At 39.9% G+C, this 57,671-nt stretch carries 52 protein-coding genes, 1 tRNA gene and 1 pseudogene (1 of these 54 only partly in view); 33 read left to right on the forward strand and 21 right to left on the reverse strand.

Features of this window, described 5'->3' with window-relative positions; all coding sequences use genetic code 11:
• The 8 genes from polA to EHQ64_RS05510 all read left to right on the forward strand — a co-directional run.
• Window positions 1–395 carry the final stretch of a DNA polymerase I gene (gene polA / locus EHQ64_RS05475; RefSeq protein WP_135648491.1) on the forward strand. It extends 2,365 nt beyond the left edge of the window, so 395 of the gene's 2,760 nt are visible here — the last part of the coding sequence; its start codon lies beyond the left edge, outside the window; its stop codon occupies window positions 393–395.
• A gap of 163 nt (window positions 396–558) precedes the next feature.
• On the forward strand, window positions 559–1,566 hold the full coding sequence (locus EHQ64_RS05480; protein WP_167882362.1) for a Fic family protein: 1,008 nt from the start codon (window positions 559–561) through the stop codon (window positions 1,564–1,566).
• Between the two features lie 85 nt (window positions 1,567–1,651).
• Window positions 1,652–2,611, forward strand: a complete 960-nt coding sequence (locus EHQ64_RS05485; protein ID WP_135648493.1) for an aldo/keto reductase — start codon at window positions 1,652–1,654, stop codon at window positions 2,609–2,611.
• A 75-nt stretch (window positions 2,612–2,686) separates the two neighbouring features.
• Window positions 2,687–3,583 carry an alpha/beta fold hydrolase gene (locus EHQ64_RS05490; RefSeq protein ID WP_135648494.1) on the forward strand — a complete coding sequence of 299 codons (897 nt, stop codon included), beginning with the start codon at window positions 2,687–2,689 and terminating at the stop codon, window positions 3,581–3,583.
• Window positions 3,584–3,702: 119 nt separating this feature from the next.
• Window positions 3,703–4,524 carry a histone deacetylase gene (locus EHQ64_RS05495; protein WP_135648495.1) on the forward strand — a complete coding sequence of 274 codons (822 nt, stop codon included), beginning with the start codon at window positions 3,703–3,705 and terminating at the stop codon, window positions 4,522–4,524.
• A 117-nt stretch (window positions 4,525–4,641) separates the two neighbouring features.
• A complete protein-coding gene (locus tag EHQ64_RS05500; protein ID WP_135648496.1) occupies window positions 4,642–4,998 on the forward strand; it encodes a PilZ domain-containing protein in 357 nt (118 codons plus the stop codon).
• A 99-nt stretch (window positions 4,999–5,097) separates the two neighbouring features.
• Entirely contained in the window at window positions 5,098–5,880 is a 783-nt protein-coding gene (locus EHQ64_RS05505) for a GNAT family N-acetyltransferase (RefSeq protein ID WP_135648497.1), read from the forward strand.
• A gap of 157 nt (window positions 5,881–6,037) precedes the next feature.
• Window positions 6,038–7,132: a hypothetical protein gene (locus EHQ64_RS05510; protein ID WP_135648498.1), complete on the forward strand. Its 1,095-nt coding sequence runs from the start codon at window positions 6,038–6,040 to the stop codon at window positions 7,130–7,132.
• Between the two features lie 40 nt (window positions 7,133–7,172).
• Here EHQ64_RS05510 and EHQ64_RS05515 read toward each other — a convergent pair whose 3' ends face one another.
• Together EHQ64_RS05515 and EHQ64_RS05520 are read right to left on the reverse strand one after the other, a co-directional pair.
• On the reverse strand, window positions 7,173–8,915 hold the full coding sequence (locus EHQ64_RS05515; protein ID WP_135648499.1) for an acyl-CoA dehydrogenase family protein: 1,743 nt from the start codon (window positions 8,913–8,915) through the stop codon (window positions 7,173–7,175).
• Window positions 8,916–8,924: 9 nt separating this feature from the next.
• On the reverse strand, window positions 8,925–10,949 hold the full coding sequence (locus EHQ64_RS05520; RefSeq protein WP_135648500.1) for an oxidoreductase: 2,025 nt from the start codon (window positions 10,947–10,949) through the stop codon (window positions 8,925–8,927).
• A gap of 136 nt (window positions 10,950–11,085) precedes the next feature.
• Here EHQ64_RS05520 and EHQ64_RS05525 point away from each other — a divergent pair, with 136 nt between their 5' ends.
• Both EHQ64_RS05525 and EHQ64_RS05530 read left to right on the forward strand, forming a co-directional pair.
• Window positions 11,086–11,742, forward strand: a complete 657-nt coding sequence (locus EHQ64_RS05525; protein ID WP_135648501.1) for a TetR/AcrR family transcriptional regulator — start codon at window positions 11,086–11,088, stop codon at window positions 11,740–11,742.
• Between the two features lie 117 nt (window positions 11,743–11,859).
• Window positions 11,860–12,897 (forward strand): DsbA family protein, encoded by a 1,038-nt coding sequence (locus EHQ64_RS05530; RefSeq protein ID WP_135648502.1) that lies wholly within the window; start codon window positions 11,860–11,862, stop codon window positions 12,895–12,897.
• Here the strand turns inward: EHQ64_RS05530 and EHQ64_RS05535 are convergent.
• Window positions 12,894–14,369 carry a flavin-containing monooxygenase gene (locus tag EHQ64_RS05535; protein WP_135648503.1) on the reverse strand — a complete coding sequence of 492 codons (1,476 nt, stop codon included), beginning with the start codon at window positions 14,367–14,369 and terminating at the stop codon, window positions 12,894–12,896. The two genes, EHQ64_RS05530 and EHQ64_RS05535, sit on opposite strands and share 4 nt — an antisense overlap.
• 182 nt (window positions 14,370–14,551) lie before the next feature.
• Between EHQ64_RS05535 and EHQ64_RS05540 the strand changes: the two genes are divergently transcribed.
• Window positions 14,552–15,550, forward strand: coding sequence for a hypothetical protein (locus tag EHQ64_RS05540; RefSeq protein ID WP_135648504.1), 999 nt, complete (start codon window positions 14,552–14,554; stop codon window positions 15,548–15,550).
• Here the strand turns inward: EHQ64_RS05540 and EHQ64_RS05545 are convergent.
• Together EHQ64_RS05545 and EHQ64_RS05550 are read right to left on the reverse strand one after the other, a co-directional pair.
• Window positions 15,547–17,493, reverse strand: a complete 1,947-nt coding sequence (locus tag EHQ64_RS05545; RefSeq protein ID WP_246048600.1) for a sensor histidine kinase — start codon at window positions 17,491–17,493, stop codon at window positions 15,547–15,549. The genes EHQ64_RS05540 and EHQ64_RS05545 overlap by 4 nt on opposite strands.
• A gap of 49 nt (window positions 17,494–17,542) precedes the next feature.
• Window positions 17,543–18,310 carry a response regulator transcription factor gene (locus EHQ64_RS05550; RefSeq protein WP_135648505.1) on the reverse strand — a complete coding sequence of 256 codons (768 nt, stop codon included), beginning with the start codon at window positions 18,308–18,310 and terminating at the stop codon, window positions 17,543–17,545.
• Between the two features lie 114 nt (window positions 18,311–18,424).
• Between EHQ64_RS05550 and EHQ64_RS05555 the strand changes: the two genes are divergently transcribed.
• A complete protein-coding gene (locus EHQ64_RS05555) occupies window positions 18,425–19,684 on the forward strand; it encodes a sugar transferase (RefSeq protein ID WP_135648506.1) in 1,260 nt (419 codons plus the stop codon).
• Window positions 19,685–19,698: 14 nt separating this feature from the next.
• Entirely contained in the window at window positions 19,699–20,112 is a 414-nt protein-coding gene (locus EHQ64_RS05560) for a hypothetical protein (RefSeq protein WP_135648507.1), read from the forward strand.
• A gap of 133 nt (window positions 20,113–20,245) precedes the next feature.
• On the opposite strand, the gene EHQ64_RS05565 is transcribed toward EHQ64_RS05560, so the two are convergent.
• Complete coding sequence (locus EHQ64_RS05565; RefSeq protein ID WP_135648508.1) at window positions 20,246–21,268, reverse strand: LEA type 2 family protein; 1,023 nt, start codon at window positions 21,266–21,268, stop codon at window positions 20,246–20,248.
• Between the two features lie 83 nt (window positions 21,269–21,351).
• Between EHQ64_RS05565 and EHQ64_RS05570 the strand changes: the two genes are divergently transcribed.
• Window positions 21,352–21,816 (forward strand): hypothetical protein, encoded by a 465-nt coding sequence (locus EHQ64_RS05570; protein WP_135648509.1) that lies wholly within the window; start codon window positions 21,352–21,354, stop codon window positions 21,814–21,816.
• Between the two features lie 2 nt (window positions 21,817–21,818).
• A complete protein-coding gene (locus EHQ64_RS05575; RefSeq protein ID WP_135648510.1) occupies window positions 21,819–22,493 on the forward strand; it encodes a hypothetical protein in 675 nt (224 codons plus the stop codon).
• A gap of 48 nt (window positions 22,494–22,541) precedes the next feature.
• Here the strand turns inward: EHQ64_RS05575 and EHQ64_RS05580 are convergent, their stop codons facing one another.
• The 3 genes from EHQ64_RS05580 to EHQ64_RS05590 all read right to left on the reverse strand — a co-directional run bounded on the left by EHQ64_RS05580 (window position 22,542) and on the right by EHQ64_RS05590 (window position 27,869).
• Entirely contained in the window at window positions 22,542–25,877 is a 3,336-nt protein-coding gene (locus tag EHQ64_RS05580; RefSeq protein ID WP_135648511.1) for an efflux RND transporter permease subunit, read from the reverse strand.
• A 505-nt stretch (window positions 25,878–26,382) separates the two neighbouring features.
• Entirely contained in the window at window positions 26,383–27,477 is a 1,095-nt protein-coding gene (locus EHQ64_RS05585) for a DegT/DnrJ/EryC1/StrS family aminotransferase (RefSeq protein ID WP_135648512.1), read from the reverse strand.
• Window positions 27,478–27,653: 176 nt separating this feature from the next.
• Window positions 27,654–27,869, reverse strand: coding sequence for a hypothetical protein (locus EHQ64_RS05590; protein ID WP_135648513.1), 216 nt, complete (start codon window positions 27,867–27,869; stop codon window positions 27,654–27,656).
• Window positions 27,870–28,070: 201 nt separating this feature from the next.
• On the opposite strand from EHQ64_RS05590, the gene EHQ64_RS05595 reads away from it, so the two are divergent.
• The 4 genes from EHQ64_RS05595 (at window position 28,071) to EHQ64_RS05610 (ending at window position 32,315) form a co-directional block, all read left to right on the forward strand.
• Complete coding sequence (locus tag EHQ64_RS05595) at window positions 28,071–29,093, forward strand: helix-turn-helix transcriptional regulator (protein WP_135648514.1); 1,023 nt, start codon at window positions 28,071–28,073, stop codon at window positions 29,091–29,093.
• Between the two features lie 181 nt (window positions 29,094–29,274).
• A complete protein-coding gene (locus EHQ64_RS05600; RefSeq protein WP_135648515.1) occupies window positions 29,275–30,522 on the forward strand; it encodes a M48 family metallopeptidase in 1,248 nt (415 codons plus the stop codon).
• 15 nt (window positions 30,523–30,537) lie between these two features.
• On the forward strand, window positions 30,538–31,296 hold the full coding sequence (locus EHQ64_RS05605; RefSeq protein WP_135648516.1) for an alpha/beta hydrolase family protein: 759 nt from the start codon (window positions 30,538–30,540) through the stop codon (window positions 31,294–31,296).
• 80 nt (window positions 31,297–31,376) lie between these two features.
• The gene (locus EHQ64_RS05610; RefSeq protein ID WP_167882363.1) at window positions 31,377–32,315 is read left to right on the forward strand and encodes a tetratricopeptide repeat protein; all 939 of its coding nucleotides are present in this window, start codon (window positions 31,377–31,379) and stop codon (window positions 32,313–32,315) included.
• A gap of 97 nt (window positions 32,316–32,412) precedes the next feature.
• Here the strand turns inward: EHQ64_RS05610 and EHQ64_RS05615 are convergent, their stop codons facing one another.
• Window positions 32,413–33,555, reverse strand: a complete 1,143-nt coding sequence (locus tag EHQ64_RS05615; RefSeq protein WP_135648518.1) for a DJ-1/PfpI family protein — start codon at window positions 33,553–33,555, stop codon at window positions 32,413–32,415.
• A 116-nt stretch (window positions 33,556–33,671) separates the two neighbouring features.
• Between EHQ64_RS05615 and EHQ64_RS05620 the strand changes: the two genes are divergently transcribed.
• Window positions 33,672–34,781 (forward strand): AraC family transcriptional regulator, encoded by a 1,110-nt coding sequence (locus EHQ64_RS05620; protein ID WP_135648519.1) that lies wholly within the window; start codon window positions 33,672–33,674, stop codon window positions 34,779–34,781.
• 8 nt (window positions 34,782–34,789) lie between these two features.
• Here the strand turns inward: EHQ64_RS05620 and EHQ64_RS05625 are convergent, their stop codons facing one another.
• Window positions 34,790–35,212, reverse strand: coding sequence for a VOC family protein (locus EHQ64_RS05625; protein WP_135648520.1), 423 nt, complete (start codon window positions 35,210–35,212; stop codon window positions 34,790–34,792).
• A gap of 604 nt (window positions 35,213–35,816) precedes the next feature.
• Here EHQ64_RS05625 and EHQ64_RS05630 point away from each other — a divergent pair.
• On the forward strand, window positions 35,817–36,152 hold the full coding sequence (locus tag EHQ64_RS05630) for an LIC10421/LIC12816 family protein (RefSeq protein WP_135648521.1): 336 nt from the start codon (window positions 35,817–35,819) through the stop codon (window positions 36,150–36,152).
• A 197-nt stretch (window positions 36,153–36,349) separates the two neighbouring features.
• On the opposite strand, the gene EHQ64_RS05635 is transcribed toward EHQ64_RS05630, so the two are convergent.
• On the reverse strand, window positions 36,350–36,589 hold the full coding sequence (locus tag EHQ64_RS05635) for a hypothetical protein (protein ID WP_135648522.1): 240 nt from the start codon (window positions 36,587–36,589) through the stop codon (window positions 36,350–36,352).
• A gap of 129 nt (window positions 36,590–36,718) precedes the next feature.
• Between EHQ64_RS05635 and EHQ64_RS05640 the strand changes: the two genes are divergently transcribed.
• Window positions 36,719–38,284 (forward strand): LA_3751/LA_3752 family putative glycosyltransferase, encoded by a 1,566-nt coding sequence (locus tag EHQ64_RS05640; RefSeq protein WP_135648523.1) that lies wholly within the window; start codon window positions 36,719–36,721, stop codon window positions 38,282–38,284.
• Window positions 38,285–38,422: 138 nt separating this feature from the next.
• Here the strand turns inward: EHQ64_RS05640 and EHQ64_RS05645 are convergent, their stop codons facing one another.
• Window positions 38,423–38,830, reverse strand: coding sequence for a 5-fold beta-flower protein (locus tag EHQ64_RS05645; RefSeq protein WP_135648524.1), 408 nt, complete (start codon window positions 38,828–38,830; stop codon window positions 38,423–38,425).
• A gap of 228 nt (window positions 38,831–39,058) precedes the next feature.
• Complete coding sequence (locus tag EHQ64_RS05650) at window positions 39,059–39,409, reverse strand: hypothetical protein (RefSeq protein WP_246048601.1); 351 nt, start codon at window positions 39,407–39,409, stop codon at window positions 39,059–39,061.
• 117 nt (window positions 39,410–39,526) lie between these two features.
• Here EHQ64_RS05650 and EHQ64_RS05655 point away from each other — a divergent pair, with 117 nt between their 5' ends.
• From EHQ64_RS05655 to EHQ64_RS05700, 10 genes are all read left to right on the forward strand, one after another.
• Entirely contained in the window at window positions 39,527–40,471 is a 945-nt protein-coding gene (locus EHQ64_RS05655; RefSeq protein WP_135648812.1) for a helix-turn-helix transcriptional regulator, read from the forward strand.
• Window positions 40,472–40,520: 49 nt separating this feature from the next.
• The gene (locus EHQ64_RS05660) at window positions 40,521–41,414 is read left to right on the forward strand and encodes a 4-(cytidine 5'-diphospho)-2-C-methyl-D-erythritol kinase (protein ID WP_135648525.1); all 894 of its coding nucleotides are present in this window, start codon (window positions 40,521–40,523) and stop codon (window positions 41,412–41,414) included.
• 10 nt (window positions 41,415–41,424) lie between these two features.
• Window positions 41,425–41,500: transfer RNA gene (locus EHQ64_RS05665), tRNA-Gln, on the forward strand.
• A 23-nt stretch (window positions 41,501–41,523) separates the two neighbouring features.
• The gene (locus EHQ64_RS05670) at window positions 41,524–42,282 is read left to right on the forward strand and encodes a sugar phosphate nucleotidyltransferase (RefSeq protein WP_135648526.1); all 759 of its coding nucleotides are present in this window, start codon (window positions 41,524–41,526) and stop codon (window positions 42,280–42,282) included.
• The gene (locus EHQ64_RS05675) at window positions 42,279–43,220 is read left to right on the forward strand and encodes a ribose-phosphate diphosphokinase (protein WP_135648527.1); all 942 of its coding nucleotides are present in this window, start codon (window positions 42,279–42,281) and stop codon (window positions 43,218–43,220) included. The genes EHQ64_RS05670 and EHQ64_RS05675 overlap by 4 nt, the downstream gene beginning before the upstream one ends.
• 19 nt (window positions 43,221–43,239) lie before the next feature.
• A complete protein-coding gene (locus EHQ64_RS05680) occupies window positions 43,240–43,863 on the forward strand; it encodes a 50S ribosomal protein L25/general stress protein Ctc (protein ID WP_135648528.1) in 624 nt (207 codons plus the stop codon).
• Window positions 43,864–43,904: 41 nt separating this feature from the next.
• On the forward strand, window positions 43,905–44,468 hold the full coding sequence (pth, locus tag EHQ64_RS05685) for an aminoacyl-tRNA hydrolase (RefSeq protein ID WP_008595885.1): 564 nt from the start codon (window positions 43,905–43,907) through the stop codon (window positions 44,466–44,468).
• Between the two features lie 259 nt (window positions 44,469–44,727).
• Window positions 44,728–46,704: an ATP-dependent zinc metalloprotease FtsH gene (ftsH, locus tag EHQ64_RS05690; RefSeq protein WP_135648529.1), complete on the forward strand. Its 1,977-nt coding sequence runs from the start codon at window positions 44,728–44,730 to the stop codon at window positions 46,702–46,704.
• Window positions 46,701–47,180 carry an EVE domain-containing protein gene (locus tag EHQ64_RS05695; protein ID WP_135648530.1) on the forward strand — a complete coding sequence of 160 codons (480 nt, stop codon included), beginning with the start codon at window positions 46,701–46,703 and terminating at the stop codon, window positions 47,178–47,180. Before ftsH ends, EHQ64_RS05695 begins: the two co-directional genes overlap by 4 nt.
• A gap of 12 nt (window positions 47,181–47,192) precedes the next feature.
• The gene (locus tag EHQ64_RS05700) at window positions 47,193–49,214 is read left to right on the forward strand and encodes a SpoIIE family protein phosphatase (RefSeq protein ID WP_135648531.1); all 2,022 of its coding nucleotides are present in this window, start codon (window positions 47,193–47,195) and stop codon (window positions 49,212–49,214) included.
• Here the strand turns inward: EHQ64_RS05700 and EHQ64_RS05705 are convergent.
• The 7 genes from EHQ64_RS05705 to EHQ64_RS05735 form a co-directional block, all read right to left on the reverse strand.
• A complete protein-coding gene (locus EHQ64_RS05705) occupies window positions 49,189–49,566 on the reverse strand; it encodes a hypothetical protein (protein WP_135648532.1) in 378 nt (125 codons plus the stop codon). The genes EHQ64_RS05700 and EHQ64_RS05705 overlap by 26 nt on opposite strands.
• 145 nt (window positions 49,567–49,711) lie before the next feature.
• Entirely contained in the window at window positions 49,712–51,211 is a 1,500-nt protein-coding gene (locus EHQ64_RS05710) for a polyamine aminopropyltransferase (protein WP_135648533.1), read from the reverse strand.
• A 1-nt stretch (window position 51,212) separates the two neighbouring features.
• Complete coding sequence (locus EHQ64_RS05715; RefSeq protein ID WP_135648534.1) at window positions 51,213–51,413, reverse strand: hypothetical protein; 201 nt, start codon at window positions 51,411–51,413, stop codon at window positions 51,213–51,215.
• Between the two features lie 9 nt (window positions 51,414–51,422).
• Window positions 51,423–53,384 carry a DUF4178 domain-containing protein gene (locus EHQ64_RS05720; RefSeq protein WP_135648535.1) on the reverse strand — a complete coding sequence of 654 codons (1,962 nt, stop codon included), beginning with the start codon at window positions 53,382–53,384 and terminating at the stop codon, window positions 51,423–51,425.
• Between the two features lie 75 nt (window positions 53,385–53,459).
• Complete coding sequence (locus EHQ64_RS05725) at window positions 53,460–54,299, reverse strand: adhesin OmpL37 family surface protein (RefSeq protein WP_135648536.1); 840 nt, start codon at window positions 54,297–54,299, stop codon at window positions 53,460–53,462.
• 76 nt (window positions 54,300–54,375) lie between these two features.
• The gene (locus tag EHQ64_RS05730; RefSeq protein WP_135648537.1) at window positions 54,376–56,649 is read right to left on the reverse strand and encodes a heavy metal translocating P-type ATPase; all 2,274 of its coding nucleotides are present in this window, start codon (window positions 56,647–56,649) and stop codon (window positions 54,376–54,378) included.
• Window positions 56,650–56,653: 4 nt separating this feature from the next.
• Window positions 56,654–56,860 carry a heavy-metal-associated domain-containing protein gene (locus tag EHQ64_RS05735; protein WP_135648538.1) on the reverse strand — a complete coding sequence of 69 codons (207 nt, stop codon included), beginning with the start codon at window positions 56,858–56,860 and terminating at the stop codon, window positions 56,654–56,656.
• Window positions 56,861–57,003: 143 nt separating this feature from the next.
• Here EHQ64_RS05735 and cueR point away from each other — a divergent pair.
• Window positions 57,004–57,394 (forward strand): annotated as a pseudogene (gene cueR, locus EHQ64_RS05740) (Cu(I)-responsive transcriptional regulator).
• Window positions 57,395–57,671: the final 277 nt, after the last annotated feature.

The raw sequence follows: 57,671 nt of genomic DNA on the forward strand, positions 1-57,671 counted from the left end.
TTCAGAAATATATGGATGATACGATTGCTTTCTGCGAGGAGAAAGGATACGTAGAAACCTTAAAGGGAAGAAGAAGACCTGTTCCGGATATCAATTCTACGCATCGCCAGGCGAAAGAAGGAGCTAAGAGAGTAGCGATCAATACTCCGATCCAAGGAACTTGTGCGGATATGATTAAGATCGCGATGATCCAGATCCAGGAACAGATCGAGAAGAAAAAATGGAAATCCAAACTTCTTCTGCAAGTTCATGACGAATTAGTATTCGAGGTTCATAAATCCGAGAAGGATGAGTTCCTAAAAACTTGTAAGAAGTTGATGGAGAACGCATTACCTCTGGATATTCCGATCAAGGTAGAAGGGAAATTTGGGCAGAACTGGGATGAGGCGCATTAAAATACTTAACAAAAATATAGTTTTTTATATCAGATTTTGCACATAAGACTTGTCATATATCATATATTCTGAGAAAATCTGATATATGATTCCCTTTGACCCGGAAATTCCCTATGATTTGCCGGACCTACCGCTTTCAATAGATTTGGAAATCCCAAGTCTATTGAAATTAATCGCGAAGGCTCGGACCGAGCTTGGAGAGCTAAAGGGCTTTGCGACTGCCTTGCCTAATCCAATGCTTCTGCTTTCACCTGCGATCATCAAAGAGTCTGTAGCAAGTTCGAATATAGAGAATATCAATACTACCGTCTCTCATGTGTTGCAACAGTCCTTATTTCCGGAGTACGAGCGTAATGATTATGATAAGGAAGTTTTAAGATATAGAAGCGCAGTTGAATTAGGTTATTACGAGCTGAGAAGATTTCCGATCTCTCTTCGTTTGATCGAGAGAATACATACCGAGTTAATGTTCGGAAAAGAACCAGGGTTTCGGAAATTACAAAATCGGATCATAAATTCAACTTCTGGAAAATTGATCTATACTCCTCCAATCGCTTCTAAAATTCCCAAACTGATCTCAAATCTGGAAAAATTCCTGAACAATGAAGAAGATGATATTGATCCACTATTAAAATGTGCGATCGCTCATTATCAATTTGAAGCGATCCATCCGTTCTTGGATGGAAATGGTAGAACAGGAAGGATCTTGATGGTCCTCTATTTGATCCAAGCAAAAATATTATCTCTTCCTATTCTATACGTAAGCGGTTATATTAATAATAACAGATCGAAATATTATGAATTATTAGCGGCAGTATCTTCCGAGCAAGATTGGATCCCTTTTTTGGAATTTATGTTGAATGCGTTTTATCTTCAGGCTAAATCCACAAAAAATCTATTATTTAAGATCATAGAGTTGTACCAGAATTATAAAAAAGAAATTTCTGTACGATTCCCTAAATTAGCTAAAACAGGAATTGTAGAAGCTATGTTTGCTTCTCCAGTTCTTTCTCCGGTTAGTTTGGGAGAACGTATCGAGGTTCATTACACTACCGCGACTAGATATTTAACGGATCTCAAGGAAGCAAATTACCTAGTCGATATGAATTACGGAAAATACCATTTATTCATTAACAAGGCATTATTAGATCTCTTACAGGAAGAAAATTAATCCGGACTGAACTTTAAGAATTATATATTTTTAGATTGAGTCTTTCTTAGGCCCCCTTATAAAAATCCGCGGTTTTGGAGAAAATATGGAACTTAGACATTCTAGAAAAAGATTCCTAAAAGATCTGACTACTTCCGCACTTGGTTTAAGCCTTTCTGGAAGTATACTTTCTTCCTTATTCTCCCAAACGTCCGGAGTTTCTAAAATGTTAAAACGTAAGATCCCAAAAACCGGCGAAGAAATTCCTGCAATCGGTTTAGGCACTTGGCAAACTTTGGATGTGGATCCGGAACCTTCTTCCCTTGCGCCTCTTCGTGAGGTTTTGTTGGAGTTCCTAAAATTCGGAGGAGGGGTGGTGGATTCTTCTCCTATGTATGGTCGTTCTGAAGAAATATTCGGGATCTTATCCAAAGAAATTCCCGATCCCGATCGTAAAAAATTCTTTTTAGCTACTAAGGTTTGGATCAGGGGAGAATCCGCCGGTAAGTCTCAGATTGAAGCTTCTTTCAAAAAAATGAACGCGGAGAAGATCGATCTATTCCAAATCCATAATTTACTAGATACTCAAACTCATCTGAAAACTTTACGAAATCTAAGAGAAAAATCCAAGATCAGATATATAGGTCTGACACATTTTACTACTTCTGCATTTTCGGAAATGGAAAGGATTTCTGAAAAAGAAAAACCGGATTTTTTGCAGATACCTTATTCTATAGTAACTAGAGAGGCGGAGAATAGAATTCTTCCTTTTGCTCAAGAACATGGAATTGCAGTACTGATCAATCGCCCTTTTGAAGAAGGAGGATTGTTTAGAAGAACTAAGGGAAAAACTCTACCGGAATATTTTAAAGAATGGGATTGTAATTCGTTCGCCCAAGTGTTTCTAAAATATATTCTTTCTCATCCTGCAGTTACTTCTGTAATTCCGGCGACTTCTAAACTTTCTCATTTGAAGGATAATATGGGAGCCGGCTTAGGAAAACTTCCGGAAGGAAAAGAAAGAAAAGTTTTTTTATCCAACCTTCTAGACACTTTGGATTCATAATTTCTCCTAATTTCCATTTTTAAACTTTTCAATCCTAAAGAGAGGAGTACAATACGGATCTTCTAGGAGGAAACTATGTCGGAACCGCTTTGGAAAACTCATCCTTTGGCTTGGAAAGCATCCGGAGCATTCTTTGAATGGAAAAAGAAAAAATTATTCTATAAGATCAGCGGAGAAGGAGAAGCAATTTTACTTCTACATGGTTTTCCAACATCTTCCTGGGACTGGAAAGATGTTTGGGAACCTTTATCTCATAAATACAAACTTTTCACTCTAGACTATTTGGGTTTTGGATTTTCGGAAAAACCTAAGGACGGACATTATTCCATTTTTCAATACGCGGATCAGGCTGAATTCTTACTACAAGAGCAGGGAATTAAAGAAGTACATATTCTCGCTCACGATCTGGGAGATACGGTTGCTCAAGAACTTCTAGCCAGATATCGGGAAAAAATTTCCGGACAAAGGATCGGAGGCCCCGAAATCAAATCCGTATTCTTTTTGAACGGAGGGATTTTTCCGGAAACACATAGACCTAGAGTGGTACAGAAATTATTAAACGGGCCTTTAGGCTTTTTATTTTCTCGCTTGGTAAATAAGTCCTCTTTCCAGAAAAGTTTTTCGGAAGTTTTCGGGCAGAATACCAAACCTCATCAGGAAGAACTGGATGGATTTTGGGAATGCGTGAGCAACGGCGGCGGAAAAGCAATTTATCATAAATTGATCCGCTACATACGAGAAAGAAAGATCTTTCGGGAGAGATGGGTGGGAACCATTTTAGATTCTCCTGTCCCGTTTGCTTTTGCTGATGGCTTGGATGATCCTGTTAGCGGTAAACATGTAGTCGAACGTTTATTGGAGCTAAGGCCTGAGGCGAAAGTTTACGAACTTAAAGGGATCGGACATTATCCTCAGACGGAAGCTCCGGAGCAGGTACTAAAGGCGTATTTAAACTTTCGAACAAACGTTTAGTTTATTCGCTCGGAAATTTGTTTCTGAGCGAGATCCGAACCCATATAATCAGATGTCTGGATTTATTTCCTTGAAAAAAGGATCAAACCTGCCAGACTGTAAAGAAAGCGAAAGAATTCATGGGTAAGGTTGCATACAATAATCCTAGATTTTTTGATTTTGTATACGATGACTTTTTGTGTGCGGCTGTAGATTCTCACACTGCTCAGTCCGGAGTATTATTCCATTCTCTTACAAAAGAAAGTGTCGGCGAACTTTTCGAGATTACCGGAGTTTTGGCTGAACTAAAAAAAAGAGGATATGATTCTTTCGAATTTGATCTTTCGGGTAGCGACGATACCTACCAAAAACTGACCCTCACTTATCAAAACGAGATCCTAGTTCATTTACGTTTGAGTATCCAAGAGTATAGGATCCGTATCAATGATTACTTCTTTAAGGAAAAATATCTAGTAGTCAATTGGCTACAGACACGTCATCCGAAACAGGGTGGAAAAAATCTTACACGCTTGTATCCTGGCCAAGATGTTCCTGGGCTTGGGATTTTCCCGGAGATGTCTGACCTGATCGGGTTTCTGATCATCTCTCTTAGATTGAACGGTGCAGTGATCCGCCCGGAGTATTTTCATGATGCAGTACTCTTCTCCCGTAAATTCCAATTCTTAGAAGCCGAATCCAAGGCTCTATACCTGGCCTTAAAAACCACATTCCCAAAACAATCCATCAGGGCGATCTCCACTTTGCTTCATAACGGAAAGATAATGGATGCAAAAAGAGGAGTGATCGAATGGAAACCGATCGAGATGATCTTCTTCTTGGAAAAAACTTTGAACTTCTTCGTATTCAATCGTAAGTTCCAGAAGAAAGTTTCTAAAATTCGTTCCACTTACAAACTCTCTCTGATAGAGGGTGCAGAGGCGGAATTGGGACTACATACTTAGTATTATTTTGAACGACCGTTACGTAATTATTTTTCTCTCGGAATTCGTTTTCTTCTCCCGTCTTATCCATTTATAATATAGGTTTGGCCATTATTCTGGTTTCCGGAGGATCCTAGGATGGATAAAAGAAAACAGGTTAGGGTAGTCCCTTTCCCGAAACAGCCCGTTCAACTCCAATTGATGGGAAATGGTTTCTTAGACATTCTTATGGCTCAAGACGTAAGCGAAGGTGGTATCGCTGTTCGAGTCCCTCATAAATTTGATGGCTGCGATATCCATTCGAGCGTGGAAATTCTTGTTTCTCTTCCAGGATATAAACCTTTCAAAGCCTTGGGTAAAATAAAACACCTAAGCGCATCCAAAGAAGCACAGGGCCTTTTCGGTCTTCAATTCACTCAAATCGACTCTAAAGGCAAAGAATTCCTTGGCGATTATGTCAAAAAATTAGCCTCACTCCGCAGAATGGCAGGTTAATCGACCAGGTCAGTCATCGGAATTTCTTCCCCACGTAATCCGACTGTAACGATTTAGGAGGATAGATAGAATCATCCTAATAGGAAAAGAAGGACGACAATGGGATCAGGAATAGTCCAAAAAAAGCAAAAAGTAGAACGTAAGCTTGAAGTAAGGATCGCAGAGAATCAACTCGAGATCGAAAGAACTTTAGCTCTTCGTTATGATGTGTTCAATCTTGAATTGGGAGAAGGTTTACCGCAATCAGCGGCTACTCGCAAAGACAGAGATGAATACGATCTATTTTGCGACCACCTTATCGTTGTAGATAAGAACAGAGATGACATGATCGTCGGAACTTATCGTATCCTGCGAAGAAGTGTCGCTAAGGCAAATCTGGGATTTTACTCCGACAACGAATTCGATATTACTAAAATTTACGAATTAGAAAGAGAACCTGCAGAGATCGGACGCAGCTGCGTTCATCCTGAATACAGAGACGGATCCGTAATCTCTCTTCTTTGGGGCGGACTCGCTCAGTACATGAAGAAGAACAATATCGGATACCTTTTCGGTTGTGGCTCAGTTCATAGCACTGATGCTCAATCTGCAAATGAAGTTTATGCGTTCTTGAAAGACAAACAAGCTCTTGCTGGAGAAGCTTTCGACGTAAAACCTCTTCCTGGGTTTGAGATGCCAGGTTTCGATCAGAACTACACTCCTGAAGATATCAAAGAAGTTTCTAAAAGAATCCCTGCATTGATTAAAGGGTATATTAGAGCCGGATCGACAATCTGCGGAATTCCAGCATTGGATGCAGTTTTCAAGACTACCGACTTCTTTATCATCTTCGATATCAAAGACATCGAAGCAAGATACAGCAAACACTACTTAGAAACCTAAGTTTTGTCTAAAAAACGGGCTCTGATCAGGGCCCGTTTTTATTTATAGAGGTTTTTGGGACCCGAATACCGGGCCGATACACCTTGACCATTTAGCCTTCCCCTTTTTTTCTATACTAAATCATTCTCAAACACTAAGACCGACGTTTGGGCCGCTCATGAATCAGATCGATTTCCAACATCCTACATTCAGAGATCAGATCCGTTTTTATATTCTAGTATTCTTGTCCTTTCTTCTCATGAGTGTTGGTTACTATTTAGGAGTTTCTTCCTACATTTTAGGTTGGTTTGCCTTCTGCATTTCTGCATTTTCAGTCGCGGGGAACGATGCAGTCCAGACTGTAGGGACCTTTATAGAAAGTAAAAAGTCGGTACATTGGTTTCCTAAACTTGCAGCTTTGGGAGGACTACTTGCGATCGTTTTCGGATACGCTTGGTGGTCTGCAAGTGGAGAAGTCCATTTCCATAGATTGGATAATTTTACTCCTCCAAGCGAATTCAATTTTTTACAACTGATCGCACCTATCGTTTTAGTGATCATCACTAGATTAAAGTCCCCTATCTCAACTACATTCTTGATCTTAGGATTATTCGGTGGGCAAAATATAGAAAAGATGCTTACCAAATCTTTTTTAGGATACATGATCGCATTCATCACTGCGATCGTTGTTTGGGGAATATTGGTCAAAGTAGATCCGAAAGAATATTATGACGATCATATGCCCGATCCTAGAACGGAAAGAAAATGGGCGATCTTACAATGGTTTTCTACTTTATTCTTATGGGCGGCTTGGCTTGCTCAGGATGCTGCAAATATTGTCGTATATCTTCCTAGACAATTGAGTTTGATAGAGTTAACAGGCGCAATCTCTGTTTTGATCATTGCATTAGGGATCATCCTATATACCAATGGAGGGACTATCCAGGAGATAGTGACCGAAAAATCGGATATCCAATGGTCCAAAGCTGCGACTATAGTAGATATAGTATATGCTAGTATCTTAATCTTCTTCCAGAAGATCAGTAATATGCCTATGTCTACCACTTGGGTGTTCTTAGGTATGTTGGCCGGAAGAGAAATCGTTCTTAATTTTCTTACTTATAGAGACGCTCCTTACCTGGAAACTTTTAGAAAAGTAGGAAAGGATGTACTTCTTGCTTCTATCGGAATTGCAGTAAGTATATTTATCTTCTTACTCGCGTCCCAATTCTATCCGGAAAAGACATCTTTTCTTCCTAAATTCCTGAAATGATTTCCAGATAGAATTGGTTAAACGTTTCGCTCGCGATTACTTATACTGCATTTTCTATTCTATAGATGCATGATTTTGCAATAGCAGTACTGTCGATTAGATATGCTCTACAGTCCTTTGCCCAACGATCGAATTGGTCGTTTTGTTCCAGTTTTTGTAAAGATTTCTCATATAACATGCTACATAGATATCTCGCGGTGATGATCATTAAATTTTCTGCGACTCTTTCTTTTGCCTGATCATCTTCGATGGATCTAAACTTCGTGATTGCGACTTCGAATATATTAGATTGTTCGGTGAGGAATTTAGAGGGAGATCCTATTTCGGCCTTAATCGATTCCAGATATTTTTTGAAGTTACCTTCTCCGGTCATTCCGGCTACAATTGCTCCGACTGCAATACGAACATGGATTTGGCTTGTTCCTTCGTAGATCGTATTGATCCTAGAATCTCTAAATATTCTAGCTACATCGTAATCTTCGGTATAACCTGCTCCACCGTGAATCTGGACGGCTATGTTCGCAGATCTATGTCCTTCTTCAGAACAATAATATTTTGCAATTGGAGTAAGAACAGAGGCGAGATTTCCCCATTTTTTTACTTTTTCGTCTTTTCGGATCTCTCTATCTTCTTTGTTACCTTTCTCCAAGCGGATCTGATGATGTTGGTACATATCCACAACGCGAGCTGTTTCAAACGTTAGAAGTCTAGACGCGTTGACTTCTCTTTTGATTTTATTCAACATTTCGGAAACAGCAGGGATCTCTGCGATTGGTCTTCCGAATTGTTGTCTTTCTTCCGCGTATTTTCGAGATTCGTAATATGCTCCGGCTCCACTACCCGGACCGCATGCGGCACTTCCGAGTCTCATAAAATTTGTCATACCGGTAGTGTATCGAGTGAGGCCGAGTCCTTCTTGGCCTAGAAGTTCTGCATACGTATTTTCATATACGACTTCGCAAGTAGGCGATGCATGAATTCCCATTTTTGTCTCGATTCCTGCAATCGTTACATCCGAACTTTTTACCAAGAATACGGATAAACCTCGAGCTCCTCCATTTCCTGTTCTCGCAAGAGTCAGTAAGCTAGAAGGGTAAGGGCCGAGTCCACATCCTTGGGATATAAAACGTTTCGTTCCGTTTAAGCGGTAATGCCCGTCTTCCATTTTTACGGCAGTCGTTCTAACATTATTTAGATCGGATCCGAAATCTGGCTCGGTAAGAGACATTGCAAAAAGAGTTTCGCCTGTTGCAGCTTTGGCAGCGAAATTTTCGATTTGTTCTTCTGTTCCGTATCTAGAAACGATCTGTGCTAAATTTAGAAGAGCGACAGTCATACAAAAAGAAACATCCGCTCTTGCCATGATCATTCCGTAAAATGCGCTCATTGTCCCTGGAAGCCCTAATCCCCCAGCCTCTCTCGAAATAGAGAAAGGCATGAGTCCGGTGTCTCTGAATTTTTCGTATATCGATGTTGTTTCTTCAGGAAAGATTACCGTTCCATTTTCGTAACGTAAGTGTTTACGATCCATGATGCTTGAAAGCTGAGAAACATCCTTTCCGAAAAATTCCCCCAAAGATTCAAGGCTCGATCTGTATAATTCTACAGCTTCTTGGACACTTGAAGGTGCCATTTCATATCTTGGATTATTCGTTTTCTTATAAAATTCGTGATCGAAAAATTCTTCACCTTCCGTTGATTTTACGATTGAATCCCAATCGATCAAATGTTCGAAAAATAATTTTAGATCTTCGTCTTCCGTAAAATAATTATTAGCTATCATTTTCTATCCTTATACCGTCGCAGAAACTTTGTTTTCTTTTCCTATACTGTATGCTGCATTTAATCCTTCCATAAATGCTCTCTCTGCATCAATCCCCTTAGAATCTTTTGCTCCACCGATAACAAATATTTGTTTTTGCGGATACAACGATTTATAGGTCTCATACAGAGAACTTTCTTTTTCCTGTCCCACACAAAGGACTAGGGAATCACAAGGATAAAGAACCTCTTCTCCATTTTTCATGGTTATCTTAAGGCCGTCTTTTGTGATTTCCTTATAGTTAAGTCCTTGAAAAAATTCCACGCCGGACGCTTCCAATTCCTGTTTGAGAGCCCAGAATGTAGTAGGCCCCAGGCCGGCACCATGTTTTCCGCTTCTTCTAAAAATCGCAACATCTCTTTCCGATTTATGAGTCTGGATAATAGCGTTCGTATAAGAATCGATATTATATTTTTTTGAATAAGATTCGAGACTTGGATCGTTTTCTTCGGTAAGTTTATGAGCCACATCAACACCAATCCCTCCTCCGCCGATCACCGCCACCTTTTTGCCTGCCTTGAATTTTCCAGTCAGATAATCCGTATAGTTTCCCGCAGGAAGAGTATCAATGCCTGGTAGGGCAAATTCTCTTGGCTTAACTCCTGTTGCAAATATGATCGCATCCGGATTTAATTCTTCAAGCAGCTTTAGATCACAATTCGTATTTAAACGAATATCCACACCGAGCGCAGGAAGTTCGTTTTTAAAATAACGGATCGTCTCTTTGAATTCCGATTTACCGGGAATATTCGAGGCAAGTAGGAACTGTCCTCCGAGTTGATCCGATTTTTCGAATAGTACAACTTCGTGGCCTAGAGAAGCACTGGCTCTTGCCGCTTCCAATCCTCCCGGTCCAGATCCGATCACCACAACTTTTTGACGCTGTACATTTTGATCCGATACATAATCTAGTTCATTGACAGCCTGAGGATTTACGAGACAGGAAACCGATTTATCTACGAATGCATGATCTAAACAAGATTGATTGCATGCAATACAGGTATTGATCCGATCCGATGTATCTGTTTGGATCTTTTTTACGATAAACGGATCCGCAAGAAATGGTCTTGCCATCGAAATTATATCTGCCTGATCCTTATCAAAAATTCTTTGTACTGTGATCGGATCATTTACTCGGTTGGATGCAATGATTGGGATACCTGGAGTTTTTTCTTTGATCCGTCCTGCAATGTTTGCCCATGCTCCTCTCGGAACTAGCTGGCTTATAGTGGGAATCCTTGATTCATGCCATCCGATCCCTATATTCAAAGCGGATACACCTTCTTGTTTGAGAGTCTGAGCGAGATCGCATACTTCTTCAAAAGTGGGATTTCCCGGAATAAGATCGATCCCTGACATTCTGAAAATGATAGGAAAACCTTCTGGAAGATTTTTTACGACTGCGCGTAGAACTTCGACAGCCATATTCATTCTTCTTTTATGATCTCCTCCAAAATGATCGTCCCTATGATTTGTCACCGGAGAGAAGAATTGATTAATCAGATATCCTTCGCTCCCCATAATTTCTACGGCTCCGAATCCTACTTCTTTCGCGAGCTTTGCCGCGATCCCGAAATCTTCTACGGTCTTCCAACATTCTTCTTCTGTGAGAGCTTTAGGAATATATCTGTTGATAGGAGCTCGAATTGCAGACGGACCTACGCAGTTTCTATCAAATGCATAACGTCCTGCGTGGAAAAGTTGTGCGCACATCGTTCCGCTTCCGTTCAGAAGATCGTTCATCTTCTTTAGTTCGGATGCGTGTTCTTCATTTTGTATATTGAAGAAGTGTTTAGATCCTCTTCCTTCTTCGTTTACGCTGATCCCACCTGTGACAATAAGGCCAACGCCGCCTTCAAAACGTTTTCCGTAAAAAGCGGCCATTCTTTCTGCGGTTCCGGTTTTACCTTCGAGTCCAAGGTGCATAGATCCCATAACAAATCGGTTTGGAAGAGTAAACTTTCCTATATTTATGGGTTGAAACGCTCTTTCCATGGTATTATTCCCTGCTGAATTCCGTATAAACGTTATTATTTACCAGTGGTAATATAAATAATTCGAAAATCAAGATTTAATTTACCACTGGTAAATATATTCTTGCAAAGAATGGAAGGTGTTAAGAATCATTGGCATGCCCGTAAAGAATAAACGCCGTCAACAACAGGGACCTGGAAGGCCGTTTAAAAAAGACAAGATCACCGTAAGAGAAGATCTCATATCCGCGGGAACCGAATTATTAAAGACTACTCCTCTTGAGGAGATTTCATTACGAAAAGTTGCTGCACTCGCAGGTGTGAGCCATGCGGCATCTTATCATCATTTCGAAAGTAAAAACGCTTTGCTTGCCGCGATTTCGGAAAGAGGGTTTCAGAAATATTTCTCAGAGTATCAGATAGAACTCGAAAAGACGAATAATAATTTTATAGGCCGTTTTAATGCTCTCGGTTGGACCTATATTCAGTTTATTTTAAACAATCAGCAATTTGCTAGAATTATGTTCGGTGGTATAGATTTAAAATTACATCCTACATTATCTGCAGTTTCGAGAAGGACGTATAGGCAGTTGCATGAGATTATACGAATGGGGCAAAGATTGGGTGCAATTAAGCCAGGCCAAACCCGCGAGAAAACTGTAGCATCTTGGTCTATGATCCATGGGATCGCAATGCTCTTCTTGGAAGGGAGGATAAAACCCAAAAAAGACAAAGAGGAGATGAGAAAATTCGTCCTGTCAGTGATAGAGTGCGCGTATACCGGGATGACACTTCCTCCTTCTTTAGCTGAATAGGGAAGTACAAGTATATCCTTTTGTTATATGTAAAAGATCGTGATTTTATCGAAAAATAATTAATTAAACTTGGCTGTTCTTCAAAGATCGAAACTAATATCCTGCGTAGGTAAATTCATGAAATATATCGGAAAAATCCTCTTGAGCGCTTGTATTCTTCTTTTTCTAAGATCGGAAAAAACTTATGCAGAAAAGGCATCTAAACTTCCGGAATTCGCTACTCCTCAACTTTATATACAGATAGACGGTAAAAAGATCAGCTCTTCCGATGTTGAAAAAGAAATGGGAGATGAATACGAAAATTTAGTCTCCAGCGCAAATGACAAACTGTTCCAACTTCTAGAAACATTAGGAATTCGTAAAATGCTTCGTTTGGAAGCAGCCGAAAAGAAACTTTCAGTTAAAGAATACACGGATCGTATCAATAACTCGGTCGAAAATCCATCAGAAGAAGAATTATTGGGGATTTATCAGCAGATAAAGAATGCAGGCCAAACAAACGAGCCGTTTGAAAATATTCGATCTCAAATTTTGGACTATCTGATCTCCGAAGGCCAAGAGAAGGCGATGAGAGAAGAGATCTCCAGATTAAAGAAAAAATATCATTATGTTGCAAAACGCCCTTATGTTCCTAAGGAAGCGGATATAAAAGGAGAACCCACTAGAGGCAGCAAGGATGCGCCGATCACCATCGTAGAGTTTACGGATTTTGAATGTCCTTTTTGTATAAAATTCCAAGCCACTAGTAAAGAGCTTAGAAAAAAATACGGAGATAAGATCAAATGGGTGGTTAAAGATTTTCCTTTACAGTTCCATCAAAAGGCATTGGGAGCACATATTGCTGCAAATTGTGTTTTGAAACAAGGACAAGACAAATATTGGAATTATTTTGATTCTCTTTTTACGGAGAATAGATCCCAGGAAACTTTAACTCCTGCGTGGCTTACCCAAAAGGCAAAAGACCTAAAGGTAGATATGACCTCTTTCAATGCTTGTTTGACGGATGAGTCTATCCAAAGAGAGATCCAGGAAGATGTGAAAGAAGCTGCTCGTTTGGGAATGGAAGGAACACCATCCTTTTTGATCAATGGTAGGATGATTTCCGGAGCCTTAGACCTGGAAACATTTGAAGCATTAATAGAATCCTCTCGTTAAGCCGAGAGGATATCGTATTTAGATAAGTCGATCTTTTGGGTCTTACGGCTGTACTCGTAAGTATGGCCTGGCCAATTATTCGTGTTTTTTCCGGAAGAATTAATATACCAACTAGTGCATCCGGTATCCCAAACGAATTTGCCAAACTTCTCCTCTAAGGATTCGTTATAAGTTTCCATGGATCGCAATTTAGGGACCAATGCTTGGATCCCTCTACTATGCATTTCATTTAGAGCAGAAATTAGATAACGCACTTGTGATTCGATCATATATACGATCGAGTTATGAGCTAGATTCGTATTTGGTCCGTATAAAATATAAAAATTCGGAAAACCTGCGACTGTGACTCCTAAATATGCCTCTGCACCCTTCTTCCAAACTTCATTTAGGTCTTGTTTTTGGGTCCCAATCACTTTCATCGGAGATAGGAATTCCGTAGCTTTGAAGCCGGTCCCGAAAACGATCGCGTCATATTTTTCGGTGCCGTTTTTAGTGACTATACCTTCAGTATTTACTTCTGTAATTGCTTCAGGTGTTACCCGAGTATTCGGTTTTGCTAATGCTTCATAATAATCGTTGGAAAGTAGGATCCTTTTACATCCCGCAGGATAATCCGGAGTAAGTATTTGTCTTAGCGCCGGGTCCTTTATGAACTTTTTCATATGAGATAGGCTCATCCATTTTACGATCTTATTCGCATGATTGTTCTTTTGAAAAGCGATCATACGAATTTCGTTCCAGATATAAATTTGGAATCTAAGAAGTAACCTGTATCCTGGGAGATATTTAAAGAAAAGTTTTTCGAACCAGAAATATTTACGGTCAGGTTTCGGAACTACCCAGGGAGGAGTTCTTTGAAAAACGGTTACCTCAGCTCCTTGGTTCACGATCTGCGGGATAAACTGAATTGCACTGGCACCTGTTCCGATCGCTGCTACTTTTTTTCCTGCAAAATTATAAGAAGGATCCCATTTTGCAGAATGGAAGATCCTACCAGAAAAACTTTCTAATCCTTTGATAGAAGGTAATGCGGGGCGATTTAATTGTCCTACTGCAGAAACGAATACATCATATTCTAAAGTTTCTCCTTTGGAAGTTTTGACTTTCCATATTCTAGACTGGTCATCCCAACTTGCGGATTCTATTTCGGAATTGAATTGGATATGAGGAAGTATCCCATATTTTTTGGCACAATGTTCCAGGTAGGAAAGTATTTCAGGTTGTGCAGAATATTTTCTAGGCCAATTCGGATTCGGCTCGAAAGAAAAAGAATATAGGTGAGAAGGAACATCGCAAGCAGCTCCTGGGTAAGTATTCTCTCTCCAAGTTCCTCCTACAGAATTTGATTTTTCGAAAATTTTAAAATTATGAAATCCATTCTTCTTAAGTTGGATCGCTGCTGCCAATCCACCGAAGCCCGTCCCTACTATAGCTATAGAGGTCGATTTTTCTTTTTTATTTTTTACGGACATATTTTCCTCACGACTCGAACGGATAAAAATTTACCTTGTGAACAATTGTTTACAATATTGATTATTTTTAGTTCTGACTTAAGCGCATCGTGGAAATAAAAAACATTATAGCAAGTCGATTTTTTTGGTAAGTCTCTTGTCGGAGATGTTAATATTTATCAATAAAAGTCGAAAACTACGGTATGAAATATATCTATGGTTTTTGTATTTTTATCCTTTTCGGAATAGGAATTTATTCGGATTCTTTGGATCCTTCCGATCCAAATTTAAGTGAAGAAGAAAGAGAAAACATCATCAAAAACCAAGAATTCAGATGGGATTATCGGCCTCAGGCTTTGCGAAAAATAGAGAACAAACCAATACTGGAATCGTTCTCAAAATGGATCTCTCCAAATACGGAAGAATTTTTTAATCTGGGCCCCTTATCGATACATGTCCTTAAAGGGACTTTTTCCGAAAAAGTAAAAATAGAAACCTTAACTCTAACCAAACATTCCGATTTTATTTTTGCTGGAATTCCTACTGAGATCTTCACGGATCCTCCGATTCTTTTGGAATCCTCTGGAATGTTTCATATCAGCATCACCAACGAAAAAGGAAATCACGTTAGACCGAATCGAGATGTATCCGTAAAAATGCAACCTATCTCTTCTCCAGAAGGTGTTAAAGTATATAGTATGGTTGAAAATACTTGGTCCGAGGATCCCGTTCAAAGAAACGATTTTAATCGATGTGAAACTTGTGATTTTTCTCCTTGGTTGTACGCTTCGATCCGAAACGAAGGATGGTGGAATTTCGATAAACCGAATCTTGAATTTACCTGCATCAAAGGGAAAGTCCAAGGCGATTTCGGAAAAACGTATACAGTTTCCGCTGCAGGTTTAAATTATTACGGATTAAATTTTACAACAGCGGATCGGGACGGAAGCTTTTTGTTAAATGTATTAAAAGGGAAGAAGGTGAAATTATTTGCAGAGGAGGATAAAAAATACGATTCTAAGGAACAGAAACGCGGATTAGTTGCTTTGCCTTCTTTCGTTTCTCAAAATCGAACCGCATTTTCTAAAACTACCCCGAAACTTTGCCAAGATATAGGTTTGCTTAAACCTAAAGATAGAGATGTTTCGCTTTGGAAGAATCGATCAGAATTTCTGAAAACGATAGATATGCCGGATATTTAATCCGAAGGATTTGCAAAAGTTTTTGGTACTTCTATCGATATTTTTGCAATCGATTTTTCAGGAAAATCCAAGGTTAAACTTGCTCCGAAAATCCTTAGTAAAGCGCTATGAATTCTTAATCCTTGCCCGGAAGAAGGGCCTTCGAAAGTTTTTCGGATCGAATTAGAAATTATAATTTTAAAACTTTGTTCGGATGAAAAACGAATGCTGATTTGAGCGGAGTTTTCCGAATATTTTACTGCATTCCGGACAGATTCGCGAAAAGCGTAATAAATCGTTTCCTGCAGTTCAGGCAAAAATTCTGGGAAATTTTTTTCAAAATCTCTTTCTTCTTCCAAAAGAAATTCCGAATTTTGAAAATCCGTTTTTAATAAATTTTTTAGAACTTGAAAAAGCCCGATCCTGGAGAGTTCCAAACGTATATCCGGTAGTTCCGTTAAGAATAAGGAAATTTTGCCGTGTAATTCCGTTAAAGTTCTTAGATCTTCCGCATTTTTTTCGGATATGTTTTGGGAAGATAAGTTTAAGATTACGGAATGTAATTCGGGTAGCACCTCATCGTGGAGTATTTGTCTCGTTTTATGATCCGAAATTTTTCGCTCTATAATATGCTTTTTTTGTAATTCCCCTAGGATCGTATTCGTTTCTTCCAAAAAAACAGAATTTAGGATCCAGCTGGAAACCGTCTTAGCAATTTCGATTTCTTCTTCTGCAAATAGGCCTTCATTTCCTTTTTGTCCTAAAAACAAATAACCTTCTCCGCTTGGAAATGTCTCTATTTTGATACAAATAACGAAATCGAAGGATCGATCCTTATCCAAATAAACTATATCTGAATGTATGAAACTATTCTCTAATTTCGAAAGATCCGGAATATTAAAGATCGAATCTTTAGGGTAAAGGACTTTGGTATCTGAAAAATAAGGGATTTTTCCTTTAAAGATCAATGCTGCTTGGTTAGTTTCTAAAACATCTTCGCATAGGTATGTAAAAGAAAGCTCGATAGATTGAGGAGATAAGATCTTTTTTAATACTTCATTTTGGTTTAATCCGATCTGTTTGTTTTTTCTGATCGTAAAAAATTTAGAAAGAAAGAATGCATAAGAGCAGATAATGAATATTTCTGCTTTTGGATATCCTAATTTTGCAAAGTTCAGAAAGAAAATGGATAAGAAGAAGGAACCCATAACTGAATTCTTCCACTCTTGTTTCAGACTGATCTTGGGCAGGATCCTTCCGGTTAATATTTCATAAGATGTTAAGGCACTTCCTAAAATTAGAACACAGATGCAGATAAGTATCTGGATACAAAGAACGAACCCATAAAAGTATTTTGGTTCTGTTTCTGCCTTTGCGATCAGATTTTCTAATATGCCGAACTCATTTCCTACGAATAATACGGATACTAATATCGCTACTCCTAAAAGAGAAAAGCCGATCCATTTCAAAAAAGGAATGGATTTTTGCCTTCCGATTTCGGACAGGCTATTGTCTGAAATTTTGAAAAGATATAAACTAAATATAGATAGGGAAATGCAGGATAAAATGTAGATAGAATATGCAGATTTGAACGAAAAAGGAGTAAGATTCCAATATTCAAATAAACTGATATTGGATAATTTTCCGAGATCTCTGAATAATAAGATACAGATCGCAATCAGCTGGCAAAGAAGAAGTAAGTAAAATAAAAATTTAAAGAATCTGCTTTTTCGAAGGAAGCCGAAAAACCAGACGATTACTACGAACCATCCGAATGGAATTAGGATTAGTAGGATCAATCCAGGAAAAAAATAATACATCGGATACGAGGACACTGCAGGAAACCCGTCTTGCCCTATGATCGCGGAAAAAGAAAATAAAAGTGAAGAAATTAAGAGAGTGAATATGCTAAAATAAGCCGCTGCATTTTTCTTTTCCAAGTTTGTTGCGGTTGTTGAAGCCAACCAAAACAAATTCGTAGAAAGGAATATAAAAAAAGAACAAATTATAATCTCAAGAGAGATTGCCAAAGTTTTGATCCCATTGGATCCGTTTTCCCGAAGGATCCCTATAATAAATTTTTCCGTCTTCATCCCAGGATAAAAAACGATTTGTTAGAACGATCAAAGCGGCTCTTGTCCTGGCTACCTTCTCGTCAGAGTTACTCTCATTTAAGTTCCATGCAGAATATATTTGTCCGTTAATTCTGCTGATTGTTCTTTTATCTTTAAATCCGAAATGTCCTGCGATCTGTTCGTTACTCATCCCCTTTGCCAGCATTTCAGCGACTACTCTTTCGTTAGGCTCTAAGATCGCTAAAGGAGAATTTTCGTCCTTTTCCTTTACTTCGCTGACTCTGGATTCGATTTCCGGATCTATGAAACTTTTGCCATCGTATGCCAGGCGGATTAAAGGAAGAACCATTTGTGGTAGAAGATAATTCGATTTTCTTACGTATGCATAATGGCTTAAAATTCCAGACCTTCTGAAGGTTCTGAAATATTCGTCGCTATCCTGTATAGAATATATGACCACAGGTTTTCTTGGGAATTCTTTCCGAATTGAAATGATGGTCTCTATCCCGTTCAATTTTCCGGCGAGTCTTACATCTAAAAGAAGAACATCCGTTTCTTCTTCCATACAATAACGAACTGCTTCCTCTCCTGTTTCACAATCGAAGACTGACTTGATCTTTCCCGATTCTTCTAAACCGAAGATCATCGCTTTTCTGAGTTTTGAATTGTCTTCAGCAACGAGTATTCTGAGAGGATCAGGCTTCATATATAGTTTTCAGAATTTTATGATCAGGAGAAGATTTCGGTCAAGCACTTGAGTGCTTGGTTTACGACACTCGAAGGGTGGGCTCTGTCCGGGAAAAATTCTAAAATACTTTGTATGAAACGAATTTTAGAATTTTTTCTCATTAGTGTAGCGATAATAGTCTTTTCGCCGGTGTTTCTTGGGATCTGTCTTGCGATCCTCGTTTTTGATTTCGGTCCTATTTTCTTTTTACAAGAAAGGGTCGGGATTTCTAAGAAAAAGTTTTCGATCTGGAAGTTCAGGACTTTCCGAAACGGTTCTCCTACAGTTATAGGCTCCATTTTAAGAAGTACAGGTTTGGATGAGCTTCCTCAGATCTGGAATATTTTGAAAGGAGATATGGGAATTATAGGGCCGAGGCCTTTAACTGAGACGGACATTTTAAGATTAGGTTGGAACTCGAAAACATTCGAATCCAGATGGTCTATCAAACCAGGAGTTACCGGATTATCTCAATTGTATTCAGGAAGAGGATCCAAATATTCTTTGTGTTTCGATCTTTCTTATCTAAAAAGAAAAAGTATATTATTAGATCTTAAAATTCTATTTTTCACTTTTTTGATGAATTTTTTTGGAAGACGACGGGTTCGTGAGAGTTTATGGAAACGTTTAGAAAAAAGAGACAAAGGTTTTTTTTGGGGAAATTGGACAAAACATTTTAAAAAGAATGCGGAAAGACCTTATCCAATCGTAGAGGAACAAGTGATCGGTTTTATTCCTCAGAAAAGAATTCCGGTCTCGAGATCCTTGGCAATTTTTCAATTAGGAGAATCCGGGGAAGGAAGGATCGCTCGTGATATCGACCATGTCGAGATCTATGGTGTGGATAAAAATTATAGAGAAGCTCTTAAACTTTTCGTTAAAGAAGAAGGTAGGCATGCGAGGATCTTAGGAGATTGTGTGCGAGCATTGAGAGGGGAATTGGTTTCTCAGAATTGGACTGAAAAACTTTTTCATTTTGGGAGAAGACTTTTAGGCACAAGATTAAAACTGATGGTACTTTTGGTCGCAGAAGTGGTAGGTATCTGTTTTTATAAAAAGATCGCTGAAAAAATCCCGTACGGTTCAGTAAAGCAGGCCCTTTCACATATCGCATCGGATGAAGAGAAACATTTGGTCTTTCATAGCTACTTCTTCCGGATCAGGATCAAAAATCCGATCTCAAGAGCTTTGTTTAAGGTTTTCTGGAGAATTTTATCCTTATGTGCCTGCATTTCAGTTCTGCTGGATCATCGGAAAACATTCAAAGCTTTAGACATTTCTCTTAGAGATTGTTTCTTTGATTTCAGAAATATAGTTCTCGATACTGAAAAAAGTATCCTTCAAACGATTTGAATCAAGTAAACCCGATGCAAGTTGTTTTGGTTTTTAAAAGAGAAATTCTAGGATTCGGATTTGAATCGAATGAAAAGGATCTAATTCAAAATTCTAGTTTCATGAGAAAACGTTTGGGTCAATGGATCCGAAAAAATCGGATCCAAACTTTGTGTTTCGTTGAAAGAATTGAAAAAATCGAAGGTTCTTATATAGGATTTATCGGTTTTGCTCCGAGGGAATATTTAAAGTTCGGGAATGAATTGGAAGCGGATGAATTTGGGACCGGAAAGTATCTGAAGATCGATTATTCACCTCTTTCGGGCGGTAAAAGTAAAATCCGGACTTTTATGAAAGAAAATAATATTAGAACTGATGGATCGAAAATTTATGTGAGTGAGAAGCCCGATTTTTCGAAAGGGAGTCTGTATTTGCGAATTATGAATTAATATGCATTATGTAATTATAATGTATATTTTACTTTTACGCCGCGCAACGGATCGTAGCGGAAATCCCGCGAAGCGGATTGGAGCGTAGAGCCGGGTGCTCGCCGTTTTCGGCGAGCATGCGCCCTAAACTTTTTTAATTCCAGCTAAAAGATCCCGATTTATCAAATTTAAATAAAACGGGGCCGGTGCCTATCTCGGGGGCTTCGGTGGATGCTTTGCCAGTGAGTTTGAATGCTGCGGATTTTTTGGAAACCGCATTTGCGATCCCTTGTGTTACTGTTCCGAGTGGGAAAGAAGTGCGAACGCTTAGGATCGATTCTTGTCCTTGGTTTTCGATCCTTATTGGTTGCCCGGTTAGGAATTTTTCTTTTTCCAAATTCAATTCGAATTCAAAATCAGAAAATTGTAATCTAGATGTGGCTCTGTTTTTTAATACGATCTGAAATTCAGTATCTATTTTTAGATCTAGAGCGGATAATCCTGCAGCAACTGCGGAACCTGGAGATTTTTTCTGAGGCCCGAGAAGAGTATCCAAAAACGAAGTAGCTTTTTTTGCTAAATCTTCCGTGCCGGCAGAACTTAAGATCGTGCTAGGATCCGGTTTGATGATCTTAAAATTCCTGATCTCTATATCCGGAAGCACTGCAGGGATCTTTCTTTCTTCTTCGAATGGAAAATCGAGTGAGGCCGCACCTGCTATATTTCTGTATTTTTCAGGGATAGGAAGTGAGACTACTCCTTGGACTTTTACCAGAAGATCAATTTTGCCCGGGACTTTTTTATATAATGCAGCTAGATCTTCGTAGGCAAAAGTTAAATCCACAGGAACTGGTTTGTTGGAGTTCCCACCAACGGTAGGTATTTTGGTTTTTGCCTTGGTGAATTGTTGACCTTCGATGAGGATATTCATTTCCAGATTTGTTGCTGGTAAAGCGATCGGATAGGGGTTTTTGACCTTGGAGTCTACTCGTAGTTTTATTTCCGAGAGGTTAATTTCGGCGATAGAGACTTTTTCAAGAATAAAGGAAGGTTTGTCCAGATCCTCGATCTTTTCTTTTACCTTCTTTAAATCAACTTTTTGTAATTGAGCACATCCAAATAGGAAGTTTGCCGTTAAGGATATTCCAATAATAGAGAAACGAATAGTACGAGACATGAGCACCTCTGAGAATCAGGTCTTTATCGGCGATCTTAACTTTGTTGGGAACTAAGTTTTAAGGGTAGGAAATAAAAAGTAGAATGATTTTTGTTCATACCGAGCTCGGATTCCTATCGTTTCAAAGGAAGAATAGCGGTAATGAATATTATAACGTTTGGTTCCGGAGCCCGATTTATATTACTATTTTGTGTATAGGATTTACAGCATCGCAAATTTTGATTTTACTCGTTACTTTTAGGACTCAATACCATATTGCCGGAGTTAACTTTTGCAGAGTATTTCTAATTCTTACTACTATGGCAGGCATTTATACAATGTTTATATTTGCAAAGGGGGGTAGGGCAAACGAAGTTTCATTAGTTGGGCTATATGGTCAGAAAATTTATACCTCTTTTGATGGTATCCTTGAAATAAAAACAGTTCCTTTTGATTGGTCTGTAGTTATTGTCGAAACTTCGAATGATTTTGTTCTTCTCAATACTCAAGTGCATAGATTTGGGAAACTCATTGAGATATCAAAATCAAATAAATACATTGTGAATTAAATATGAAATCAAATCATATAATAGCTATTGGCCTATTTCTTTTCTTTACGTTTTGTGGCTCGGGGACAGAAGTAAAATATTCAACTGAAAAATCTATACTCTATAAGTTGGATCACAATAACACAATTTCTGAAATTGGTAAGATTTATCCAGGGTTTCCTTTGTTAACGAAAAGAGATAAGTTACCTTCGGGAGAGATCGTTGATAGATTTCCGGATCCGGAAATTTATAAAACAAAAGGGTTTACCTTTGCTAGAGAATTAGTGAAGGCTAATTATAAAGAGCCGTATAGTTACGAACTATATCCTGATTATGGAAAATATTCTGCGGGTCGCTCCTACCCTCGAATGTTAGTCGTTGTCTACGGAGAAGGCCGTATTACTTTTGCTAGAACTGGATTATTCCATAAAGATAATGGAAAATATGATTTTGATGGATATAAGTACTTTCTTTGCCAATATAGAACACTTGCCGAAAACGGAGAGAAAAAACTTGAAAATTGTAAAGGCGCCATCAAGAAAGAACGCCTTAATTCTTCTTTTGTTCCCTTAGAAAAAGACATGATCGATTCTATAATCAATCTTAAATGCTCAAATTTTGAAAATGCCGAAATTAATTGTACCTTTGAAGATAAACCTTATAAAGGAACTAAGTCAGATAGTATAATCATTTACTAAAACATCTCTCCTCCAACAAAAAGGGCCCTTACGGGCCCTTCCTTAAAACTACTTCTTCTTTTTAGAACCCGACTTTTTCGGTTTAGATTCTACTTCCTTCGCCCAATCATCCAGGGAAGCGTTATGACTAATTGCCGCTCCACCACCTTCCGAATGAATGGTTGCTGTCATATCCGGACGGAACTTACCTTCGATCCATTCTCTGAACTTATCGATCCCGCCGAAGATGGAAGGAACCACGATCAGAGTGACCAAGGTGGAAAGGATCAAACCACCGATGATCGCAATCCCCATCGCGGTTCTTGATTTCGCAGCCTCTCCAAGACCTAAAGCGATCGGAACAGTTCCCATGATCATCGCGATAGAAGTCATCAAGATCGGACGTAATCTTACGAGACCCGCTTCGAAAATCGCTTCATCTCTTGTGATCCCTCTTTCTCGAACTGCTTCCATCGCATAGTCAACGAGTAGGATCGAGTTTTTAGCCACGAGACCCATGAGAAGAATAAGCCCGATCATAGAGAAGATATTCAACATCTCTCCAGTTAAGAACAGAGCGAAGAATGCTCCGGAAATCGCAGGAGGGATCGCGAATAAGATCGTGATCGGAGTGATAAACGATTCATAAAGAGAAGAAAGAACCAAGTAGATGAATATCAACGCAAGACCGAATGCCACGATGATGTTCAGGAATAATTCTTTAAGATCTTCCGACTGACCTTGGAAATTAAAACGAACTCCCGGTGGAGGAGGAATTTCTTTGGTCAAAATTTTAGTCGCTTCTTCCATTGCAGTACCGATCGCACCACCCGGAGCAAGGTTTGCATTTACAACGACTGCTCTTGCTCTATCGATACGGTTAATACGAGAAGGACCTAAGTTTTCTTTACCAGTACTGATCGCAGCGAGAGGGATCAGTTTATTTGCGATATTCGGGACTTTTGTTTGGGAATACGCAGCACGCAAGTTCCTTTGGTCCGGTCTAAGTCTCATACGAACTTCGTATTCGATCCCTTTATCGTAGAATTTACTTACCTGATCTCCAGCGATCTGATATCTTAATTCAGAACCTGCAACTCCGGGAAGAACACCTACCAATTGCATTCTGGAATTATCCAATACGATTTGGTATTCAGGCTTTCCACTCCTAAAGTCGGAGTCTATATCCGCGAGATCCTTGATACCTTTCAGACGTTCTATTATCTTTTTAGAATATGCTTCCACTTCTTCCAGGTTATTCCCTTTGAGGACTAACTGGAACGGGTACTGGACCCCACCACCAACTGCCGAATAATCCGAAACCGCAGGCCTTGCATAATCGTAAGCCTTGAGCATTGTACGGATATCTTCCTTAACACTGGTAGTATCCCTGGATCTTTTTTTGGAAGAAACAAGTGCGATTGCAAGGATCGCAGTGTTCGGCTCTCCGCCATCCGGTTTACCGATTGTAATGGCGATCTTATCCATTTCAGGGAATTTTTGGAGTTCTGTTAAAACTTTGTCCGCAACTTCTTTCGTTCCTTGCAAGCTCGTGCCTGGAGGAAGATCCAAGGTCACCATAAACTCTCCCTGGTCGTTCGCAGGTAAGAATGTTTTCTTAACGAATGCACAACTCACGAAGGAAAGAATGAAGATCAAGAAAGTGAGTAGGATGATCTTTCCTGGATGTGCCAATGCATAACGCATTGTAATGGTGTAAATTTTTTCCAACCAGTTTTGGAAACGATCAAATGCTTCTACTGCAGCATTTCTTTTATCGTGGCTTAGTTTACCTGCAAAATATGCGGATAACATTGGTGCCACAAAAAGACCGTCAAACAAGGAAATGATCATGGCGAATACCACAGTCAATCCGAACTGTTTGAAGAATTGTCCTACGATACCGGATAAAAATCCGACAGGGAAGAATACCGCAATCACAGTTAAGGAAGTTCCGATCACCGCAAGAGCCACTTCCATAGTTCCTTTTTCCGCGGCTTCCATGACGGTTGCGCCTTCTTCCAGTTTACGGAAGATATTTTCCCGGACTACGATCGCGTCGTCGACCAAGAGACCTACCGCAAGTGATAAGGCCAACAAGGTCATAACGTTGATGGTAAATCCCATCACCCACATGATGATGAATGCTCCGAGTAAGGAGTTCGGTAGAGCGAGACCCGTGATGATCGTAGATCTTAAATTTCCTAAGAAGAAATAAACAGTGATTACCGCGAGTAAGATCCCGAGAACAATAGCTTCGGTCACGTCTTCAACGTTATATCGGATCCATCTGGAACCGTCTCGGATGAGTCGGATCTTAGGTTTACCTTCTAAAGGTTGGATATCCGCGTTTAACTTATCGATCCTTTTTAAAACTTCGTCCGCAACGGATACGGTGTTCGCTCCTGATTGTTTGTAAACGTCGATGAATAATGCGGGCTTCAGTTCTTTTTCGATTGTTTCGGTTTTCTTTCCGCCGAAAAGTCTTTTGACTCGTTTCGGAAGTTGTCCAACCCAAGTGAATGGATGTGTTAGAAATCCTACATCCTCTTCTTCCACTTCGTCACTTTTAGAAGCCCAAAGATATCCTAAAGTTTCTTCGTCTTCGGTTCCGTCTCTAACGGTCCCAAGTTGTTTGATGAGTACTGAATTTCCTACATCACCGCCGAAGGACACGATCGTGTTTTCAATTTGAGAAAGAGTTTCATATCTTCCTAATGTTCTATAGGAAGTTTCTTTAGCGCCAGAATCGAATTTTCCAACCGGAACGTTCAAACCTGCGGTCTTTAACCTGTTTGCGATCACGACCATCGGCATTTGATAAGAAACTAATTTATTTCTATCTAATTCGATTTGGATCTCTCTTCTGGTTCCACCCACGAGTTTTACGGAACCCACACCTGCGATCTGTTCCAACTTTGCCTTAACAGTTTCTTTCGCTAGATCGTACATTTTTGCCTGATCTAGATCTGCAAACACCGCCAGACGAATGATCGGTTGATCCGCAGGGTCGAAACGAACTACTTTAGGTTCTTTAATACCGTCGGGAAGTTTAGGACGAACAGATGCAGTCTTATCTCTAAACTGTTGTTCTGCGTATTTGATATCAGTAGAAAGAGTGAATTCTCCTAAAACTACGGAGACACCTTCCTGGTTACGAGAAGTGATCTTTTTTAAACCGGCAATGGAAGAAAGTTCTTCTTCTAAAGGTTTTGAGATCAATTCCTCGATCTCTTCCGGACCAGCTCCCGGATAGATCGTAGTTACGGTCACTACCGGGATATTTACATCCGGAAATAGATCCACTCCCATCTTGCTTAAGGAGAAAACCCCGGTGATCAACATCAGGATCACGATACTAGTGATAAAAATGGGACGTTTAATGGAGAGGAGCGCGATATTCAAGTTGCCTCCGGAGTATCTCTATTCTTAGAAAATGAATAGTAGGATAGCTCTACAGAAGGCCATTGGGATCGATTCCAGGAATTTAGAAAACAAATTCGCGAAACCATTTATGGAAATTTGGACGGAAAGGTTTTGAGAACGTACTAAGTCTTCCTACAAACTCTGGCGAGAAAAATCCCTAAAACTAAGGAGACAAAATTTTACAAACGTACGTCATGCAAGTTTGTTCGAACGATTCTAAATCGCCTAGACGAAAGTCGGTTGTTTTTTTGGGGATGGCCGCCCCAGCTTTCGCTGGCCAGGCTGCTACGGGTTCGCTACCGCTCATCCCAAAGCTTCGCTTCGGGACTTCGCCCTCCGCATCCTTGTCGGGTGTTGCTTCCAGAATATCAGCCGTCGAAAAGCAAAATTTCTCCTGTAGGAACTCCTACAAAATATCTCTGTGTTCTTAAGTGAGCTCTGTGCGAAATTATCTTTATCTTACGATCAAACTTCGCGCGTAGATTTAGTAAATTCTGCGGATCGCTTGGGAAATTCTCTGAATATTATCCTTAGTCAAGTTCGGATAGATCGGGATACAATGGCCCCTTTGATACAATCTTTCCCCGTTCGGAAAATCGGAATTCGCAAGTTCTAAAATATGATGGATTGGTTCAGCAACAGTTCTACGAGTACCGATCTGTAAAGAACGGAAGTATCTTTCCACTTGCTCATAATTTCCAGGAGCTAAGATCACGAACCGATTGAAAGTTTCGGAATTCGGATCGTTAAAATGAGAACCCACTTGAGAGCCTTGGATGGATTGCAGATACACTTGAGCGATCTTTCTTTTTCTCTCTAAGATTACGCCAAGGTTAGATAATTGTTCGATCCCAAGAGCCGCTTGGTAATCGATCATATCGTAATCTAGTCTTGGTTGACCTTCTTTTCTAGGCTCTTTTCCGTCTTTTCTCGCACGGATCTTCTTTGCTAAAGAATCGTCATCGGTGCAAATTAATGCTCCGTTCCCGGTTGTGATCAGATATTCGATAGAAAGACCGCAGATGGAAATTTTTCCCTGTTTTCCCGGAGTAAAAGTTTCCGTTCTTGCTCCAACCGCTTCGGAGAAGTCTTCGATTACAGGCTTATTCTTAAAATCGTATTTGGAAAAATCCGCAAGAGAACCGAATGTATGATCAACGACGACAGCCTTAATGGACTCATCTTCCAAAACGGAAGCTAATCTTTCAGGGCAGATATGGAAGGAATGTTTTCCCATATCCACAATCACAGGTTGTGCTTGTATTAAGAAAATTGCATCTAGAGCTGCAAGAGGAGCAAAAGTGGAGATCGCGATCTTATCCCCTGGTTGGATCTCTAGCGCCAATAAAGACAAATGGTATGCTGCAGTTAAGCTGTTTGCAGAGATTACTTGTTTGATCCGGAAAGTAGAGGAAAAAGCTTTCTCGAATTTATTGGTTACGGATCCGGAAGAAAGATGATCTTCAACCAGTGCTTCCAAAACCGTTTTTAGATCCTCACGAGAGAGGGTAGGTTTATGGAATTCGATATCGGTTTTTTTCCGGCTTGGTTTTTCTAAAACTTCGGTTTCCGCGCTCATCTTCCCTTCTCAGGCTCTAATAATTTTATTATGTCGCATTGTAACCTATGTACCTAGCTCGTAAAGATCTTTTTCTAAATCTAAAAAAGCTAGGTCCTAAAAGGCCCTAAATGCAGATCATCAGAACACCAGTGGAAATGTCTAGACGTTTTCGTACAAGAAAAAAAAGCGGTCTTTCAGTCTCCGAAAATCTTCCTACGAATTCCGATCCAGATCTCAGGCAAATAAGCCCCAATAATGATTAAAGTCAGACCGGTATAGGTCCATTTGTTAAAATAAGATTCACCTGCAAAACGAAGGGTAGCTACATTGATGATCGTAGTCCACCAACCTAAAAGGATCAGGGCTAAACCTACTAAATTCGGAAAAATAAAACCTAAAATTTTACCCATACGCACCTCTCTAAAATGTCCGGATGACTTGTTACAATTAGAACTTAAGGAAATTTGTTCCTACATTCAAACGAGTTCGAATTATCAAGATATGATTTTAGCTAGCAAGTTGTTTTTTGGAACTTTCGAAAGAATCAAAGATCAAGGAGAGATTTTTCCTTGCGTAAGTAAATTAACAAAATCAGGGTTTGGAAACCGGACATGAACGAAAAAGAACTAGACAAAGATTTAGATCAAGAGATCGAACCCAGGGAAATGAATCCTACGGAGTACAGACTTCTCACCTTATTATTCAATTTTTTTAGATTTCCGGAAGGACTCACATTAAGCTCTCTTCGAAAGATCATGGAAGGATTTTATGATAACGAGAACAAGGACTCGGATCGAAGAAAACTTTCTAGAGATATAGAAGAACTCGGCGCACTCGGATTCCATATCAAATATTATCCCCAAAAGAACGGAAAAGATTTCGTATACGTACTCACAAAAGATCCTCTCGCAAAAACATTACAATTCACGGAAGAAGAACTAAGAGAGATCTCCGCCTTATTATTAAAAGGATATTCAGATTCTCCTAAATACGAATTGTACACTGCGGCTCGTAAAATATTTGCAGGAGATCTGGAATATTTTCCCGAACTAAATGAATCTTCCGAAGATGCTCAGGAAGAATTCGGAGAGGCCGCATTCCAAATCTTGGAAGCACTCAAAAACCAAACACCGATCCGGATCAAATATTACAAAACATTCCCGGAAGATTCCTACATGAAGGAAGCGGATCCGATCCGACTCATCCGAAAAGGCGGCCAGGATCATTATCTACTCGCATATGACAGGGAAGAGAAGACCAAAAAAAGATTCGTACTTCCCAAAATATTATCCGTGGAACTCCTACAAGGAGATTTGCTTTATCAGTCTAGGGGCGCCAAAAAAGAAACCGAAGAGGATCGTGTTATACATGCAGGATTATTCCCGGTCCATGAACCCAAAAACGTAGAATGGACATGCAAAGAAGAAGGATTGGTAAAGGCCAAATTATTCCTAACAGGCATCAAATATACGGATGATAAAAACAAACTCAGCTTCCAATCCACAAATCTGGAAGGCCTTCTCCCATTTCTTTGGAGATGGCCTGAGGCCTTGGAAACAGTTCAACCTCAAGAGTTACAAACGATCTTCCAAGACTCAGTAAAACAAATTTCGGAATTATACGACAAAGTATAAAGTATTGGCCGCCTCTTCGCTTCGCGAAGACCGGGCTGCTCCGAATTCGCTACCGCTCATCCCAAAGCGTCGCTTTGGGACTGGCGTTCTGCGCATCCCTGGCGGATCCTGGTCCGGTAATTAAACCTTGACCTGGAAAAACTTTTCCAAGTCCCATTCCAGAAAGGTCAAAACCTAATATATGAAACTAAGAAATATCCTAATTGTTTTATTCTCTTTCCAGATCCTATTCACTCTCTTATTAAAATACTTCTCCTATCAAGGAGATCTTTCTTCCGAACTACATGAAAAAATTCTAAAATACTTTACGGAAGCCGATATCCAAGCGGGGATAGATTATAGTCGGAGAGGATTTTTCGTTTCGATCATCGCTTCCTTATTGGATTTTACATTGGCCGGAGCATTTGTATTTACTCCACTTTCTTCCAGACTGGAAGAGTTCTTTCAGAAAAAGGTGGGTGGAAATTTTTATTTAGTCGTATTCTTATACTTCATTTCGTTTTATCTGATCGAATTTTTCATTTCTCTACCTTTCAGCTACTATTTCGGATTTGTGATCGAGCATGAATTCCAGTTCTCGAATATGACATTCCTAGATTGGGTCATCTTTAAATCCAAATCATTCGGAATAGGATTATTCTTCGGAACGATCATCATGCTGGTCGTAGCTTTTGTATTAAAAAATCTTCCTAGAGCTTGGAAATATATACTTCCGATTCTGTCTTTAGGATTCGGGCTTTTGACTTCAGTACTTTTTCCGATCATCATCACTCCTATCTTTTATGATTTCGGCCCTATCGAAGAAGGAAGTTTAAAGAACAAGATCGTTGCATTAAGCGAAAAGGCAAATATACGGATCGAAAATATATATGTGATCAAGGAAAGCCAATACTCCGGGCATACGAATGCATACTTCACCGGATGGGGAGAAAGTAAGAAAATTTTCCTATATGACACTCTAATCAAAAATCATACGGAAGAGGAAGTGATCAGTGTACTCGGGCACGAGATCGGGCATTGGGTGCATAACCACCAAACATTCGAGATCGTATTAGGCACGATCCAAACTTTTCTGTTTTGTTTCTTATTAGGATATGTATTTCAAAAAGTAAAAGCAGAGGAACTTGTACCTCTCAAAGAATTTTATTCACCTTCTACATTGCCGTTCTTGTTTTTGATCTTATCTTTGATCGGAACTGTCATTGAACCTTTTTCCGCAGGACTATCTAGGATTTTAGAAACCCAGGCCGATCAAGAGGCTCTAATTTTAACGAATGATAAAAAATCATTCATAAACACCGAGATTAAATTAGCAAAAGACAATAAGTCCAGATTAAATCCTCATAAATTAGAGATCATCTTCGAACATTCTCATCCTACAACCTTAGAAAGGATTGAACTTGCAGAAAGTTGGAAAGGGCCGAACTGAAAGTACATTACAAAAATGTATAGGATTAGATTCAAAAAGGAGATCGTTTGCGAGTTTCTTCCTCCGGAAACCAAAAAGTCCGGAAATAAGGTCATCATTCTTTGTGATGGAATGCCTTCCGTTCCGAAAAAACAAAAACTCGCAGAATTTCTTTCCTCCAAAGAGTATTGGGTATTTTATCCCAGATACAGAGGTGCCTGGGAAAGCGATGGTATCTTCCTACAAAAATCTCCTCATTTGGATATATTGGATATCGTCCAAGAATTATCCGAAACAAAAGAGATCGTCGAAAATAGTTTTTATAAAAAGTTCAAGATCTCCGCAAAAGAATTTTTTGTGATCGGAGGAAGTTTCGGCGGAGCAGTCGCATTACTTTCTTCTTTAGATCCAAGAGTTAAAAAAGTAATCGCAAATTGCCCTGTCGTCGATTGGGCTCTATTACCGGAAGAAGAAAAAACGGAAACTGCAAATCCGAATTACGTCGATTATATCAAGGATACATTCGGGAACGCATATAGACTTCCTGAAAAGAATTGGAAGAAACTGTATTCTGGTAAATTTTTTAATCCTAGTTTTTATTCTGAAAAAATGGATCCTTCCAAAATACGGATCTTCCATGCGGAGGATGACCCGTACATCCCCTATAAGATCGTACAAGAATTCTCTCAAAGAACAAAGATTTCCTTAAAACTTTTCAAAAAAGGCGGCCATCTAAGTACGGATTCTATTGTACGAAAACAATGGAATACAATTCATAAATTTTTCATTTCTTGAGCGGAAAATAGTTGTGGTGGCTTGATTGCATAATGACTCTTACTCCGCAATCAATCAACAAACAAACACCGGTATATAATATGAAATACAAATCATTGCTCTTATTGATAGTTTCGGTCCTGTTATTATCTGTTTCAAACATATCATCTCAAGATCACGGGACAGATATTAGAGATATCAACAAACTGAAAAATATAATTGAAGGAGACGGCAAATATCCGCTTACTCTATTGAATAAGAATGAGGCGATTTTATTCTTAGGATATTTTGGAAGGTCAACTGACTCAGCATACTTATGCAATCTATTGAATAATGAGAAGTTTAAAGAAAATTATCTTCCGATTGTTCGAGCATTAGGATTGTTGCGTTCCGATGATTCCGTTTTGTGCTTAATTCAGAATCTGAAGAAAAATGTAAATACATTAGATAAATTACATATATATGATGCTCTTATATACAGTATAAAGGACTCGAGCCGAGAGAAAAATGCTATAATACAATTAGAAAAGGAAATGAGAGAGTCGAAGGGGGAGATCAGGGAGAATTTTAGACAACTCCTAATACGTATAACGGATGATAAGAGTGGAAAATATATTGAAGGCATTAATTTCGAAGAAATTGACACGATCTTCGCAGCTAAAGGCTTGCCTACTGAAAGACTGACTTCTAAAACCTTTGCTCTTAGTTTAAAATCTAATGATTATGAGCTTCTGCTTCCTCATTTAGAGTCGGTTGTCAAAAAGAATAAAGAACTTTGGGTAGGATATTTGCTTAAAGGATATTGCCTTTATTTACTCAAAAAATATGACGAAGCGGAAATCAATTTCAAAAAGTCGATAGAGCTAAATCAACGCGATTCGAATTCCTATTTTTATCTTGGCGACATATATAGTATTAAAGGCGAAAAATCAGTAGCTAAGCAATACTACGAAAATGGTATTAAATATAGCCCGTCAGTCATAAATAAGATAATCATAAATGAAAAAATTGAAATCCTTGGGAATATACCTCAAAAGTAATTTTGTAAAAACGTACGATTAGTCCCTAAAGCAAACAAAAGAAAAAAGGATAAGGACCGCGAGATACTTATCCTAAAATTATAGAGTTTCTATTCAATCATCGTAACCAAGGATATTCCATCTGCAATGCTACGAATGCGGCAGTTTCTTTTCCATATTTGGATGAGATTTCTCTTAGGTTCTGATCTATAGATGTTATGGGCAGTAGCCCATTCTGGCTTTCTAAAATAGAATCTAAACTTGGATCCGTTTCTTCCAAATCAGAATGGATGAGTAGGCCACTTTTAGATCTGAACTTTTGTTTTCCATTCGATACTGCAAAAACATCCGTTTTATAAGTTCTAGAATAAGAATCCGCCTGCAATGCGAGAGAGATCTCGTCGACTCCAGTAAAGATCCGAACTCCCAACTTCTCATGTCTCCAAAATAGAAGATAGTTTTTGGAAGCGGTATACATATGGGTTCTACTTAAATAAAAATCAGAACTTTGATGATCTGCATTCCATTGTTTTGCTCCTAAAGAAGAAGCGACTGTTTTTGCTTTTTCAATTCCGGAAATTGCTTCTATCAATGCGAGAGAGGCAGGTATAGAAGCCGTGATCCCGGTAGTGGTTATGATATTTCGATCCGCTATATAGCGCCTGTTGCGGATCCATTTTGTTTCCGGAAAATCCTTCTCTAAGTTCGAAAAAGAAAACCAATGTCCTGTAGCTTTATGGCCCTGCAAGATCCCTGAATTTGCTAACACCCAAACACCGTCGCAGATCCCTACGAGCGTTGCTCCTTTTGAAGATTGTTTTTGGACCCAAGAAATAAGCCTAGGATCGTCTGAGTGATGGACTGCCGGGACGATCACATAATCCGCTCCTTCTGGGTATTCAGAATCAAAGGAATCGAAAGAATTTTCTGCTTCTATCTGTAATGCAGGAAACATCTTGACCAGGCCCAATTTTGGAAAAACAGGAATTATTTTTGCGATCTTTGCAGAACTTAAAACTCCGTAAGGGATCATAAAATCAGTGAGTTCCGTAAAACGGTTCTCACCGATCACTGCGATGATAGGTTGTTTTCTACCGAATCTAGAAACGTATTTTGGGATTCGGGAATGTTCATCCGAGAGGTTCGCGTTTTGGATCTCAGTAGTGCTTGTACATTCTGTGCATCCAAATAATACGAAAAGTAAAATACTCAATAAGGATCTTTTCCAAAAAGGATCCGGTAGCGAAAAATTTTGTTTCATGAGATTAGGATACGACTTTTTCAGAGAACCGTCGTCCTTCCGTATCCGAACGGACTAAAAAATCGAAAGTTTTAAAAAAATCTGGACAGTGTTTAAGGTTCAGGCTCTTTCATTTTATGGATACGTTTATAGCGTTTGGGGCAGGGCTTTCACTTTTGTTGGCGCTTTCCGAACTATTCAAAAAAAACGATCCTCAGGGCCGTTCCGGTTCTTTTTTAGAAAGATTCCTAAAAGCAGATCCTTTTGTTTTTGTTTTGTTCTTTAGTATTTCGATCGTTCAATTCCATTTGTATCTTGAATTATCTGATCAACTGAAAAGACATCTTTGGTTTGCTGAAGTCCATATTCCTTTTCTTTTCTTGATCGGGCCTTTAGCGTATTTATATTTTCAGAAGCTTGTAGGAGTTCCTAGGAAATTCTTACATTTTTCTCATTTTGTTCCGGGCGCGTTAGCCTTTACATTTCTTCTGCCTTTCTTTTTTTCAGGATCGGATCTGAAGCTGGAGCATTTACAGATTTTCCCTCCTAAAGAGGCCTATTCACAGATCTTATTCGGGCTATTATGTTTAGGGACGATCTCGAATCTAATCTATCCGATATTGCTTATTCGCAAAATTCGGAACTGGATCTCATTTTCGGAGAAAGAGAATCATGCTACATTTACTCCGTTTTTGATTTTGTTTTACGGAACTATCTTTGTGATCTTTTTATTTGTGATCGCTCAGCTCTTTTTTATGCCATTATTTACGATCGCATCTGCTGCTTTAACGGTCTTAGTTTCCGGGATCTTTTTAACAGGATCTTCTTCTCCTACACTTATTTCCGAGTTTGAAAAAACCGCAAAAGAGGCCAGATACAATCAGACTAGGCTCCAAGGTTTGGATGTGGATCTGCTCATCATAAGAATGAATGAGTCTATGTCGGGGCAGAAATTGTTTTTGGATGAAGAGCTAACTTTACCTAAACTTTCCGAACATCTTAAGATCAAGACACATCAATTATCGGAAGTATTGAACGATCGAATGCGGATCAGTTTTAGGGAATATGTGAATCGATTTCGTTTAGAGGAAGCCTCCAAACTTTTAAGAGAAGAGGCCCAAAGATCCGTATTATCAGCGATGTATGCTGCAGGATTTAAATCCAAATCCGCGTTTCATAAATTATTTCAGGAAAAATACGGATCTTCCCCTACGGAGTATCGTAAATCTTTCCATAGGAACTCTTAAGTTCTATTTCACCACTCTCCTGTATTCGTCATACTCTTCCAAGGTTCCGAGATCTCTAAAGATTTCCCTTTTTGTAGAAGTTCAATGGAAATTAGATCAGGTGATCTGATGAATGCCATTCTTCCGTCACGAGGAGGACGATTGATAATTACTCCTTTGGCCTGTAGATTTGCACAGGTCTCGTAGATATTATCCACTTCGAAAGCAAGATGACCGAAATTCCTTCCGCCGGTATAGGCTCCTTCTTGATCCCAATTATGAGTTAATTCTATCTCAGGAGAATCTTCACCACCTTCCGATAAAAAAACGAGTGTATATCTTCCTTCCGGATGATCATGTCTTCTTGTTTCTTTTAATCCTAACTTATTACAGAAAAAATCCAAAGCCTGATCCAGGTCTTTTACTCGGATCATTGCGTGTAAGTATTTCATTTCTTAATCCTTTCTTTAGTATTCTTCTCTAAGAAAAGAGAATCATCCCTCTTTTTAAGAAGAAACTTGCCCACCGGATGACTGACAAGCCCAAAGATTTTTGGATAAAAAACGTACAACTTAAGAAAATTCGCTATATTGGATTTTTTGGATTTACCCCTAAAAACCCCATTTTTTGTCCCTTTTTTGCTCGTACTGCGGGCGAAATGCTTAGTATTTGTGCTCAAAAAATAAGCATTTTTTGATTTTGTATAAAAGAATCGGCTTGAAAAAGAGGCCTTTCGGGTCGATACTTGTACTAATTCAAGGCATGATATAAGAAACGCATCCGATATCGCTTCTTTTTTATTCAATATGAATGGATCAGGGCTTGTTAGATGATGATGCCTAAAGAATTAAACAATTCTAATAAACGTAAATGTGATAAATGGTTCTTTGAGTTCGTTTAACAAAAATTTTTAAATTTTCGGCCGATTAAAATTTTTTTTGTTCCATTTGCCTTCAGCATTAGGTCATATGGATATAAGAGTTCGGAACAAGTTTGAACCGAACAAAGCGAAAACAAGAACAGAAAATATAAAAATAAACTTGAGGTTTCACTTCTATGAAAATCAACAAACTCACTTCTCTTCTTTTGGTATTAGGCTTCTTAGCAGGATCTTCCGTTTTTGCAGTTTCTCAAGACACTGAAGATCGCCTTCTGGAACAAGCACTTGTTTCTGCTGCAGTTACTAAAGAGCAAAAAGTTGCTGTAGGAACTTACCTAAGAGCAATCGCTCAACAAAAGAATGAAAGAGCAGAAGAGTTAAGAGCATTGGCTAAACGTTCTACTGGCGGAAAATTCCTTGCTAGTAACGCTCAGTCCGAAAGATTCTTGAAACAAGCTAAAGCACTTGAGGCAGAAGCTGCAAGAACACAAGAGTTTCTTAACAATCTTTAATAGTAGTCACAAATCCTAAAAATCCATCGACTGCAAGGCGCCGTAAGGCGCCTTTTTTTGTGTACTTTATTTTTTTTCAGAACGCGCAACGGATCGTAGCGGAAATCCCGCGTAGCGGATTGAAGCGTAGAGCCGGGTGCTCGCGGAAAACGCGAGCATGCGCCCAAACTATTTTTTATTTTAAGAAGAGAAGGAATTTATTGAGAAACTTTTTTCTCTTTCGGAAGGCAGCTCATGCTGAACCCTTCTATCATATAACAAATTGCGTCTTTGGTTTCGCAACGTAGAGCATCATTATATGTAGTTCCTTGGATTTGCAGATCCATTCGTTCGCAGACCATTTTTTCTCTGGTGCTTGTAGAGTTAGTAGTGTCCTGAGCGAATAGGATCCCGCTCGCGGTGAATAGAAATATCGTAAATAAGGCCGCTTGTTTCATCTTATACTCCGTTAAAGAGTGCTTCCTTTTAAGTTTCTTAGTATTTGTCGGAAGAGTCAATCGATTTGGTAAGGGCCTGGGCTCGGAAAAAAGATTGTGGAGGGTATCCGGCCACCTGATCATGCCCGCATGAGTATCTTCCGAGGAGTTCCTACATCTAGATCGATTCGGGCGATCCTTATTGTTTTATTCTGTCTTCCTCTTTTGTATCTTTTTCTTTTGAAGCCTAAGGAGCAGATGTATTCGGATCATTTGGGAAAATTTATCCTAGGTGAGTCCGTTCTTAGGAATGAATTCCGTTCTGGGAATTTAAATCTTCCTTCCCGATATCTTGATCCTAAAGGTCAATTTTGTACTACTGAATGTATTCGGATCGGAGAAGAGTTGATTAGTCCTTTTCCGGCGGCTCTTGGGTATGTGTATGCGATTTTACTTCCGATCAGTGGGGTGGAAGGAGTTTATATCGCTTCCGCAATTTTACTCATTCTTTCTTTTCTTTTACTCTCTATACTTTGGGATTGGGATCCTTTGTTTTTGGGGATTTTGGCTCTCACCAGCTCCTTTTTGATCAATGGGTATTTTTTTCCGGATGTGGGGATCGCTTCCTTCTTATTCATTTCAGGAAGTTATCTTTTTCTAAGATCGGATCCTAAATCTTCTTTTGTTCGATTGATCTTGGCCGGATTTATTTCGGTGCTTGCTGCTTGGTTTCGGATCGAAAGTATCATTCTACCCCTTTCCTTTATTTTTTTCTTTTGGATCTTGCGTTTTGATCAAGAAGGTGAAAGAAGAAGGATCCGAGGGTTTACGATCGGCTATGTTTTGGCGATAGGTTTTCTTTTTGGGACCCAATGGATTTTATACGGGCATCCGTTAGGGCCGAGGTTTTATTATAACTCTCCAGGGATCTTCATGGCTCCTTGGAAAAAGTTAGAGATCTTTATGGGGCTATTGATCAAGAGCCCGAATCGGATCGGGTTTTTCGGATATTCTCCTCTTTTTCTTTTGGCCTTGTTTTTCGGAGTTTATTACTTTCTTGCGGAGAGAAAGTTTTTCTCGAAAGAAGCTCGTATTTCCATTTCGGATCGGGATTGTTTTGTCCTCTCCGGATTGGCTGCGTTTGTCGTGCTAGTATTTTCTGCACCGAACGATGGGATCATTGATTGGGGAACTAGATATTTACATTTGAGCATTCCTGCTTTTGCCGGAATGTCGTTTATACTTTTTAATAAGATCCGTGTTAAATTCGGTAAACCTGGTATTGGGTTTTTGGTCCTTATCCTTTTGTTCTCTTTTTACGTTACTTGCCTTTATACTCAGATCTTAGCGAGATACGGAAGTAAGACCACGAAATTGAACCGTATCTATCTGGAACAAAAACCTGATTTGGTAGTAGTTCAGATCATGATGTATTCTCAGATTTTAGGTAAGTATTATTTCGAAACTCCGTCAGTTTGGGTGATGAGAGAGAAAAATATAAAACGATTCTTTACTCTAAACGACGCGAAACAATTCCGTAAGATCATGTTCGTTCAATCTAAGTCCCATTTTTTGGAGACATTGGAAGGCGAAGACCCGTTTGTAGAGAATAAATATTATAATTATCTGATGCAATTTATAGGAAAGGATTTCGAAAGGACTTGGTTCGAGAATAAGGAAGATGTTTTAATCTTTTCTATGGAAAGGAAGAAGTAAATTTTAATACAAGTTTCGCACAGAGGGCACGGAGCACACAGAGTTTAGAACCCCCAAACCCTTTACGACTCTGTGGCTCCGCGTGAAAATAATAAATTAATTTATTATATTATTCGAAGTCTTCCTTCGATTTCAATCTTACTCGTTCAAAAAGAAGAAGAAAAAGAACCCTGCTGCTTGCGCTCTTGGGATTCCCACTGCACTTCCGATCAAGGAACCATTTTTTCGTACGTCGCCATTATTATCAATGCGTCCGATCAAACTTCCGTTCTTGCGTACGTCTCCGCTGGAATCAATCGAACCCACTAATGAACCGTTCATTCGAATGTCTCCGCTGGAGTCGATTCTGCCAATCAGACTTCCATTTTTCCGAACATCCCCGTTTGAATCAAATCTTCCCACGAGAGACCCGTTCAGTCTTACGTCTCCATTGGAGTCAATGCTGCCAATAAGAGAGCCGTTCTTTCTCAAATCACCTGCCTGCAGGGAGCCAAAAACAGCGCTCAAAAAAAGGGCCGTAGCTATGAGTTTCAAAATTGGTTTCATTCGTGTATCTCCGTTCTTATATTCATAAGTTCGCGCATGTCAAAGGTAACAAGTATGGAAATATTTTTTGCGGAATATTTTCTAGAGTAGATTATTCCTTCTTCTTTTAAGAGATCCGAGTCAACTTTTCTGTCTTCGATTCATTTCATAAAATGTATTGTTCATTCCCTGTATGAAGCTTGAGTCGACAGAAAATGTTAAAGGGCGATCGCATTGGAACGTTATTGGTTATTCGAAATCTTCCTCCGATTCCAATTCTAATTCGCAAAGTTTGGAATAATATTTGGATTGGATCTCTTTTCTTTCCTTTATGATCCCGGAGATTGGGATATAAAATCCGGATCTTAGTCCGTACAATCTTCCATAAACACCATCTCCTTTTTTGTAAGAGATCGTTGAGTCTATGCGAAAATGTAGGATCCTCTTTCCGATCATTTGAGCTGTCGCTAAGAACACATGCTCCGAATCGAATAATTCCAGATAAAATTTAGGAAGAAGACGAAAGGTCCTTTTTAAAAAAGACGTTTGGTTCATACGGACCATTCTATTGAAAGATGCGGACAAATTCGTATCATCCATCTTAAAATCCCGTGTTTTAGGTTACGATTTCGTAAAAAGGTCGGTCTTAAAAAATCCTTCTCAAATGATACGTATTTCTGATTGCCTCCGAATTTCGGAAAAGAAAGAATGTCAGGCATGAATCCTAGTACGAAAAAACTCCAAACAAAGTTGGCAGTGATCCATCTTTTGCAGGAAAACAAAAGGATGAGTTTAGAGGACCTTTCTAAGTATTCGGGTATCGAAGATATCAAGGATCTGAAAAAAGAACTCGGAAAATTATATATGGTGGGTTCTTATCCGTACACTCCGGATCAATTTGTGGAGTTGGATTATGACGGAGATACGATCGGGATCCGTATGCCGATTAGTTTGGATCAGGGTCTGGTCTTAAGCGTAAAAGAATGGGCTACGATCCGTAAATTGTTCTTGGAAGAGGACGAAAAAGAGGTCCACTCTTCCCGTAAAAAAATACTGAAATCTATATTAGATAAAATTCATACGATCCTTCCTTCCGCAGGTATTCCTAACGAAAACGAATTGAAGCAGAATATAGAAACTTCTATTAAAAACGGAAAATCTCTAAGGATCAATTATCAGTCTGTCGGAGAAGCAGAGCCTGAATCCAGAAAAGTGGACCCATGGGCACTTTTGAGTTTTAGGGAAGAATATCTGATCGGTTATTGCCATTCTAGAAAAGCGCCTAGGACTTTTAGATTGGATTCCATTCTTCAGCTGGAAAATACCTCCGAGGATGTTGTTCAATTCCCGGACGAGGAAAGAAAGAAGGCGATCTTAACCTTACGAGAATTTTTGAAAAGTGGGGAAGGGGATTCTGCGTTTGCCGAGATCTATCATACTGCAGAAGTGTATTTTAATCTTCACTCCAGGATTCATTTGGAAAGGACTCCTACCAAGAAGAAGATCGGAGAGAATTTGTATTATCTCTCCAAGGCAAGGATCCGAAACGAAGATTGGTTCTTATCTACTTTAAAAGGTTTTGGGCCGAGTGTGATCCTGCATAGTCCTGAGAATCTAAAGGATAGAATGAAAGCGTATTGGGAGACGATTGAGCATTCCTGAAAAGGAATCGATTGACTCCTGATTCTTCTCGTTCGATCCCGTATATACCTTGCTTTCTCCCGCAAAAATCAATCTGGGACTCGAGATCCCTTACAAAAGACCTGACGGTTTCCACGAGATCCAAAGCGTTTTTCTGAGATTGAATTGGGGAGACGATATTTTGATCGAGCCGATCTCTCCCGGGTCCTTCGAGTTGATCTCAGATAATCAGATCATTTTAGAAAAGAGAAGATTGTACGATGATGTCTCCGAAAAAGGTGATCTAAGTAAGAATATTCTTTTCAAAACGTTTACCAAGATCCGTGCTCATTATAGAGAACTTCCCGGAGTTCGGATCCATTTGACAAAACGAATTCCTCCTGCGGCGGGGTTAGGTGGTGGCTCTACAAATGCAGCTTCTCTTCTTTCTTTTTATTTTGGATTAAGTCCTGAGTTTAATTCGGACGGGCTTTTTAAATTGGCTGCAGAGATCGGTGCAGACGTTCCATTCTTCTTATCCGAAGCTCACTCTTTGGTATCCGGAAAAGGTGAGATCATGCGAGACATAGAAGTGCATTCCGGGCAGGGAATTCTCGCTTTAACTCCTCAAATTCTCTCCACTGCCGAAATGTACGCTGGTCTCAAAAAGCCTTTACAAGCCGCCCCTCCCTCGAAAAGATGGATTTCTCTAGGCAATGACGTCGAGTTTTCTTTGAAAGAAGGGAATTGGACGGCTTTGAGAGAAAAGCTCGTAAACGACTTCGAGCCTCTTGCCTTCCAAAAGTTTCCCGAATTAGGGAAATTAAAGGAAAGTTTTTTGGCGAATGGAGCTAGTTACTCCTCCTTAACCGGATCCGGATCATGTATCTACGGTTTGGTCCAAGGATTGGAGATACGGGAAGAGCTGTTGGCCAAAATGCAAACGGAATTTCCCGACCTTACGTTTGTAAGCTTTAATTATTAAAGAATGAAACTGGGCCGTCGCCAAGTGGTAAGGCAGCGGTTTTTGGTACCGCCATTTCATAGGTTCGAATCCTATCGGCCCAGCCACTGTTATTTCACCGGATTACTGAATGGACGCCAAAAAGGAAGCAGTCGCCGTAGTACTAGCTGCGGGAAAGGGAACTCGCATGAAGACAGAGCTCCCAAAGGTGGCTGTTGCCCTAAACGGAAAGCCGCTTTTGAATCATGTGATAGACCACCTCAAAGAGGCTGGGGTCCATGATATCGTCGTAGTTGTAGGCTATAAAAAAGAAGAAGTCCAAGCTCTTTGCGCGGGAATTCCCGGAATTCGATTTGCAGAGCAGAAAGAGCAATTAGGCACGGCTCACGCAGTATTATGTGCCGAAGAATTAGTCAAAGGACATACCGGTCCTATCTTGGTCGCTTGCGGAGATGTTCCGATGATAACTGGCGACACATTCCGTTCTCTTGTTTCTACTCATAACCAAAACGGTTTTTCTGCGACTCTACTTTCAGCGAAGGTAGAAGTTCCTACAGGTTACGGTCGTATTGTTCGTAATCCTTCCGGAGAAGTTGTCGCTATCGTAGAAGAGAAAGATGCGAACGAAGAACAGAAGAAGATAGATGAGATCAATACTGGTACTTACGTTTTCAGTTCCGAGATCCTATTCGAATCTCTTAGAAAGATCGGAAATAGCAACGCTCAGGGAGAATATTATCTTCCGGATCTGGTTGAGTTGTATAAAAAAGAAGGAAAGAAGTTGGGCGCAGTAATTCTTAAAAATAGCGGAGAAAGCCAGGGTGTGAATTCCCCGACTGATCTGGAAAATTTATCTGCAATTTTAAATGGCGGGGTAGCGGCGAAATGAGCGGAACTAATATCGCAGTTTTTTCCGGTTCTTCCAACCGTACCATCGCAAATGAGATCTGCCAAGAGCTTGGGATCGAGCCAGGTAAGATCAATCTACGCAAATTTTCCGACGGAGAAATTGCGGTTAAGATAGAAGAGAACGTTCGTGGAAGAGATGTTTTCGTGATCCAATCCACTTCCGTACCTGCGAACGACAATTTGATGGAATTACTTTTGATCATGGACGCGTTAAGACGTGCTTCTGCAAAAAGTATTTCCGTAGTAGTTCCATATTACGGTTACGGACGCCAGGATAGAAAAGCGGAACCTAGAGTTCCGATCTCCGCAAGAGTTGTAGCAGACCTAATCGAAGTTTTAGGTCCTACAAGAGTGATCGTAATGGATCTTCACGCGGACCAGATCCAAGGATTTTTCAAAGTTCCTGTGGATAATTTACATTTTAGCCCAGTACTAGTAGAATATATTCTGAGCAAAAAATTCGAAGATCTAGTCATCGTTTCTCCGGACTCAGGTGGAGCGGAAAGAGCAAGATCTTTCGGTAAAAAAGTGAACGCAACTTTGGCGATCATCGACAAGAGAAGACCAAAGGCAAACGTTTCCGAAGTAATGAATGTGATCGGAGAGATAGAAGGTAAGAATTGTATCCTTCTGGACGATATGATCGACACTGCCGGAACGATCTGCAAGGCTGCGGACGCATTACTGAAGAATGGTGCAAAATCGGTATATTGCGCCGCTACTCACGGAGTTCTTTCCGGAGAAGCTGTGGATAGACTGAACGCAACTCCGTTTGCGGAGGTCGTATTATCCAATACGATCGAGATCCCGGAATCTAAGAAGATTTCAAAGTTAAAAACACTCTCTGTTGCTCCGTTGTTTGCGGCTGCGATCCAGAGAATTTCGACCAATCAATCGGTCAGCGATCTATTTATATAGGATACACAAGGGTAAAGCAATGAGCCACAAATTAGCTGTTAAAAAAAGGACTGAAACCGGCAAGAACGTAAACAATCGTCTTCGTGCCGATGGACAAGTTCCTATCAATATCATCGGAAGCGGAGTTGCCGCATCCGGTTCCGTAAACGAGAAGGAACTTGAAAAACTAGTTCACTCCGGGATCCGTCAATCCACTCTGATCGACTTAGAAGTGGAAGGTGAAGGAATCCAAAAGGTTTTCGTAAAAGAAGTACAACGTTTTCCTGAAATCGACAGAATTCGCCACGTAGACTTCTACAAAGTAGAGCCTGGTAAGAAGATCGTTACTAAGATCGGAATTCGCACCGAAGGAACTGCAAAAGGTTCTAAGATGGGTGGCCAGTTCGATCATTTGATCCACGAGATCCGTGTGAAAACTGTTCCGGAAGATCTGATCGAAACTCTTGTTCTGGATGTAACTGATCTAGATGTAGGCGACTTTATCAAAGTTAGTAATCTGAAAGTTCCTGCAAGCTGGGAAATCCTAGTAAACGGTGACCCGATCGTAGCTGCTGTTCTGAAAACTAAAGCTCTACTTGCACAAGAAAGAGCGGACGCTAAAGAAGCTGCTGGCGCGAAACCTGCAGGTAAAAAAGGGAAATAATTCCCCTCTCTGAGATCTAAAAATTTGGAGTACGTTATTGTATGAAACTAATCGTCGGACTGGGAAATCCCGGAGACAAATACAATAATAACCGAGCGAATATCGGCTTCAAAATTTTGGACGTGATCGCCAATAATATCAACGTCGAGATCAAGACCAAAAAGAAGAAGTCTTTGATCGGGCGAGGCGATTTCGAAGGAGAAGAGGTTGTATTATTAAAACCTCAGACCTTCAGCGATCTTTCCGGAGAGTCCGTACTATACATAGCTTCCTTCCTGAAAATTCAGGTACAGGATATTCTTGTGATCCACGAAGATTGGACCTTACCCTTGGGTAAAATCGTGGTGGATAAGGGAGCTAACGGTAACGAAAATCCAGGCATCAAATCCGTGATCCAATCCTTACGTTCTCCGAATTTTATTCGGATCCGTATCGGGATCGGGAACGATCAATTCGATGGAACAAATCTGGACGGATTCTTAAAAGAGGATTTCCAACCTCTGGAAAACCTAAGTTTAATTCAGATCATCAACGACGCGGAAGCGGCAATTCGTTCTATCAGCTTGGGTGATATAGAAGACGTTATCGAAAAATACAGATTATAGGTTCTGTTTTTCGAAAAAAATTTCGGATCCTATCCGGACTTTAAGACCGGTACCTAATTTCTTTACAGGTTCCGCCAATATCTAAAAATCCTTTACTTTTCGGGAAAAAAAGGGACTCTGATTATGGGGAACCTTTTCCACGGATTTGGTTTCCAAATGATACCGGTCCGAAATTCCGGCAGGTGCTATTACCTGTTTCCGAGTCTAAACTACGGGAAGAAAGCGGCTCCGAGAGAGATGCGGAGCTTGGGAGTTACATATGAATAATAATAACAAAGGCCTTCGATTACTGATCCTATTTATACTAGTAATCTTAGGATTAGCGCTTCTTGTTCCGCAGATCCAAACTGCTTTGGGAAAACCAAGAGTATTACCTTTCTCCCAATTCATGAGCATGGTAGAACCGGATGGTTCTTCCAAACCGAAAGGTAAACTGGTTAAAACCAACGATTCCAATTTCCCTGGTTGTGATAAGTTAGTTCTGGAAGGGGACATGATCAAAGGTTGTTACGAACCTTTTGAAGAAGGCGCTGCAAAGGCACCTGTTCGTTTCGAGACCAGAATTGCTCCTATTGATAAGGAATTTCTTTCTTCTTTAAGAAAAACGAATATTGATTTCGAAGTCGTTCCTTCAGAGAACGGACACGGATTCGGAATGTTGAGTTCCTTCCTACTGATCGCTGTGATCGGTATTTTCGTATTTTACTTTTTTATTATGCGCCAGGTCCAGTCTACCGGCAATAAGGCTTTTTCTTTCGGAAAATCCAAAGCTAAGATGACTGTCGATCCTAAGGTTAAGGTTAGTTTCGCGGACGTTGCTGGTTGCGAAGAAGCTAAGACCGAGCTTGTAGAGATTATCGAATTCTTAAAAGACCCTAAAAAATTCCAAGCAATGGGTGCAAGGATCCCAACCGGAGTTCTTTTAGTAGGGCCTCCAGGTACTGGTAAAACCTTACTCGCAAGAGCGGTTGCGGGAGAAGCAGGAGTTCCTTTCTTCAGTATCTCCGGTTCCGACTTCGTAGAAATGTTCGTGGGTGTGGGAGCTTCTCGTGTTCGCGACTTGTTCGAACAAGGTAAGAAAAATTCTCCTTGTATCATCTTCATCGACGAGATCGACGCTGTAGGAAGACTTCGCGGCGCAGGTTGGGGCGGTGGCCATGACGAGAGAGAGCAGACACTAAACCAAATGCTTGTTGAGATGGATGGTTTCGAGAAGAACGAAGGTGTGATCGTAATGGCGGCTACAAACCGTGCTGACGTTTTAGATCCGGCTCTTCTTAGACCGGGACGTTTTGATAGACAAGTGATCGTTGATCTTCCTGACCTAGTCGGAAGAGAGCAAATCCTAAAAGTTCACTCTAGAAAAGTTCCTTTAACTAGCGATATTTCTTTGAATTCTATCGCGAGAGGAACCCCTGGATTTACCGGAGCGGATCTTTCTAATTTAATTAACGAAGCTGCTCTTCTTGCGGCACGTAAGAACAAAAAACGTGTAACTCAGGAAGAATTGGAAGAAGCTCGCGACAAAGTAATGATGGGACCTGAGCGTAGATCCTTCTTCATTTCTGAAAAAGAAAAAGAAGTCATTGCGTATCACGAAGCCGGTCACGCGATCTTAGGAACACTTCTCGCTTATACCGAGCCGGTGCATAAGGTCACTATTATTCCAAGAGGTAGAGCTCTAGGTTTAACCCAATCTCTTCCTACAGAAGATAAACATATTCATACTAAAGCATATTGGTTGGATCAAATCGTAGTTTGTATGGGTGGTTTCATTGCAGAAGAGTATAAGTTCAAAATGACTTCTACCGGTTCTAGTAATGATATCCAACAAGCGACCAATATCGCGAGAAGAATGGTCTGTGATTGGGGAATGTCCGAAAAACTGGGCACGATCAATTACGGAAGCGGTCACGAAAGTCCATTCCTCGGAAGGGATATGGGCCAAAGCAATAAGGCTTATAGCGAAGAATTTGCTGCGATGATCGACAAAGAGATCAGAGGGATCGTTCAATCTTGCCTGGATAAGGGAAGAGAACTGGTTCGTAAGAACTCTACTAAGTTCGAGAATTTAGCGAAGGCTCTTCTTGCAAAAGAAACTGTTGCTCATGAGGAGTTGATGGCGATCGTTCATCCAGCTCATGAAGAGACTAAAAAGAAGGCCGAAAAAACCAGCAAAAAGGAAAAGTCTGGACAGATCCCAAATAAACCTGCTTATTCTGCCGGTTTAGAATGAACTATTGGCTTTTTAAAACAGAGCCCGACGTTTTTTCCATAGACACTCTTGCTTCTTCCCCTGGTAAAACAGCTCCTTGGGAGGGAGTTCGGGGATATGGGGCAAGAAATTACCTAAGGGATGAGATCAAAAAAAAGGATCTCATCCTTTTCTATCATAGCAGCTGCAAACCGCCTCATGTAGCGGGGCTTGCAGAGGTAGTCAAAGAAGGTTATCCTGATCATTTTGCTTTCGATAAGAAACATAAGTATTATGATCCCAAAAGTGATCCACAAAAACCGACCTGGTTCATGGTGGATGTGAAATTTAAGGAAAAATTTTCTCGCGCAATTTCGCTAGAGGAATTAAGATCCCACGGGCAACTAGATGGAATGGTACTTTTGCAACCCGGGGGAAGACTCTCGATCCAACCGGTCAGTGAAAAACATTTCCAATATATATGTAAATTGGCCGGGGCAAAAAGTTTTCCCGGTTAGGGAGATCCTTCAGTGAATATTTTCCGAAAAGTTCGGAATCTAAGTGTTATTCTGATTTTGGTCCTAATTTCCGGACCGATTTTTTCGGAAGAAGAACCTCCCGTTTTTCCGATTACCGGATCTATGTCCGGAACTCCGATCAATAAATTCACTCTCATCCGTAAGGTAAGTCCTGGAGAAATAAAAAGTCTTTCGGATCTCGAATCCGGGACCTGGACTAGAGTTGAAAAAGATAGTTTGTCTTTTAGTTTCACTGATGATCAGTACCTAATTAAATTTAAGATACAAGCTCCTCCTAAGGAAGGGACCATTTCCTGGTATTTCGTTTTGAATAACCCAGGTATGGAGAATCTTACGGTTTATAAGAAAGTATGGAGCGCTCAAGGATGGACCTGGTCCGAACTATCTAGAGATCTGAGAATGTCGTATATCCAACCTGCGTTCTTGATCGAAACTCCCCCGAACCGCCAGGAAGAATTTTTAATTCATGCATCTACTAGAAGATCATTCGTTTTAAATTTTCAAGCCTGGGCTCCGAAAGAATTCGCGGCTCATATTCAAATGGAGAATCTATTCTTAGGGATCTTTTTGGGCGCGATCGGGATCATGCTCGTTTACAACGGGTTTCTTGCATTTGTAGTAAAAGATTCCAGTTATTTCTTCTACGTTCTATATCTTCTATTTTATGCCTTATGGCAATTGTCGGTTACAGGAGTGGGACCCCAATATATCATTCCTGCTCCGCCGACTGCTTGGAATGATTATTTAACAGGATTCGCATTTTTATCCGTAGCATTCTCTCTCCTATTCACTCGTTCCTTCTTGCATATGGAAAGAGAAACCGGTTGGAAGAATTATGCTTTCTTAATATTATCCGGATTTGCGTTTTTAGGATTTTTCGCCTCTCTTTTCTCAAATATATACGGGCTGATGATCTGGGCGGTTTCCTGGTATCCGTTTTTGGCGGCTGTGCTTGTAATCTATTCCGCTGCGATCAGACTTAGAAAGGGATATCGTCCTGCACGATATTTCCTTTTAGCATGGTCTGTCCTGATCTTATTCGTTTTGATCACTGCACTTAGAAATCTTTCTATCATTCAAGACACTGAGCTTACTCATTGGTCCGCTCAGTTCGGCTCTTTGGTAGAGATGACTTTACTCTCTTTTGCTCTTGCAGACCGGATCAAAACTCTGGAGAAAGATTCTCTACAGGCTAGATTGGAAAATTATGAGAGCCAGTTAAAGTTAACCGAAATTGAACAAGAGTTGAAGATCGCGAGGGAATTGCAGGAATCCATTCTTCCGGATCGTTTGCCCGAGGTGAAAAATCTAAAACTTTCCGTCAGAAGCGAATTTGCGAGTTCTGTAGGCGGGGATTTCTATGATTTCCAACATTTGGAATCGGGTAAGCTCGGGATCTTTTTGTCTGATGTTTCCGGACATGGAATTCCTGCCGCGATTATCTCTTCTATGGTGAAACTCGCTTTTTCGATCGAATCCAGGAAGAACGAAGATCCAGCGGAAGTTTTAAGAAGTATCAATCGTTCTTTAAGCGGTAAATACGGAAAACATTTCATCACTGCAGCGTATTTGATCATAGATCCTAGTAACGGAAAGGTGGTTTATTCTAACGCAGGGCATCCTCCGATCGTTGCTATTGATAAAGAGTCAGGCGAAACTAAGGAGATCTTTTTGCCTGGATGGATCATGGGGATGGACCCGAATCTGAAAAACTCTGTGATTGAATTCCAGATGAAACCTGGAGATCGTCTGATCGTTTATACGGATGGTATTACGGAAGCTAGAAGTAAGAACGGTGAAATTTTCGGATTCCAAAGATTTTATAAATTGCTAAGCGATCATATGAAGTCCGACGGGGAAAAGTTGGCGGAAGATCTATTTGCTACTGTAAGAAGTTTTGCAGGGAATCGTAAACATTTCGAGGACGATTTGACTTTCCTCGTATTAGATTATTTGCCGATTCCCGAAGAGAAAACTAAGAAGGAAATTACTTCGAGTTTTTCAAAAAGCTGATCAGTTCATTTGGAACTTGGATCGGGCGTTTTCTGTAACTTTTCTTATATTCTTTTTTATATTCCTTATGGCAGTTCTTACAGGAAGATTCCAGATCCCCGCTAGCGATTGCAGCGTCCGAGATCTCTTTCCATTTAGCTTTTTGGTCATCTAAAGCGAAATTAGGAACTTCTTTTAATATTCTTTCTAAAGCCGCTTTATCTCCCTTCTTCGCTTTTTTAGAAGCAGGTTTCGTATAATCCTCCATAAAATCGTGTAAGGTAGTTTCGGTGGTTTTGGATTGAGAATAAGAAACGGAAGTGAAGAGTAAGAATGTTAAAATTGCTGAAGCAAATTTGAGTTCACGGTTCATTTGAGAAAGTCCTCTTTTTCTCCTATACTCATGTTTTAGAAAGTTTAGGGAAGTTATTTCCGATATTGAGGTATAAGCTCTCAGTTCGGAAAAATAAAGAGGTGTTGGAAATTTTGGGAACTATCTTAGAAGGAATCGTTCGTTCTTAATCTAGAATACGATTCCATTCTTGATCATAGTATCTAACTAAACTTTGATTGTCTAAACGATTCGGTTCTGTAGGAACTTTTGACATGTCCTGGGGAAATTCGGAGAGAGATTTTAATTCTATCTCATTCAGGAATTTCAAGTCTTGAGGCAGATCTTTTCTGTATGCAGGTAGTTTTCCGATCCCTCCTAAAACAAATCCCCATTCTCCGAAGGAAGGGACGTAAACATGAAGTGCTTTGGTATTAAATCCGGATTCCCTGAGTGTCGCATCCACGCACCAAAATGACATTCTTGCAAATAGAGGCGAGGTAGATTGTACTTCTACGATTGAAAACTCATTGAGTCTTCGTTTTAAACTTCTATAAAATGCGGTGCTGTACAATTTCCCAATAGAGAAATTACTTGGGTCCGGAAAATCGATTAGAACTACATCAAATACAGAATTAGATCGTTCTAACCATAGGAAGGCATCTGCATTTTCTACTTTTACTTTCGGGTTTTTCAAACTAGATCCATTGATCTCGGTTAGAATGGATTGTTCTGAGAAAATTTTTGTCATCTCCGGATCTAGATCCACTAGAGTGATACTTTCCACACCCGGATGTTTTAAAATCTCTCTGACTGCCAATCCATCTCCTCCTCCGAGCACTAATACCCGTTTTGGATTCGGATGTGATAAAAGCGCCGGATGAGTTAATGTTTCGTGATATCTGTATTCGTCCCTGGAACTGAACTGTAGATGTCCGTTTAAAAATAGTCTAAGCTCGCTTTTGTATCGAGTAACTATGATCTTTTGAAAATTCGTTTGTTTGGAATATATGATCTCATCGGAGAATAAATTCTCCTCACTATAATTCGTTATGAATTCAGAAAAAGCAAACCCTAGGCCGAGTAAGGTCATGACCAATGCGGATTTTGCTCTCAAAAGATTTTTATCCTTATCGGAAAGAGGAAGTACGAATGTTCCCCATAGAGCAGTGCCCGCATTTAGAAGGCCGAAGAAGAAAGAGGTTCGGACCATCCCTAATTTGGGTGCAAAAAAGATGGGGAAGGCAAGCGATGCAAGTAGAGCTCCTGCATAATCTAAGCTTAGCACCTTCGAAACCATATCTCGAAAACCTAATTTGTTTTTCAGGATACGAAGAAGTAGAGGGATCTCCATTCCTACAAGCGTCCCTACTGCGACTACCAGGGTGAACAAAGGGATCTGGAATATTCTAGTTTGCCCGAAACTTAAGAATAGAATGGAGGCACTAAATCCTCCGAGTAATCCTAGGGCAAGTTCCACATCCAGAAATTTGGGAATTAGATCTTCTATCAGATATCTAGAAAGCCAACTTCCTATTCCCATGGAGAATAGATACACTCCGATAACTAAGGAAAATTGAGTGGCTGTTTCTCCAAGTAAGTAGCTTGCTACTGTTCCTGCTAGAAGTTCGTAGACGAGACCACAGGAGGAAAGGATCAGTACGGAGATTAATAAGGTTCTCTGCAGTTTATTTTCCCCCAGGGAAATTGCGGGTGAACCATGCGTAATGAGAACGATAGATGCCAGGATTTTGTCTGACTGTTTTTGGAACTTGGTTTACTTCTTCAAAATCAGTCGAGGCTCCTCCTTTTGAATATTCGGAGAAAAATCCTAAACCCAACGAGGCTGCGAAAAACGGATACACGAGGCCTTTAACAAAATTCCACATAAAAGATCCTTAAACCCTTCTAGACTCAAACGAGAAACTTCTGAAAGCAGTATAAATAAGAGGAAGCCATAGGAAAAGTGAAAATAAGAAGAATGGTGCCGGGCTCATTACATCTCGAGTGATCTTCACGTTGTATTCGGATCCGGTACCTGGCCGGAAATCTGACTGGCTTTCTAAACGTAAATAATATCTTCCGGGAGGGATCTCTGCCAATGATTTGGAATCGGATCTGGAACCTTCCGACCAAGATTCTCCGTCGTCTACTCCATGATAATAACTAGTTTCGATCGAAGTATCGTAGGCAGTATCAGTTTCTTCATTTATAAGAGCGGCAGAGAAGAATAAATATTTATTATCTAGATCAGGTGCTTCTATCTGGATCTCTACATTATCTGTAGGATTTCCTTTTAGTTCGAAAACATCTGTTACGAATGAATTGTCTCTAAAGTCCGGGCTTCCGATTTCTGCATTAGAAGTAGAAGTTTGTACGTATCTGAATTTTCCCTGATAGACAAGTTGGTTTTTGGCTTTTACACAGCCATAAACTTGAAAGGTAAAAAATATGGCTGTTAACGCTGCCGCTACCCAAAAATTTCGTTTTAGTCTGATCTTAAAAGGATTCGGTTCGCATACTCCGACTATTTCAGGTTTTCTTAATTTAGATGCAGTATCCAAAGGAATGGAGGACTTCATCATATCGAATGGGATAAATGTTCCTTTGGACCAAAATTGTTCTCGATATGTCGTTTCGGATGAGATCATATAAGGAGGTGAGATATAATCTTCGATCTCCGCCTTTTCGCCGGATGAAACTTTCCAGTAGAATTCCCCTAATGCAAAATCGGTGTTTGAATCAGAACTAGAGAACCATTTATAGGATCTTTTTTCGAAAACACGTTTATGACTTGGAGCCCACTTGGGAGTTCCGGATAGAGGTTCGAAATAAGTCCAATTGTCTCCGTTTTCGTTTAACCAAGCATACCCACCTCTTGATCTAAGAAGATAGTCCGTCCAAGTATATGTTTCGCCATCCACTTCGGTGGATTTCCGTAAAACCCCGATTACTTTGGATTCAGGAAAATTGGGCAATTTAACTGGAGTTCCTAAAGGGAGAAGAACTCCGTCTCTGGATACATTATCAAACTTTGCTATAATTTTTAATTCTTCACTTTCGGTATCCATTACGGATCCGCAATATTCGCAAGCTAAAGATTTAGAGAAATCAGGGCTGAATTGATTTAAAGAGGCCCCACAACCTTTACATTCTATCGACCTTGCGGGAATTTGGGTCTGGTTATATGAGACTCCTTCTTCTCTGAGCCCGGTTAGATTCAATTCTTCTAATTTAGAAAAATGACCCGAGAATAATAAAGCAGGGGATTCGGAATAATCCAAAGTCCCGAAAAGTCCATCTTCACTGGCGAGATCGAGCAAAGTCGCTTGGTATCCGGTTTCGAATCCTATAGGAAGTTCTCCTTCTCCTCCGACACAGGTCGCAGTCATGATTTCTTTCAGAGTCCAGTTTTCTTCTAGATAAAAACTGTCTCCGGGTGTGATTTGTTCTCTTCGATTGGGAGTGAAAACGACCGGGTTATTGGATCCTTCCAAAACTGGAATACGATCTTCTGAAATCCCAGTTTTAAGTTTTGTATAATAATAAGACCCTTGTGCTTCTCCAAGCCATGCGGAACTTCCGTCACCTTCCGTCAAATGCCACTCGTTCCAAAAGCCTAAATCGAATTTTAGTTGGATCCTTCCGATTACTCGGAATGGTGTGCCTTTATAATTTCCTTGGGTTCCGAGTTGGATAATAGAATGATCATCCGCAAGCTCTCCTGCGGTGCCTATCTTTTCCAAATTTACGTCTTTTTTTACGGAGAGGGTTTTACAACTGGAGCAAACTGCATACACGGATGCCTTATTTTCGATAGGTACTGGGGCACCGCAATTTGGACAACTTAGTTCCGACACAAAGAAAGGTGATAACTTCGGGAGGATACTCTGTCAATCCTGGTTTTCATGGATCGAAAGAAATTTCCTAAATTTTTATGGAGTCATAGAACGTTTTGCAATTCTTCTTGCCCGGTCTGTGGCCGGATCTAGATCCCCCAACGCTTTTTCCAATTCCTGTAATCCAGGGTTCTCCCAAGTGGACTCATACAGATTTGCCGCGTTATAAATATTAAAATGATTATCGAAATGGATCCGGCTATAATGATCCGCTTTGGTGAACATTGCTCGATTGATCTCGTTATAAATTTCCTCGAACTCTGTGGTTTGTAGATCCGGCTCGAAATCGGAAAGGAATTTGAGAGAAAGTAGGATCACATATTCTCTGGATTGTTTGAGAAGTTTAAGTGACTCGTATAAATATTGGGTTTTGATCCCCGGAAGATAAGGCCTTGTATTATCTGCGATGATCTTTTTTTGATTAGAGGCGCCGTATTCTCTATATCCCATTTCCAAGTGATGCCTTGCTTCTGCGTCCTTGGTTCTAAGTGCGTATTTAGATAAAAAGTCCAGCTCTCTACGCACAGTCGTGGCGGAAGCTTCTACTACCTTAGAATATAATAATACGAGTAGTCGTTGAGTTTGGCGCATCTCGTCGTAAGAATGACCTAAGTCAAATTGAAGATATAAAGTAAAAGTCTCAATATGATGTTGCAAGCATCTACGATATAAGGCTTTATCTTCTTCCGTTCCATAATTAGAAATAGTGCTATTGATCGCTTTTAGATGGAATTCGTTTTGTTTGAGCCCTCTTTCTACTCTAATTAAAGCGGTGGCGCGGTTACTATCTAGATCCGCATTGCTGGTTTGGAAAGGTACAATGAAGGAAACTAAAAGAAACGAAAGATATAAATATTTTCTAATTAATCCCTTCATATTAGGATTTTCGGAAAATAGAGGGGTCCAAATTGAACCCCGTTATAGGATAAATTTTACTGAACTATTTTCACCATTATGTCCGTTTGAGTCGAAGTGCATTCAAAACGACTGAAACGGAACTAAAAGCCATCATAGCCCCTGCGATCCAGGGAGCGAGTAAGCCTGCAGCAGCGATTGGGATCCCTAAAGAATTATAGGCGAGCGCCCAGAAAAAATTCTGTCGGATATTTCTTGTAGTGGATCTCGAGATTTGGATCGCTTCTGAGATCTTTTCTAAGTCACCTTTTACGAGAACTACTCCTGCAGTTTCTATTGCTACCCCAGTTCCGGTTCCCATTGCAAATCCTACGTCCGCTTTGGCTAAGGCAGGGGAGTCGTTGATCCCATCTCCTGTCATTCCTACTTTTTTTCCTTCTTTCTGAAGGTTTTCTAAGATCGTCGATTTGTCTTTAGGAAGCAAAGAAGCGTGTAAATTTTTTATGCCAACTTTGGAGGCAATACTTTGGGCTACGGATACATGATCACCTGTAAGAAGAAGTGTATCTATTCCAAGAGATTGCAGTTTTTCTAATGCAGATTTTGCATTTTCTCGAATTGTGTCTTCTATTGCGAAAATGATCCAATTCGGATCCTCGAAGCCATATAGTCTTGCCCAAACGATCGTTTTTCCTTCATTTTCCCATCGATTAGAAATATCGAATAGATCTTTAGGAACATTTTCCTTTTGTTCGAAAAATTCCAATTTCCCGATCTTGATCCGTTTTTCTTTTATATCCGCACTGATTCCGAGACCGGGAACAGTTTGTAAGTTCATTGGATTTTCTATCTTATATCCCTTTTTCTCAACGAAGGATACGATTGCTTTCCCTAATGGATGTGAGGAACCTGATTCTGCGGAAGCGGAAGCTGAAAGTAGATCGGACTCTTCTCCCATAAATTTATAATCTGTTACGGCTGGATTTCCTTCTGTGATCGTTCCTGTCTTATCGAATGCGATCAGATCCAAATTAGATGTGGCTTCCAATACTTCCGAATTTCTGAATAAGATCCCTTGGCTTGCAGCCTTTCCGGTTCCGACTAAAATGGAAATAGGTGTTGCTAATCCTAATGCGCAGGGGCATGCAATAACTAAGATCGCGATTGATTTTTCTAAAGCGGATCCTATATCTCCAGTTTCTAAAAATAGATACCATAAAAGGAAATTGAATATTGAGATTAGGATTACCACCGGAACAAAGATGGAAGAAATTTTATCTGCGATTTTTTGGATCGGTGCCTTGGAACTTTGAGCTTCTTCGACCGTGCGAATGATAGAAGATAATAATGTATCCGATCCTACAGAAACAGCTTTAATGATCAAAGTGCCGTTTCCATTTACTGTTCCTCCAAATACTTTACTATCTTTGTTTTTGTCTAAGGGAATACTTTCTCCTGTAAGCATGGATTCATCTACGGAGCTGAAACCCTCGATTACGATTGCATCTACCGGAAATTTTTCTCCAGGTCTGACTTGAAGTAGATCATCTTTTTTTACATACTCGCTTGGAATTTCAGACCAGCCATTTTCTTTTTTAACGCGAGCGTTTTCTGGTTTTAATTCTAGCAATGTTTGTATTGCAGATGAACTTTTTCCTTTTGCTTCGGATTCCATCCATTTCCCGGCAATGATGAAACATAAAAGTACTGCGGAAGTCTCGTAGTAGAGTGGAGGAATAGAATGATGGTGTAGGCCTTCTGCCCAAAATGAAACGAAGAAAAAATCTCCTTGGGACAATCCTTGTGAAATCGAAAGGATCAAACTATATCCGAATGCTGCTGAGGTTCCTAAAGCGACTAAGACATCCATATTTGCGGATCCATTTCGGATGGCTCTATACGCACTTTTATAAAAAGGAAATCCGATCCAGAATTGAATTGGAGATGCGAGAAGGAATTGGATCCAAGGGTGCATCAAGGCTTTCGGGTTCGGTAGGAATTCCAAAAAGGAAAAATGCGAAACCATAGAATAGAAAAGAGGAAGAGCAAATGCCAAGGAAATGAAGAATCTAGTTCTTAATTTTTCTCTCTCCTTTTTATGTAACTGCTCCGTTTCTTTATAGTTAGCTTCGGAGTGTTCTTTTGCGGAGTATCCTAAGGATTCTACTTTGGATAATAATTCAGGAATATCCGCAGTATGTTCGAATCTAACAAATGCAGTCTCTCTTGCGAAATTTACTCTGGCTTCTTCTACTCCCGGGACTTTATTTAAGCCTGTTTCTATCCTTCTTGCACAATTAGCGCAGGTCATTCCGAATAGATCTAATGTAATATCGGATACTTTTTCTTCTCCTTTAATTTCCGAGTTCATCTACTCACTCCTTGTTGATGGAAACGACTGGATATCCTTCTTCTTCCAATAGTTTAGGAAGTGAAGTTACATCCTTATTTGTTTCGAATCGAGCGATCTGCGATGCTAAATCTACCACAGGTTTGCTTTCCGAATCGAAGGACTGGATCGTCTTTGATACCGTCTTTACACAATGTTCGCAGGTCATTCCTGATAATTCTACCTTATACATTTTATTCTCCTTTATCTACGGTTTCTATTATCAACCTTCCAATAATGGGAAGGTCAAGGCCCAGATCTAAAAAAATCCATTTTTTTTGTAAAAAATGAAAATTTCATTTTTAAAACCTTCTAATAGTTAGAAGGTTATGTTTTATGAATATCGGTGAAGTTTCCAAATTATCCGGAGTAAACTCGAAATTGGTTCGCCATTACGAATCTATTGGATTGGTCTCCAAGCCCATTCGAGCAGAATCGGGATACAGACTGTATTCAGAAAAAGATGTCCACACATTGAGATTTATCAAACGTGCGAGAGGGCTGGGCTTTTCTTTGCCAGAGATTAAACAATTATTGGGATTATGGAAGAATAAGGCGAGGGCAAGCGCACAAGTAAAGTCCCTAGCTTTGGCTCATGTAAAGGAGATGCAGGCCAAAATTTCGGAACTACAATCCATGTGTGATACTCTGACTCATCTTGCAAAACATTGCCACGGGGGATCATAGACCGGATTGCCCTATCTTGGAAGAATTAGAAGGACAATGAGCCGGGGATATTTGGAGGAATGAATTTTTGTTTAATTAAGTAAACTTGATTGAATGAAGGATTGTGGGGTTGGGTTTTGTCGTGATACGGGGCCTTTACGTTGGGCGAAAGTTCTCCCCGCCCTATTAGGGTGGGGGCTGGAGCGAAGCGGTGGATTTACCTTTCCGCAGAAAAAACCCATAGCAGAAAATCAGAAGTTTTACAAGCAAAATAGATCTGGGAATTTGTAGGAGCTCCTACATGAAATGCTCAATCAGAAAATCGATTGCATAATCGC

Origin of the sequence: Leptospira sarikeiensis, assembly GCF_004769615.1 — a bacterium.
Taxonomy (GTDB): domain Bacteria; phylum Spirochaetota; class Leptospiria; order Leptospirales; family Leptospiraceae; genus Leptospira_B; species Leptospira_B sarikeiensis.

Excerpts from the sequence above, each read along its gene's own strand:
- EHQ64_RS05525 (WP_135648501.1), top strand. The coding sequence starts at position 11,086 with ATGCCCGTAAAGAATAAACGCCGTCAACAACAGGGACCTGGAAGGCCG.
- EHQ64_RS05520 (WP_135648500.1), bottom strand. The coding sequence starts at position 10,949 with ATGGAAAGAGCGTTTCAACCCATAAATATAGGAAAGTTTACTCTTCCA.
- EHQ64_RS05680 (WP_135648528.1), top strand. The coding sequence starts at position 43,240 with ATGAGCCACAAATTAGCTGTTAAAAAAAGGACTGAAACCGGCAAGAAC.
- pth (WP_008595885.1), top strand. The coding sequence starts at position 43,905 with ATGAAACTAATCGTCGGACTGGGAAATCCCGGAGACAAATACAATAAT.
- EHQ64_RS05650 (WP_246048601.1), bottom strand. The coding sequence starts at position 39,409 with ATGGATGATACGAATTTGTCCGCATCTTTCAATAGAATGGTCCGTATG.
- EHQ64_RS05530 (WP_135648502.1), top strand. The coding sequence starts at position 11,860 with ATGAAATATATCGGAAAAATCCTCTTGAGCGCTTGTATTCTTCTTTTT.
- EHQ64_RS05610 (WP_167882363.1), top strand. The coding sequence starts at position 31,377 with ATGAAATACAAATCATTGCTCTTATTGATAGTTTCGGTCCTGTTATTA.
- EHQ64_RS05705 (WP_135648532.1), bottom strand. The coding sequence starts at position 49,566 with ATGAACCGTGAACTCAAATTTGCTTCAGCAATTTTAACATTCTTACTC.
- EHQ64_RS05625 (WP_135648520.1), bottom strand. The coding sequence starts at position 35,212 with ATGAAATACTTACACGCAATGATCCGAGTAAAAGACCTGGATCAGGCT.
- EHQ64_RS05495 (WP_135648495.1), top strand. The coding sequence starts at position 3,703 with ATGGGTAAGGTTGCATACAATAATCCTAGATTTTTTGATTTTGTATAC.
- EHQ64_RS05630 (WP_135648521.1), top strand. The coding sequence starts at position 35,817 with ATGAAAATCAACAAACTCACTTCTCTTCTTTTGGTATTAGGCTTCTTA.
- EHQ64_RS05655 (WP_135648812.1), top strand. The coding sequence starts at position 39,527 with ATGAATCCTAGTACGAAAAAACTCCAAACAAAGTTGGCAGTGATCCAT.
- EHQ64_RS05505 (WP_135648497.1), top strand. The coding sequence starts at position 5,098 with ATGGGATCAGGAATAGTCCAAAAAAAGCAAAAAGTAGAACGTAAGCTT.
- EHQ64_RS05570 (WP_135648509.1), top strand. The coding sequence starts at position 21,352 with ATGATTTTTGTTCATACCGAGCTCGGATTCCTATCGTTTCAAAGGAAG.
- EHQ64_RS05540 (WP_135648504.1), top strand. The coding sequence starts at position 14,552 with ATGAAATATATCTATGGTTTTTGTATTTTTATCCTTTTCGGAATAGGA.
- EHQ64_RS05485 (WP_135648493.1), top strand. The coding sequence starts at position 1,652 with ATGGAACTTAGACATTCTAGAAAAAGATTCCTAAAAGATCTGACTACT.
- EHQ64_RS05565 (WP_135648508.1), bottom strand. The coding sequence starts at position 21,268 with ATGTCTCGTACTATTCGTTTCTCTATTATTGGAATATCCTTAACGGCA.
- EHQ64_RS05510 (WP_135648498.1), top strand. The coding sequence starts at position 6,038 with ATGAATCAGATCGATTTCCAACATCCTACATTCAGAGATCAGATCCGT.
- EHQ64_RS05635 (WP_135648522.1), bottom strand. The coding sequence starts at position 36,589 with ATGAAACAAGCGGCCTTATTTACGATATTTCTATTCACCGCGAGCGGG.
- EHQ64_RS05515 (WP_135648499.1), bottom strand. The coding sequence starts at position 8,915 with ATGATAGCTAATAATTATTTTACGGAAGACGAAGATCTAAAATTATTT.
- EHQ64_RS05675 (WP_135648527.1), top strand. The coding sequence starts at position 42,279 with ATGAGCGGAACTAATATCGCAGTTTTTTCCGGTTCTTCCAACCGTACC.
- EHQ64_RS05735 (WP_135648538.1), bottom strand. The coding sequence starts at position 56,860 with ATGTATAAGGTAGAATTATCAGGAATGACCTGCGAACATTGTGTAAAG.
- EHQ64_RS05560 (WP_135648507.1), top strand. The coding sequence starts at position 19,699 with ATGCAAGTTGTTTTGGTTTTTAAAAGAGAAATTCTAGGATTCGGATTT.
- EHQ64_RS05500 (WP_135648496.1), top strand. The coding sequence starts at position 4,642 with ATGGATAAAAGAAAACAGGTTAGGGTAGTCCCTTTCCCGAAACAGCCC.
- EHQ64_RS05555 (WP_135648506.1), top strand. The coding sequence starts at position 18,425 with ATGAAACGAATTTTAGAATTTTTTCTCATTAGTGTAGCGATAATAGTC.
- EHQ64_RS05595 (WP_135648514.1), top strand. The coding sequence starts at position 28,071 with ATGAACGAAAAAGAACTAGACAAAGATTTAGATCAAGAGATCGAACCC.
- ftsH (WP_135648529.1), top strand. The coding sequence starts at position 44,728 with ATGAATAATAATAACAAAGGCCTTCGATTACTGATCCTATTTATACTA.
- EHQ64_RS05550 (WP_135648505.1), bottom strand. The coding sequence starts at position 18,310 with ATGAAGCCTGATCCTCTCAGAATACTCGTTGCTGAAGACAATTCAAAA.
- EHQ64_RS05490 (WP_135648494.1), top strand. The coding sequence starts at position 2,687 with ATGTCGGAACCGCTTTGGAAAACTCATCCTTTGGCTTGGAAAGCATCC.
- EHQ64_RS05725 (WP_135648536.1), bottom strand. The coding sequence starts at position 54,299 with ATGAAGGGATTAATTAGAAAATATTTATATCTTTCGTTTCTTTTAGTT.
- EHQ64_RS05715 (WP_135648534.1), bottom strand. The coding sequence starts at position 51,413 with ATGTGGAATTTTGTTAAAGGCCTCGTGTATCCGTTTTTCGCAGCCTCG.
- EHQ64_RS05620 (WP_135648519.1), top strand. The coding sequence starts at position 33,672 with ATGGATACGTTTATAGCGTTTGGGGCAGGGCTTTCACTTTTGTTGGCG.
- EHQ64_RS05535 (WP_135648503.1), bottom strand. The coding sequence starts at position 14,369 with ATGTCCGTAAAAAATAAAAAAGAAAAATCGACCTCTATAGCTATAGTA.
- EHQ64_RS05615 (WP_135648518.1), bottom strand. The coding sequence starts at position 33,555 with ATGAAACAAAATTTTTCGCTACCGGATCCTTTTTGGAAAAGATCCTTA.
- EHQ64_RS05605 (WP_135648516.1), top strand. The coding sequence starts at position 30,538 with ATGTATAGGATTAGATTCAAAAAGGAGATCGTTTGCGAGTTTCTTCCT.
- EHQ64_RS05670 (WP_135648526.1), top strand. The coding sequence starts at position 41,524 with ATGGACGCCAAAAAGGAAGCAGTCGCCGTAGTACTAGCTGCGGGAAAG.
- EHQ64_RS05590 (WP_135648513.1), bottom strand. The coding sequence starts at position 27,869 with ATGGGTAAAATTTTAGGTTTTATTTTTCCGAATTTAGTAGGTTTAGCC.
- EHQ64_RS05730 (WP_135648537.1), bottom strand. The coding sequence starts at position 56,649 with ATGAACTCGGAAATTAAAGGAGAAGAAAAAGTATCCGATATTACATTA.
- EHQ64_RS05695 (WP_135648530.1), top strand. The coding sequence starts at position 46,701 with ATGAACTATTGGCTTTTTAAAACAGAGCCCGACGTTTTTTCCATAGAC.
- EHQ64_RS05600 (WP_135648515.1), top strand. The coding sequence starts at position 29,275 with ATGAAACTAAGAAATATCCTAATTGTTTTATTCTCTTTCCAGATCCTA.
- EHQ64_RS05585 (WP_135648512.1), bottom strand. The coding sequence starts at position 27,477 with ATGAGCGCGGAAACCGAAGTTTTAGAAAAACCAAGCCGGAAAAAAACC.
- EHQ64_RS05575 (WP_135648510.1), top strand. The coding sequence starts at position 21,819 with ATGAAATCAAATCATATAATAGCTATTGGCCTATTTCTTTTCTTTACG.
- EHQ64_RS05640 (WP_135648523.1), top strand. The coding sequence starts at position 36,719 with ATGAGTATCTTCCGAGGAGTTCCTACATCTAGATCGATTCGGGCGATC.
- EHQ64_RS05645 (WP_135648524.1), bottom strand. The coding sequence starts at position 38,830 with ATGAAACCAATTTTGAAACTCATAGCTACGGCCCTTTTTTTGAGCGCT.